The sequence below is a fragment of the Acinetobacter sp. TY1 genome, assembly GCF_048551395.1.
Lineage (GTDB): Bacteria > Pseudomonadota > Gammaproteobacteria > Pseudomonadales > Moraxellaceae > Acinetobacter.
In genome coordinates this window covers 1-57,671 of record NZ_JBLYZK010000004.1, presented here as the reverse complement: position 1 = coordinate 57,671, position 57,671 = coordinate 1, and the positions used below count along the sequence as shown (strand labels likewise).

Below are 57,671 nucleotides of genomic sequence, written 5' to 3'. Positions count from 1 at the left end.
TCCTGTGCTTTTAATGGTGGCACATCAATATGTAAATCAATACGATCAAGTAAAGGACCTGAAATACGGTTTTGATAGCGTTTAATCGCTTCTGCCGAACATTGACAACGACTATCCTGATTAAAAGCATAACCACATGGACATGGATTCATTCCAGCAATGAGTTGAAAGTTGGCGGGAAAAGTCATTTGCCGTGAAGCGCGAGAAATCACAATTTCTTTAGACTCTAAAGGTTGACGTAAGACTTCTAAAACTTTTCGATCAAACTCGGGTAATTCATCTAAAAATAAAACACCTAAATGAGCGAGCGTAATTTCACCTGGTTTGGGCTGTGAGCCTCCACCAACCAAAGCAACAGCAGAGGCAGTGTGATGGGGTGCTCGAAAAGGGCGTTGTCCAAAACTGTGCTGGGTACTTGCTATAGAATAAATACTCGCAACTTCTAAATTTTCTTGTGCAGTTAATGGTGGCAAAATGCTAGACAGCCGTGAAGCAAGTAAAGTTTTTCCTGTACCAGGTGGCCCTTTAAATAAAATCGAATGTCCACCTGCTGCTGCAATTTCCAAAGCACGTCTTGGGCGTAATTGACCTTTGACATCTGCAAGGTCAAATTTACAGTTTGGAATAAATGAAATATCGGGTGATTTAGTTGCATTAATTTGGTGCATATTAAGGAAATGTTCACATACTTGCTTTAAGTGATTTGCTGCAAAGACTTTAAAATTGGGCAGTTGAGCCGCTTCATCAGCATTTTCAAGCGGTAGCATAAGTTGATGCTCTGCTTGTTGACATGCCATTGCAATACTCAATGTTCCTGAAACAGGGCGTAAATGCCCATCGAGCGCGAGTTCACCAATAAACTCAAAGTTATCAGTTGCATTTTCAGGTAATTGCCCTGAGGCAATCAGAATACCTAGCGCAATCGGTAGATCTAGTCGAGAACCATCTTTGGGTAAATCAGCAGGTGCAAGATTGATGGTTAAACGTTTGGTAGGAAAAAGAAATCCACTATTGATAATCGCAGATCGAACACGATCTTTACTTTCTCTTACAGCCGCTTCGGGTAAGCCAACAATCGTTAGTGAGGGCAGACCTTGACTGACATGCACCTCAACTTCAATTTGAGGTGCATGTAAACCGAGCAAACCTCGGGTATAGATTTTTGCAAAAGACATTATTATTTTCCATTTTTACTTTATTTTTAATCAAATTAGGTCTTTATTGCACTAAATTTGTGCAATTTATGTATTTTTTATTTTTGTAACTGTATTTCGAGTTGTGCGAGTTGTTGTTGCAATTGTTCTAAACGAATATTGGCATTATTCAGTGCAATTTGTTGTCGTGTAAGCTCAACTTTAGAAACCAAATCCATTTTGCTGACCGCTTCATTGAGCAAGGCGCGAAGATTATGCTCAAGATCTTTTTTGGGTTGATCAACTTGTTCAAGAATAGCATGTAAAAGGGTTTCAATCATTTTTTAGTGTTCCATAAATCAGCTTGTTGCATAGCATGAGTGTAACATTGCTTAAACGACGACCAAAGTATTAACTGATTTCTATGGTATTAATTGATAAAAAAATATAAAAAACAATCACAAAATCTGTATTTTTTAAAACTCAAAGTCAGTCTTCGAGTATACAATAGAATGTACATATTGTTTCTGCTAGATTTGTGAAGCACCCCCAACCGTTTCCCAAATTTGGCACGAAAATTGAACATAAAACCTTACTGGTAAGAAAAGCCGAAGGAAAATAACATGAAGCTCGTAACTGCAATTGTAAAACCATTTAAATTGGATGATGTGCGTGAAGCACTTTCTGAAATTGGTGTCCAAGGGATTACCGTAACAGAAGTAAAAGGCTTTGGTCGTCAGAAAGGTCATACAGAATTATATCGTGGCGCTGAATATGTCGTCGATTTTTTGCCGAAAGTTAAAATTGAAATCGCAATCAGTGATGATTTGGTCGACTCAGTGATTGAATCAATTACTCGTGTTGCAAGCACAGGAAAAATTGGTGATGGTAAAATTTTCGTCACTAATCTTGAGCAAGTGATTCGTATTCGTACAGGTGAAACTGGTCCTGATGCTGTTTAAGTTGGCATAAAGTTTGCAGGTTATGTACCTAAGTACATAACTCAAAAAAATTGGTTGGGGAATCAAATGAAAAAAATGCTGCTCGCACTCAGCTTGTCTGGTGCACTTCTTGGTGGTTCAGTCACTTGGGCTGAAGAAAGTATTTCTGAGCCTATCTCTACTTCTACAGTTGCATCAAATACAGATCAGACAGTTGCAACCACTATTCCATCTATAGAACCCATTCCTGCTGCTATAACTCCTGAAGCAGCACCTGCTGCTGAGCCGACAGTAGATACAGGAGATACAGCATGGGTTTTGGTTTCGACAGCATTGGTTTTGTTAATGACCATCCCAGGTCTAGCACTGTTCTACGGTGGTATGGTTCGTAAAAAAAATGTTTTAAGTACCATGATGTATAGCTTAACTGCTGCCATTGTTGTGAGTCTGATTTGGGTAACGGTCGGTTATTCCTTAGCATTCTCAGGGTCAGGTGCATACATTGGTGATTTATCCAAAGCTATGCTCAATGGTGTTTCTTTTGATGCACTCAGTGGCACAATTCCTGAAAGCTTATTTGTTATTTTCCAAATGACATTTGCCATTATTACTGTTGCTATTTTAAGTGGTTCGGTTGCTGATCGCATGAAATTCTCAGCTTTCGTTGCCTTTATTGCGGTATGGGTCATTTTGGTATACGCACCAATTACACACTGGGTTTGGGCTGCAGATGGTTGGTTGTATAAGGCGGGTGCGTTAGATTTTGCTGGTGGTACAGTCGTACATATTAACTCAGGTGTCGCAGGTTTAGTAGCAGCATATTTACTTGGTAAACGTATGGGCTTGGGGCGTGAGTCGATGGCGCCGCATAACTTAACACTCACTATTATTGGTGCGAGTTTACTTTGGGTTGGGTGGTTTGGTTTCAATGGTGGTTCTGCATTGGGTGCAGGGGCTCGTGCAAGTATGGCGATTTTAGTGACTCAAGTCGCAGCGGCTGCGGCAGCATTTACATGGTTGTTGGTTGAACGTTTTGTCCGTGGTAAAGCTTCAGTCTTGGGTGGCGCGTCAGGTGCAGTGGCAGGTCTAGTGGTGATTACACCAGCAGCAGGATTTGTCGGTGTCGGTGGTGCATTGATCATGGGTGTGATTGGTGGAGTCGTTTGTTTCTGGGGTACAACGTCATTAAAACGTCTATTAAAAGCGGATGACGCTCTAGATGCATTTGGTCTACATGCCGTTGGTGGTGTTGTAGGTGCAATTTTAACAGGCGTGTTTTATAACGAAGAAATTATTAAAGCAGCTAGTGTCGTTTTAGCACCAACTATGCTAGAACAACTATGGGTACAAGTTGAAGGTGTGCTTGCAACGATAGCTTATAGTGCTATTGTGACTTTCATTATTCTTAAAGTAATTGACCTGATAATTGGTATTCGTGTTGAAGCTGACGATGAGCGTATGGGTCTAGACTTGAGTCAACATGGTGAACGTATTGAATAACGATATGTTACTTCAATAATAAAAACTATATATTGTGTAAAACAGCCCAAAAGGGCTGTTTTTTTTCTATATGTAGCGTAAAACTCAACAAATCTCCATTTTTTTGCTACACTTGATTCTTCCATAAAATTTGTTCAATTAAACCGCTATGCATTGTCCATTTTGTAACACCGCAGACAGTAAAGTGATTGATTCACGTCTTGCGGCTGAAGGTTGCCAGATTCGTCGACGCCGTGAATGTACGAGCTGCGGTGAACGATTTACTACATTTGAGAGTTATGAAGTGGTTATGCCACGTGTAACCAAATCAGATGGAAAAAATGAACCTTTCGATGAAGCGAAAATGCGTAGATCGCTCATGCATGCGTTACAGAAGCGTCCTGTCACGCAAGAGCAAATTGAAACGGTTTTAAGTGATATTCAATTAAAAATTCGCCGTTTGGGTGAGAGAGATGTACGCTCACGCACGATTGGTGAAATTGTCATGCAATCCTTGTTTGCACTTGATCATGTCGCTTATGTGCGTTTTGCATCGGTTTATCAGGATTTTCAGGATGTCGAAGCATTCCGTCGCCAGATTGAACAAATGCAGCATAACGGTCAGGAAAACTAATTTTTATTCTATGTCATTTTCATATCACTCTTATTGCCAATTGGGAACACTATGTCTGAGTTAAACCAGGATCATTTCTGGATGCTGCAAGCATTGGCTGAGGCAGAAAAAGCTATTTACCGCACTCGCCCCAATCCAGCAGTTGGTTGTGTAATTGTCAAAGACGGTGCGATTGTTGGGCGTGGTGCAACTGCACCTGTCGGTGGTTCACATGCAGAAGTCTTTGCTATGCATGAAGCAGGAGAGCAGGCACAAGGTGCAACTGCATATGTGACACTTGAACCCTGTGCACATTATGGGCGTACACCGCCGTGTGCTAAAGGTTTAGTTGAAGCAGGCATTACTCGTGTAGTGATTGCCTGTGCAGACCCCAATCCTTTAGTTGCAGGAAAAGGCATAGAAATATTAAAACAAGCAGGCATTGAGGTTGTAACAGATGTCTGTACAGCACAAGCCGAAGTACAAAACAAAGGCTTTTTAAAGGCAATGGCAACAGATATGCCCTATGTACGCTTAAAAATTGCATCGAGTTTAGATGGGCGTACAGCGATGGCATCGGGTGAGTCTAAATGGATTACGGGTAATCTTGCCCGTCAAGATGTACAACATTGGCGTGCGATTTCGGGTGCAGTCATTACGGGTATTGAAACCATTTTAGTTGATGATCCTTTACTTAATGTACGTCAACTTGAAGGTGTTGATTTAGCAACTGTTATTCAGCCGAAACGTATAATCCTTGATCGGCAAGGACGTTTGCCATTGACAGCAAAAATTTTACAAACCCCTGATACGGTTATCGTTATGGGGCCTTTTCGCTCAGAACTTGAACAGATTGGCGTGGTACAATTAGAAATACAATCTTTACCAGAACTTTTACAAACACTCAAAAAAATACAGATTTATGATGTGCTTGTTGAAGCGGGTGCGACATTATCCACTGCATTTTTACAAGCAAAATTGGTTGATGAACTGATCAGTTATGTCGCACCGACATTTTTAGGTGCAAAAGCACGAACGATGTTCAATGCGGAGTTTGATCGTATGGCAGAACAACTTCGTTTTAAGCTACTTGATGTGACACAATTGGGTGATGACATTCGCTTAAAACTCATTCCCTTACAAGAGTCCGTATGAATTCAGAATCTACTACGCCAGCGATTTATCATAAGCGTCGTCATTCCGCGCGTACGACAGATGAATATTTATTTCATCAACTTGTGCCGTATTTAGGGAATAAGCGTCGCTTACTGCATTTGATTCTTGAAGCCCTTGAAATAACAGGCACACTGAATAAAGGCGGTAAACGTGCCCCGATTTTTGCTGACTTTTTTGCAGGTAGTGGGGTCGTTTCACGTTTAGCGCGTCAAAATGGTTATCGTGTGATTGCCAATGATTGGGAACCCTACAGTCATGCATTGAATCATGCCATTTTGGCATGTACCGATGCACCTGCATTTAAAGAGTTGGGTGGTTATCAAAAAGCCATTGATTATTTAAACCGTTTGCCTGAAGTCAAAGGATGGGTGACACATAATTTGTGCCCACGTAATGATGACCTTTATGATCCTGCACGTGACCGTTTATTCTTTAAACGTCGTAATGGAATGCGTATTGATGCGATTCGTCAGCAGATTGCAACATGGCAAGCGCAAGGTGCAATTGATGATGTCGAGATGAGTGCATTACTTGCGCCATTACTGTATTCAGCAAGTTTGGTCAGTAATACAAGTGGCGTATTTAAAAGTTTCCATCATGGATGGGGTGGTAAAACGCAAACAGCGCTTGAGCGTATTGAATCATTGCTTTGGTTAACACCAAGTCGTTTTAGTGAAATTGGTGATACTGAGCAAAAAATACCAATGGCAGAAATGTGGTGTGTTGATGCACAACATCTTGCCAATCAAATGAGTAGTTTTGAAGTGGATGTCGCTTATCTTGACCCACCTTATAATCAACATGCGTATAGCAGTAATTACCATGTCCTCAATTCATTGACGCTTTGGGATCAAACCGATTTACCGACACCTGATACTAAGGGTTTTAAAAGTGGTATTGATCGTGCTTGGCGAAAAGAACGTCCAAGTCAATATAACTCTTCTAAACATGCGCAGGAAGCATATGAGAAGTTATTGGAAACCATCAATGCACGTTATATTCTGACGAGTTATTCAACTGATGGCAATATTGAAGCCAAAGACTTACTGGCTGCCAATTTGAAACGTGGCAAGGTGACGTTATTGACACAAGATGTACCTCGTTATCGTGTCAGTAAACAGCGCCAGTCCGAGCGTGCACGTGTACTTGAGTTTATTGTCATTACAGATACACATGCCAAATCAGGTCCACCTTTGCGTCAGTTGCTCGGGCAGTTGTATCATTTTGCAGAACTTGGTGGTGTCGATACCACAGGGGTGAGTACACAGTTGGCACTTTGGTAAAATGGTGAGAGCCCTTTAAAAAGGTCATTTGGCACCATTCAATACAGTCAGGTATAAATTCCTCAATAAATGAGGTTGTAGGGTAAATTATGTTCACAGGCATTATTGAAAGTTTAGGTAAAGTTGAAAGTTTACAAAGTGTCGGTGGCGATATACGCCTACGTATTCATACTGATCTAGATATGTCCGATGTGCATTTAGGCGATTCAATTGCGACTAATGGCATTTGTTTAACGGTGATTGAATGGGGCGAACATTGGTATGCTGCCGATGTTTCTCGTGAAAGTTTAAATCGTACGACATTGGGCAGTTGGAAAGTTGGTCAATCGGTGAATGTTGAAAAAGCGATGTTACCGACCACACGTTTTGGTGGGCATATTGTCAGTGGTCATGTCGATGCCGTCGGTGAAATTACAGTTGTTCGTTCAGATGCACGTTCAATTTATTATGAAGTGATAGCCCCTGCTGAAATTGCAAAATATTTGGCAGAAAAAGGGTCAGTAACTGTTGATGGTATTAGCTTAACCATCAATCATTTACGTGGCAGTATTTTAAGTCTCAATTTGATTCCACATACAGCAGATCGAACCAATATTGGAACGTGGAAAGTCGGTGCAAAAGTCAATTTAGAAGTTGATATTTTAGCCCGTTATATTGAGCGTTTACTGTTGGGTGATAAAGCTGCTGAGCCTAAAGCAGAATCAAAATTGAGTATGGAATTTTTAGCAGCGAATGGCTTTTTAAAATAGACCACACTGCAATGAAGATAAAAAACAGCCTAATTTAATTAGGCTGTTTTTCTTTGTCTGTGTTTTAATTCAGCTTATCACTGAATCGAAAATTCTTAAGCGAGTGTGGATTGATTGATTTTTTACTACATTTAGAACAGTTTTTGCCCATGTTATTAGAAAACTATGGCTTGTGGATTTATGCCATTTTATTTTTGATTGTTTTTGCAGAAACGGGTTCTGTATTTATGTTTTTCCTACCCGGTGATAGTTTACTGATTGCTGTGGGTGCATTGTGTTCAACAGCAGAGTCGGTACATTTGCACTATATGGGATTATTGTTATTTATTGCATCGGTATTAGGCTATATCGTCAATTATTTTACTGGTCGAGTGTTGGGATTTAAGTTTTTTCATGCGCATTCACGAATTTTTAAGCCCGAATATATTCAGAAAACCAATTATTACTTCCAAAAACATGGTGGTATGACCATTTTATTTGCCCGTTTTATTCCATTTGTACGGTCATTTGCACCTTTTGCTGCCGGTGCAGGGCATATGAAACTGCCTGTTTTTATGATGTATAACGTACTTGGCGGACTGATTTGGATTGCCCTATTGCTTGGCATTGGCTATGGTGCAGGAAATTTATTATCTTTATTATTTGACGCTATTTAATCTATATTTTATTTAAAAAGCCCTGATGGGCTTTTTTGTTTTCTAACAAAACATATTTAGTGCTTGATAATGGTTAGTGAGGTATGACCGATGTACGAATTCGTTTGACCTTCTTCAAGTAAAGAAAAATGTCCTTTGTCTGATTCACGGCTTAAAAAAACTGAAATACATTGAAAGTCGGTACGACTAATCAATAAGTCTTGTACGGAAAGCGTCCATTGTTCGCCAGTATGCAGTTGATGAATATGATTTGAAATTCGATTGAGTGTATCCATTTTATATCCCCTAACAATGCAATATGATTCAAAAAAATATACATTTTGAATGCCATCATCAATTGAGTTAGCGTTCTTTCAAACCTAGCATTGATGATTTTGGTACTTGGTATGATGATGTGACATAAAGATTGCATTTTGGTGACAGTAAAATGAAACTATTAGCATTAAAATAGATAAGCTAATCTATATTTCTGCTGAAAACTTTGAATTTTCTAAAATGTAATCAATTTCATCTTTTGCCGCAGCTTTGAGTTTATTGCGAAATGCATTCACAGCTTCTTCAATCGAAGTTTCAGCTTCAAGTTCTAAACGTAAACGTACACTTTCAAGCTCGGAAAGAATTTCGTCATCTTGAATACGTGAGCGTGGGTTAGAAAAATCAATTGCAGGATATTCAGGATTTTTGCTATAGCGTTGGCTTTGTTGCGCAATTTCATCATCAATCACTTGACGCAAAGTATTGAGTGATTGGGTTTGTGCATAAAACTGCTGTAATTCATCTTGTTGTAATTGCAAATTATAAGCTTGCTGTTTTGCACGTTTATCTGCTAGTGATTTTTCTAGTGCGAGTTGCTTTCGTATGCGGGCTTCTTCAACGAGTTGTGCTTTTAAATCAGCATAAGCTTGATCGACTTGTAACTGTGCAACTTGAAGGGCACGTCGGTCATTGTCTATCCACTTTTCAATGTTTGTTGACGGTTGCAACAAATCACAGATACGATTGAGGTCATCAAAAAACGACTGACGTACAGCATTCGGTGCATCAAGCCACCGCTTTTTAAAGTCCTGACCGACATTTAGTGCCACAATGTATCTCCTAGAAAAGTATGAATTTAAAATTCATCTTCATCTTTATAATTTAAAGGTTTGCGGTTGTACGCCAAGACCACGATAAGTTTTGAACTTTTCTCTACCGATGATTTTCGCTTGTTCATCATTTTCGATGATTTCAATAATGTGATCAAACTGGGTCATATTTTCAAGCGCTTGATTGTTAAAATTAAATACAATCCAATCATTTTCTGTTGGTAAATCTGCCGAAATACAAATGGGTGCAGTTGTGTCCTGTATACCATGTGGCAGAAAACTTGTCGGATCAAATGACCATAGCAGCTCATCAAGTTCTTGCTGTACTTTTGGATCAGGGCAATGTAGCCAAATGCGTGCAGATTGACGCAAAATTTTACGACATAAACGACAAGTGCTTTGCACTTGTCGTTCAGGACTTTTTTCAAACAGATAAAAGCTAATTTTAGCCATTAGACTGTGCACGATTAGCAAGCAATTGCATTAAAAGTGGCACAGGACGACCCGTAGCACCTTTGTTTGCACCTGAGTTCCAAGCAGAACCTGCAATATCTAAATGTGCCCAACGGTAGTCACGCGTGAAGCGCTGTAGGAAACAAGCCGCTGTCACTGCACCAGCTTTAGGGCCGCCAATGTTAGCGATATCTGCAAATGGTGAGTCTAATTGTTCTTGATAATCATCCCATACTGGCAAGCGCCATACACGGTCAAATGAGTTTTGACCCGCCGCAGTAATTTCAGCCGCAAGTTCATCATCAGGAGTAAATAGACCTGAAACTACTGAACCAAGTGCAACCACACACGCACCTGTTAATGTCGCAATATCAATGACTAATGCAGGATTGAAGCGTTTGATATAGGTTAGTGTATCGCACAGTACTAAACGACCTTCAGCATCAGTATTTAAAATTTCAACCGTTTGACCACTCATTGTGGTAACGATATCACCTGGACGTGTTGCACTGCCTGATGGCATGTTTTCAGCCGCAGCCAAAGCACCAACAACATGAATAGGTAATTTAGATTCACATAAAGCACGTAGAGTCCCTAAAACAGATGCTGCACCGCACATGTCGAATTTCATTTCGTCCATGCCTGCGCCTGGTTTAAGTGAAATACCACCTGTATCAAAGGTGACACCTTTACCGACCAAAACAATTGGTGCTTGGTCAATATTTGACATATATTCAAGGGTGATTACACGACCTGGACGGTCTGAACCTTTGCTCACAGCAAGAAAAGCATTCATGCCTAAGTCAGCCAATTGCTGTTCTTCAAGTACAGTGACTTTCAGTAGATCAGGGAACTCTTCTGCCAGCGCAAGTGCTTGCTCCGCTAAATATTCAGGGAAACAGATATTTCCTGGGCAGTTACCCAAATCACGAGCAAAGTTCTGACCATTTTGTACAGCTTCAATCAGGCTGAGTTGTTGCGCTGTTAATGTTGAATTGGTTGCGATGAGTTCAATATGATTGAGTGCAAATTCATTCTTCTTCGATTTGTACTCATCATAGGCATAAGCTGCTTGAGTCAGGTTCAAAGCAAGTAAATAATGTAGCTCCGAAGGGACAGCTGAAATATCAACACTGATTTTTGCACATTTTTTTTGTGACGCTTTGATAATGGTTTGTGCGATTTTTGCTAACTTCGCTGCTTTTAATTCCGTTGCTTTATCTAGACCAATGAGCGTACTGTTTAATTGTGCAGGAACTTTCCCGATAAGCGGTAAAATCTCATTGAAACCCGCTTTAAATTGTGTCGCTTGAGCTAAAGAATCTAAATCATTGATTTGATATGTTGTTTTAACTATTTGTTGTTGTTCTGAATCGACAAGAATCAACAATGACTGACTCTCTGATGCTGTTGTATAAGTTGTATTGAGCGTAAGTTTCATATGCAGTAACGTGCCTGAACGAGGTTGTAAAACATTAAACCATTGAACCACTGTCAATGGTAGAATTTCAATATGGTTTTATATTTTTAACATTCGGGTAAACTATTGATCCTGCCAAATTAAATTGATGGGCAGTGATTTTCGTTCCGATTAATCCGATTCTGGAAGATTACTTTGATTATAAGACGTTATCTCGTCAAGCAAGTGATGTCGACCTCGCTGGTTGTCATTTCACTCCTCACCCTGATTATGATGGGCGGGCGTTTGATCAAATATTTTGGTGTAGCGGCACAAGGGCGTCTTGATGCGAGTATTTTATTCAGCATCATCGGATATCGTTTACCTGAATTTTTAACCCTCATTTTACCGCTTGGTTTTTTTATTGGGTTGATGTTGGTTTTTGGACGTTTGTACGTTGACCATGAAATGGCGGTATTAAACGGCAGTGGCATAAGTCGGATTCAACTCGGGCGTTTACTGATTCCATTGACCGTGGTGTATATGGCTGTACAGACTGTCTTAATGGTGTGGATGTCGCCGTGGGGTATTCGTCAATTTGATCAATTGACAACAACACAAGCGGTACGGACAGGTTTTGATTTGGTACGTCCTAAAGAGTTTATTTCTTCGGGTGCATATACCATTTATGCGGGTGCATTGTCCGAAGATCGTAAGAATTTGAAAGATATTTTCTTCTATCAGCGTGCGACCCAAGAAGGTAAACCTGATGTGATGATCTTGGCAAAAGAAGCTACTCGTGTGCAAATGGATAATGATACTGCAAGTGTGGTTGACCTATTGCAAGGGCGTCGTTATGAGATTTATCCAGGTACACCGCAGTATTCTCAGGCAGAATTTCAGTCTTATCGTTTACGTTTAGAAAATAATAAAGAAGCTAAATTTGAAAGTAGTGATGTAGAAGCTTTGTCATTTGGTAAGTTGTGGCAAACTCGTGAAGATCCTGTGGTTGCGAGCGAACTAGGATGGCGTATTTTTGTGCCATTTAGTGTCGTTGTGGCATTAATGTTGGCAATTGCACTGTGTGAAGTGAGCCCACGTCAGGGGCGTTACTTAAAACTGTTTCCATCCCTATTGATCTTTGCAAGTTTGATTGTGGCATTGATGGCAGTGAAAACCCGTATTAGTAAAGATGAAATAGGTATTTGGGCATATCCTGCAGTTTTGGCGGTGTATGCTATTGCAGCGGCACTTTTTGCACGTAAACAAAAACTAGCACCGAAGTTGAAAAAACAAATTCAGCGAGTGAGATCATAATGTTAGCACGTCGAATTGTCGCAAAACACGTTACCAAAACGACCTTACTTGCCATGCTAGGTGCAACAGCAGTGTTGTCTGTACTTCAAGTACTCTTTACCTATTTGGCTGAATTAGGCGATCTTAATGATACTTATAGCGCTTGGGATGCATTTAAATTTGTGATGTGGGGTGCGCCACGTTATCTCTATGAAATTTTACCAATTTCAGCGCTCATTGGTGCAGTACTTGGTTTAGGCACCATGGCATCGAGTAGTGAACTGATTGTGATGCGTGCCGCAGGTATTAGCTTGTGGCGTATTGTCGGTTGGGTGATGCGTTCTGCATTGGTCTTGGTTTTACTCTCTTTTGTACTAAGCGAATGGATTGTTCCATATACCAATGAGCAAGCAAAAAGTGCTAAGAGTCATCGTAGTGTTGCAGCATTAGGTGAAGTAAAAGGTTATTGGACACGAGAAGGTCAGCGTTTCATATACATTGACTATGCCAACTCACAAGGTGAACTCAAACAAGTTCAAGTAGTCGATTTTGATCACGACTATCGTCTTGAAAATGTTGTAAATGCGGAACAAGGGCAGTTTGTTAAAGATGGCCAGTGGATTCTGAAAAATTCAGATCAAATGATTTTACAGCCCAATGGTAGTGCGGTTTTAAATCATGCAGATCAACAAGCTTTAGCTTTGGCATTGCAACCGAAATATGTACATATGGTGACCATTGATCCTGAAGATTTAGCACCAAGTCAGTTGGTAAGCTTCATGAAATATATGCATGAATATAGCCAAGTACCGAAAACCTATCAATTGGCATTTTGGCAAAAAGTGGGTTCACCTTTAGCATTGCTGATGTTGGTATTGATTGCATGTTCATTTATTTTTGGACCTTTGCGCCAACAATCGATGGGTTTCCGTTTGGTGATTGCACTCTTTGTCGGTTTAGGATTCTTCTATCTACAAGACTTCTTGGGCTATGCGAGTTTGGTATATTCACCATCTCCTGCATGGTTTGTATTCTTACCAATTGGAATCATGTTCGTGGTTGGAAGTTATTTGCTACATCGTGCGCGCTAAGCATTTAAAATATTTTGTTTGTCTTAATGATCTTTAAAACTAGATTTATTTATAACTTAAGTAATTTGAAATCCTGATCTACGTGATTTAGGATTTCCATGAAGCAAACATTGAGAGAACATAGAGTCTTACTGGGAAATTCGGTAAGATAGAATGATTAACTTGTAAACATTAAAGAGTGAAAATTATGACGGATGCAACTGCTGGCAAAATCCCGCACGTTCTAGTGATTATGGATGGTGTGGGTCATCGTGAAGCGGTCGAAGATAATGCGTTTTTAGCAGCAAAAACGCCAAATCTAACCATGATGCAGGATAAGCATCCGCATAGTTTGATTTCAGGTTCAGGTGAAGATGTGGGTTTGCCTGATGGTCAAATGGGCAACTCTGAAGTGGGTCACATGAACTTGGGTGCAGGTCGTGTGTTGTATCAAGATTTCACACGTATTACCAAAGATATTCGTACAGGTGATTTTTTCGAGCACGAAGTCCTTATCGATGCTGTTGAAAAAGCCAAAGCAGCAAATGGTGCAGTGCACATCATGGGCTTGTTGTCTCAAGGCGGTGTACACTCTCATGAAGATCATATTGTTGCGATGGTAGAGCTTGCACTAAAGCGTGGAGCAACCGTGTATTTACATGCTTTCCTTGATGGTCGAGATACACCACCACGTAGCGCACAGCCATCATTACAAAAATTAGATGCTGTCTTTGCTAAATATCCAAATCAAGGGCGGATTGCGACCATGATTGGTCGTTATTTTGCAATGGATCGTGACAACCGTTGGGATCGTGTTGAGCAAGCTTATCGTTTAATGACTGAAGGCGAAGCAGTACGTATTGCAACCTCTGCAACAGAAGGTTTAGAACTTGCTTATGCGGCAGGGGAAAATGACGAATTTGTCAAAGCAACTCGTATTGGTGATGTTGCGAAAGTATCTGATGGCGACAGCATTGTCTTTATGAACTTCCGTGCCGACCGTGCACGTGAAATTACCAAAGCATTTGTAGAAAAAGACTTTGCTAATTTTGAACGTAAAGTTGTGCCAAAACTTTCTAAATTTGTCATGTTGACACGCTATCAAGCAAGCATTGATGCACCTGTGGCTTATATGCCAGATGCACTTAAAAACTCGATTGGTGAATATCTATCAAGTTTAGGTAAAACTCAACTGCGTATTGCCGAAACTGAAAAATATGCACACGTTACATTCTTCTTTAGCGGTGGTCGTGAAGATGAGTATCCGGGTGAAAAACGTATTTTGATTCCATCGCCAAATGTTGCTACATATGATCTAAAACCAGAAATGAGTGCCATAGAAGTCACTGACGAATTGGTTGCTGCGGTCAATTCAGGCGAGTTCGATTTGTTGGTAGTGAACTATGCCAATGGTGATATGGTTGGGCATACTGGTGTGTTTGATGCTGCGGTTAAAGCGGTTGAAACAGTCGATACTTGTTTAGGTCGTTTGTATGAAGCTGTAATGGCGCGGAAAGGACATATGCTGATTACTGCCGATCATGGTAATGTTGAACAAATGCAAGATTACGTGAGTGGTCAAGTACATACCCAGCATACCACGGAACTTGTACCCTTTATCTATGTTGGCCCAACGGCTGCAACCATTGCCGACGGTGGTGTTCTTGCCGATGTTGCACCGACCCTATTGAGTTTGATGCAGTTACCTGTACCGAGTGATATGAAAGGTCGTAATCTCATTACATTAAAATAATATTGATATTCAATGCATCGGGTGAATGAATGCTACGGAACTGGAAATACATTACGGTTTTAACAGGTTTATTGATGAGTGCAAGTCATTCACTTTATGCAGCGGAATATGATGATTCTTTAGAAATGGATGATCCGGAGCAGAGCATTGCCGAAGTTCCAGTAGAGTCTATTGAACAATTTGTGCAAATTTATGGCACAGTCAAACAAAACTATGTCACTGAAAAATCGGATGATGCTTTATTTTTACAAGCGATCAAAGGTTTGGTTGGTGGCTTAGATCGATATTCACGTTATTTAAGTCCTGAAGAATATAAACAACTCGTTCAATATACTGAAAGTGATTTGGCGACAGTCGATTTTGAATTGAACTATGATAATCACAATCGTCAGTGGCAAATCAAAAATTTAACTGTAAATTCAGACTCTTATAAATTGGGTCTAAAAAATGGTTTTACCATTTTTAAACTCGATAATCAGGAACTCAAAAATCTGAACAGAGAACAAGTTGAAGATTTATTACATGGCTCAATAGGTTCGACTTTACAATTACAGCTCAATGCCAATAGTCCTGTAATGAGCATTGTGCGAAATAAAAAAATGGATGTGGCTGATATTGAAGCCACGCTATTGCACAACCAAGTCCTTGTTTTGCATGTACGAGTTTTTCAACAAGATACAGCCAATGAAATTAAGCGTTTAATTGAAGAAAATAATCCAAGTAAATTAAAAGCGGTACTGATTGATTTACGCAATAATCCAGGAGGATTGTTGTCATCTTCTGTTGAAACAGCAGATTTATTTTTAAATCAAGGCGTGATTGTTTCGACTAAAAGTCGCTCAGAAGGTGATCAACAATTTCAGGCATTGCCGGGCAATGAATTTCAGAATTTAAAACTTGGTATCCTTATCAATGGGCGTTCAGCTTCGGCAGCCGAAGTATTTACAGCCGCTTTGAAAGAGCATCAGCGTGCATGGGTCTTAGGTGAAAAAAGTTATGGGAAAGGTGTCGTACAAAAGCTCTTTCCACTTGCCAATGGTGCGGCTCTACAAATGACGGTATCGCATTATTTCACCCCAAAGGAAAGCATGATTGATGGTCAAGGGATTCGTCCCAATCAAGAATATGCATGGCCTTTAGATATGAAAGAAGATACTTATTTGAATAATGTTGCAGAGATGTTGATCAAGCATAAATAGCTTTAATTTATATAAAGTTAAATAAAAAATGAGGATGATTATCCTCATTTTTTTATTTAGATGACTTTCGTTTTAGTCATCATCAGTATCAAGTCCAAACTTTTTCAATCGATAACGAAGCGAACGGAAGGTCATACCGAGTTTCTTCGCAGCAAGTGTGCGGTTCCAATGGGTTTGATTCAAAGCATTGAGTAGAACTTCCTTTTCAACATTTTCAAGGAACTGTTCTAAACCTTCCTCAGGAATTTGTAAGGCATCACTTTTAGCCTTATCTACGGTTGAAATAGGTGTCACAGCCTCGTTGCTGGCTGTGTTATTCGGTTCGGTTTTCTGTAAAACACGCATAGGTGCAGATTGTAAGTGTTGTAAGTCAATCCGATCATCATCGCTCAGTGTAATGGCACGTTCCACAATATTGCGTAGTTCACGGACATTACCAGGATACTGTTGTTGTATTAAAAAATTGAGTGCTTTTTCGGTGAGTTTTTTATTTGGAATTCCCCATTCACGGCAAATTTGCGCTATAAAATGTGCTGCAAGCGCAGGAATATCACTTTTATGATCACGTAATGGGGGTAAAACGATATCCATGACATGAATACGGAAAAATAAATCCTGACGGAATTTACCTTGTTCAACTAAGCGTTCTAAGTCCTGATGGCTTGCACTAATAATACGAAAATCGACTTCAATCTCTTTATCACTGCCTAAAGGACGAATTTTCTTTTCTTGTACGGCACGCAATAGCTTGACTTGGGTTGCCATACTTAACTCGGCAATTTCATCTAAAAATAGACTACCGCCATTGGATGCTTGAATCAGCCCCTGTTTGTCTTGGGTTGCACCTGAAAAACAACCTTTAATGTGCCCAAACAATTCACTTTCGATTAGCTCATCTGAAATCGCGCCACAATTAATTGCGACAAAAGGACAATCACTACGATTACTGAGTTGGTGGATAAGATTGGCAACAACTTCTTTGCCTGTACCTGATTCTCCCGTAATGAATACTGGTGCTTGTGAGCGAGCAATTTTTTTAATGGCTTCACGAAGTTTCTGAATAAGATCAGAATCACCAATTAGCATACGATGTTCGAGTTGTAAATTTACTTCAGCATCGGCTTGTGGTACATGCAGTGCCTTTTGCATTAATTGATTCAAATGCATTTGATTAATGGGTTTACTGACAAAATCAAAAGCACCTGCTTTAAGTGCAGAAATCGCAATTTCCATATTGCCATAAGCGGTGAGTACGGCAATTGGGGTTTTTGGATAATGTTCAGAGACATGACGAACTAAATCTAAACCACTACCATCAGGTAAGTTTAAGTCGGTAATACAGGCATCATATTTATACTCTGTAAAAAAATAGCGTGCTTGTTGTAGATGATGTGCAATATGCGTTTTTATGCCCATGCGTGAGAGAGTCATTTGCATGAGTGTACATAGGTCAGGTTCATCATCGACCAATAAGACCAAAGATTGCTTTGTTGTCATATCCCCAAAAAACCTAATTTAATGTGTGAGTGGGCATTCAATTCGAAAGCATGCCCCTTGTTGTTTTTGCTCTACATAGACTAGTTTTGCCTGATTGGCTTCACATAGACTGTGTGATAGATATAATCCTAAACCAGTTCCATTGATTTCGGTACTGAAAAACGGTTGAAAAAGTTGCGATAAATCTTGTTTTGCGATGCCATGACCGAAATCGATCACATCAAAAAATAACATATTTTCTTGGGCATGGATATTGAGTTGAATAGCATTTGCATATTCTGGATTATGTCTTAAGGCATTACGTATGAGATTGACCAAAATTTGACGTAATTGTGATTCATCAAAGTAAATTTCATAGTTTGATTTTAGCTGCAGTTCAATTTGCGTTTGAGCATCATGTAAATCGTGTTGGAGTAAATCTTCAATAAAAATTTGGACATCAATGAGGCTCGTTTTGGTTTTTTTATTTCTTGCCATATCCAATGTATCTTTAATAATTTTATCAATACGTTGTGTTTGTTTAGCAATCATTTGATTGAGCATGATTTTTTGTTCTTCATCGCTATCTTGGTTTAACTCATTGGCTTGTGCAATGGCAGCTAGGGGATTGCGAATTTCATGAGCAATACTCGCTGAGAGTTGACCTAATGCTGCAAGTTTAAGTTGTTGTACATTTTGATTGAGTTTTTGTGCATCTTCAAGAACAAGTAAGGTTAAAGCCTGATGAGGCACAATCAGTTTTTGCACACGAATATCAACGGTATAAGAAGATTGCTTTGATTGGAATTGAAAGCGTTCACCATCTCTTAACGTTGCGTCTCTGAGATTTTCAAAAAGATCGGGTTGGAAGTTTGCTAAATGATACTGCTGATGTGCATAAAGTGATGAAATTCCGAGTAATGAACAAGCCGCAGGGTTACTGACTAAAATTTTACATTGCTCATCTAAGACCAAATAACCAACTTCAATTTGCTCTAAAATGTAGCGATTAATATTTTGTAATTTGAATAATTCAATTGATTGATGGCTGTTAAGTGATTCAAGTACTTGAAAGCGACGAATGGCAATCTGCCCAATGGCATGGACGACAAAAAACAAAAAAGCGAGGAAAACACTATTGCCGATATTATTTAAATTGGAATAATCAAAATAGCTACCAAAAAATTGTTGATAAACTACTGCAATGACGGCAGAAAGTGTTATGAGTAAGGCTTTATTGCGTGTCAGTAAAAAATTGGAGGCAAAAACCGTAATTACAAACAGTAGACCAATAGAAACATTCGGTCCGCCTAAGGCAAAGGTCAAAGTACTTAAAAAAATGACATCAATCGCAAAAATAGCAATCAATTGTGTTGAGATAGCACGAGGGAAAAATTTTAATAAGGCCAATTGTGCGGCACTTAAAATGGCGTAAATAATCAGTGAATATAAATACAGTCCAGGCGATTCATAGTGCAGTGTTTGATTATTTAACGTAAGTAAAAAAATCAGAATCAGGCTTGCAGATGTAATCAGCCGATAGCCCGTATATGACGATCCAAGTCGGTACATCGTCTGAGACATAGAAACGGATACCGATGGAGTCATAACGATGCTCGGATTTGTAATCAAATCAATTAAAGAAAGTTAGATTTAAGGTTTAATTAAACCGTAACGAATAGCAAGATGCGTCAGTTTTACATCGCTATCGATTGTCAATTTTTCAAAAATTCGATAACGATAAGTATTGACGGTTTTGACACTCACAAAAAGTTTATCGGAAATTTCTTGTGCGCTAATACAATTTACTACCATCATTGCCACTTGCATTTCTCGTTCAGATAATGCATCGAAAGGTGAGGTTTGTGTGTCGGAGAGATATGAACTTGCCAATTGTTCTGCAATATCGGCACTGAAATATTTACCGCCTTGCATAACTTTTTTAATGGCACGTAACATTTCTGTAATAGGTGCGCCTTTGGTAATATAGCCTCGAGCACCTGCTTTTAATAATAAGGATGGATAAGGCTCTTCAGCAAGTCCACTGACAGCAAGTACTTTGGTTTCTGGTGCAGTTTGGAGTAAGCGGCGAGTCGTTTCTACACCACCAATACCGGGCATGTTAACATCAAGCAAAACGACATTGGGGTGATGTTGGCGTACTAAGGCAATCGCTTCTTCGCCAGATTCAGCTTGACCAATCACTTGTACATCGACTTGATCTTCTAACATGCGACAGATCCCTGTACGCACTAATTCATGGTCATCAACGACGAGAACTGTAATCACATATCACCTCTATTAATGATTTTAATATCATGTTTTTTGTTACATAAAGCAAAATTCACTTGCAATGTCACAACAAAATTGGCAATGCTATCCATAATCCTTATAGAATCATCATGCACAATTTCGTAAATTTATATTATTCGCGACAGTGTGTAAATGTAAGTCATATTCGAGGTAAGAAGCAAGATTGCTGAACACCTCCCGAAATGAGTAGGTAACCGTGAAAAAATCTAAAAAAACATTGATGAGTGTATTGAGCCTATCAGTACTCTTTGGTCTAAGTTCAACGAGTTTTGCAGATCTAGTCATGAATCCTTCTGGGAGTAGCAGTCAGGCTTCTATCAGTTGGTCTTCATCAGATGCAAGCCAACTATTAAACAATGACTCTTTGGATGATGATGAACCATCTCCACAAGGCTCAACCACTATTACGACAACATTGCGTACGTCGAATACAGCGAATACAACCAATCGTAATACAGTAAGTAGTACTACACCAAAATCTATTTATATTTCAGATACAAATAGTTATAGTAATCAGCCATCTGTAAATTCACGAGCTGCATTGGTGATGGATGCGAATACAGGTGAAGTGCTCTATAGTAAAAATACCAATACAGCCTTACCAATTGCATCGATTACTAAGTTGATGACAGCCGTTGTAACCTCTGATGCACGTTTAAATATGTCTGAAGATATTACTTTGCAACAGATTGATTTTGCAGGTGCGGGCGGTAAAAACTCAAGTTCAACGTTGAAAGCGGGCGATACTATGAATCGTGCTGAAATGTTACTTGTGGCACTCATGAAATCGGAAAATCCTGCAGCCGCTGCTTTAGCACGTACATATCCAGGTGGTCGTACTGCATTTGTTGCAGCAATGAATGCCAAAGCACGTCAGTTAGGTATGAATTCAACGCACTATGTTGAATCTACAGGTTTAGATGTACGTAATATCGCATCAGCACGTGATTTAGGTATTTTGGTCAGTGCAGCATCACAATATGGTTTGATCCGTCAATTTTCCACTACAGCGCATTATGACTTCAATTTAGGTTATCGTGTATTGAAATCTAATAACACCAATGCATTAGTACGTAACGGTGGCTGGAATATCAATATTTCAAAAACAGGTTATATCAATGAAGCAGGGCGTTGTGTGGTGATGCATACTACTGTGAATAGCCGTCCTGCTGTTGTTGTGTTACTTGGAGCAAGTACATCTCAAGCACGTACTAATGATGCAACTAATCTAATGAATTGGGTAAGTAATTTACCAAAACGTATTTAATTTATTTGATCTTATTGAAATAAATTGTGTAATCAAAAAATGCTTCTTTTGAGAAGCATTTTTTATTTTATTGGGATTAAAACGGATGTCGTATTATTATTTTGAATTTAAAAAATAAAAAAACCTGCGCTTGGCAGGTTTTTTATACGTTCAAATTTTACATATTTGAAAGAATTGAATCACGTACTTGATCCATAGTGGCATCAATAGACAACATGACTGCATCAGAACATTGTTTGATTGCAGTATCAGGATCTTTTAAGCCATTACCTGTTACAGTACATACAATGACTGAACCTTCAGGAATTTTACCTGCTTTAAGGTCACGGATTGCACCACCAATCGATGCAGCAGAAGCTGGCTCTACAAATACACCTTCATACATAGAAAGCATACGTTGAGCATCTAAGATTTCAGCATCAGTTAGTTCATCAAACCAACCCTTTGAGTCTCGTACAACAGCTTTCGCATGGTTCCAACTCTGTGGATTACCAATACGAATTGCAGTTGCAATTGTTTCAGGATTTTCTACCGGAGCGCCACGTAAGAATGGAGCTGCACCTGAAGCTTGGTAACCTACCATTGTTGGTAAGCCTTCAGGTTTAGGACCTGTGAAGGCATCAGTTGTAGCGTCATAAATAACTTGCTCAAACTCGCCTACAGGTTGGTTTGCTACAGCTTCGGTATAACCCATCCAGTGTGCAGTGATATTTCCTGCATTACCTACAGGTAAGCAGTGATAATCAGGTGCACGACCAAGTTCATCTACGATTTCGTATGCAATGGTCTTTTGACCTTGTAAACGGTACGGATTAATTGAGTTTACAATCGTTACAGGCGCTTGGTCTGCAACTTCTTTAACAAGGCGCATACCGTCATCGAAGTTACCACGAATTTGCATAGTAATAGCACCATACATCATCGCTTGTGCCATTTTACCCATGGCAATTTTGCCTTCAGGGATTAAAACGAATGCTTTGATACCGGCACGAGCAGCATAAGCCGCAGCCGCAGCAGAAGTATTGCCTGTAGATGCACAGATAATTGCTTTAGAGCCTTCTTCAACAGCCTTTGTTACAGCCATGGTCATACCACGGTCTTTAAATGAACCAGTCGGGTTTAAACCTTCGTACTTCACATAAATTTCGACATTCTTACCAATTAAACGAGGAATATTTGCAAGTTTAATGAGAGGCGTATTACCTTCACCGAGAGAGATTGCAGGGGTTGTTGCAGAAACGGGTAAGCGGTCACGATAGCGATCAACAAGTCCTGTATAGCGATTTGCAGTAGACATGGTGGTGTTCCAAATTTATGAGTAGAGCTGGTAGAGGGCATGACTACCCCCAACCCGATTAGTTATCAAGCAATTCTAAACGAATTCGTACAGCTTCGCCATGAACGAAAGATAAAGCCTGAATTTTAGCAATTGCTTCATTCATTTTCGATTCTTGAATTGGATCAGTGAGGATCACAATAGGAATCAAATCTTTTAAGCGTGGCTGTTGCATAATCGCATCAATTCCAATGCCTAAACGGCTCAAAATTGTGGTGACATCAGCAAGTACACCCGTTTGATCTTCAGCATTGATACGCAGATAATAACCTGTCGTCATTTCATCACTGCTTAAAATTGGCAAGTCTGAAAGTGCTTCAAAGGCAAGCTGTGGAATAGTACCTGCACCATCTTCTGTGTAAATAATGTCACGAACAATATCGACAACATCGGCAACCACAGCAGAGGCTGTTGGACCTGCACCAGCACCTGCGCCGTAGTACAATGTTGGACCCACTGCATTGGCTTGAACAAGAACAGCATTTTTCACGCCATTTACATTTGCAATGAGTTCTTCATCAGGAATTAAAGTTGGATGTACACGAAGTTCAATGCCTTTTGCTGAACGGCGAGCAATACCTAAGTGTTTAATTTTATAGCCAAGTTCTTCAGCATATTTGACATCTTGTGCTGTGATTTTGGTGATACCTTCGGTATAGACCTTGTCAAACTGTAGCGGAATACCAAATGCACATGATGCCAAAATCGTTAACTTGTGTGCAGCATCAATACCTTCTACGTCAAACGTTGGATCTGCTTCTGCATAACCAAGTTCTTGCGCTTCTTTGAGTACGTCATCAAAGGCACGACCTTTTTCGCTCATTTCTGTGAGGATAAAGTTACCCGTACCATTGATAATGCCTGCAAGCCATTCAATTTTATTTGCAGCCAAACCTTCACGAATCACTTTAATAATTGGAATACCACCAGCAACCGCAGCTTCATATGCGACTTGAACATGGTGATCTTCAGCCGCTTTAAACAATTCATTGCCATGTTCTGCAAGTAAGGCTTTATTTGCAGTCACAATATGTTTGCCATGTTTGATGGCTTCCATCATGACTTCATAAGCAGGATGAATACCACCCATCACCTCAACCACAACATCTACATCAGGTTGACGAACAATGTCGAGCAGATCAGCACTTTGCTTAATGCTTGCTGGTAAATTTAAATCGGGGCGTGGACGACGAGTACCCACGTGGGTAATTTCAATTTCTCGACCAGTTCGACGTCTAATTTCAGCAGCGTTTTCTTGTAATAGTTTAAGGGCACCACCGCCTACGGTACCAAGACCGAGTATTGCCAGACGCACAGGTTTCACGTCACACTCCATTATGCATTTAAATTGTATTAAGCTTAGATCATAGCTAAAAAATGCGCCAGACTCTAGAGCCTGACGCATCTTTATATGTATTGCTGTTTTAGCTATAAATAATAGTAAATTTACTGATAAAAATTATTTATTTAAACGCTTTGAAATTTCATCTGCGGTCATGTAACCCCCCAAATATTCACCTTCTGAATTGTAAATTGCAGGTGTGCCGTTCACGCCCATATTCAGACCGAGCTGATACATATCACGGACAGGATTTTTACAGCTTGCAGGAGGAAGCTGTACGCCAGCAATCGCTTGATCAAATGCTGCGGCACGGTCTTTACTACACCAAATGCTTTCCATTGCAGGCATGAACTGATCACCACGAGGCCATGCGATATATCGGATTTCAATACCTTGAGCGGTAATTTCAGGAATATGCTCATGCAGCTTATGACAATACGGACAGCTTGCATCAGTAAAGACATAGATCACATGTTTTGTTTTACCTTGTGCAGGGTAAACCAATAAATCTTCTTTTTTCAAATTTTCAAAGTGCTTTTTATTTTCAGTCGACTGCAATTTGTCACTGATACTACTGAGTTCAGTTCCGCCTAAACGAATGACATCGCCCTGAATAATATATTTGCCATTGCTGGTTGCATATACTGATGACATGCCTTCCATGCTAACCCAATATAAATTTGGCACTTCAGTCTGTTTAATGTCGGTAATTTTTGCATTGATGTTGGCTTTTTTAAAATGACCTTGTAGAGTCTGAATTAAACGTTCTTTCGCATTACGCTCGCTCAAATTGGATGCTTCACCTGTTGCAGGTGCAGTTGCCGTCAATGTTCCATCATCGTTTTTGCTCTCTTTTGAGTTTGAACATCCTGAAAAAAGCAATCCAGTTGCAAGTGTACAAGCAAGCATTAATTTTGAACGGGTAAATGGCATAAATAACTCTTTATGTTGTTCTGCGTGGAAATTCATTTTAGACAATCAGCATAGCAAAAAATTGCCTAGACTTTGTTAAAACTTGATTAAGTGGTGAAATTTGGCGATATAAATCAGTTTTCCACAAAAATCAAAGTTTTAGTTTATGCACGAGGATGATGTTGTGCATGAAGCTGTTGCATACGGACTTGTGCAACATGCGTATAAATTTGAGTGGTTGATAAATCACTATGACCAAGAAGCATTTGGACGACACGTAAGTCAGCACCGTGATTGAGCAGGTGTGTTGCAAAGGCATGACGTAACGTATGCGGAGATAAATCCGATTGTATACCTGCTTGGAGTGCATAGCGTTTAATGGCGTACCAAAAATTCTGCCGACTCATAATGCCGCCATGTTGAGTCAAAAATAAATAATCCGTTGCTGATTTATATAATTGAGGACGTGAATCTATTAAATATTTTTCAATCCATTCACAAGCAACCTCACCCATAGGTACAAGGCGTTCTTTATTGCCTTTACCAACAATGCGTAAATAGCCTTGTTTGAGATTAATCAGTTCTAAACGTAAATTGAGCAGTTCTGTCACACGTAAACCACAGGCATACAAAACTTCGAGCATGGCGCGATCACGCAGCCCTAGTGCCGTATTTAAATCGGGTGCTTGAATGAGCGCATCAACATCTTCTTCTGACAAATCCTTTGGTAACGAGCGTCCTAATTTTGGCGTTTTATGTGCGCTGACAGGATTATCTGAGCGGAAATGTTGTTCACGTAAAAATTTAAAAAATGAACGTAATGCAGATAATGCTCGTGCAATTGAACGAGGGCTTTTTCCTTGCTTTGTTAACGCAATCAATACATCAGAAATATCATCATGACTCCAATTAGGCATGGGCTGAACTAAAAAATCTGCACAGTTAATGAGATCAGATAAATAAGCATTTCGAGTATGTGGACTGACGGATTGAGCAATCAAATCATCACGGAAACCTTGTAAAAAATCATAATTAACAGGGATTTGAACAGCAGTGGGGATGCGAGGCTTTTTATTGAGCATAGTGATAAAAACAATCCTTTTACAGCAATGTAGAGCAAAATTTACAAGATGTCGAATCACAAAATAAATGAGAATTATTATCAAACATGATTTGGTAATTATTCTCATTTGTATGTATACTAAACGGTAGATATACATTGATTTTAGGGTTATTTACCGTGCGTTTGTCAGAATTAAAGGTAAAGCACTCGGCTGTGATTACCAAGGTCGCTCGAGTCGAAAACACAGAAACACAGCGTCCTGATATGGTCGCGAGTCGTTTGGAAACATTAGGTTTTGTTCCTGGTACACGAGTGCAAGTCATCACTAAAGGTATCTTTGGTGGTGACCCAATTTTAATTCAAGTTGGTTTTACACGTTTTGCTTTACGTAAAGTTGAGGCGGAAAAAATCGAAATTGCAGATGCATCAACAGGAGTACCTACATGAGCGAAGCTTTACGTATTGCTTTGGTAGGAAATCCGAACTGCGGTAAAACATCACTATTCAACCATTTGACAGGGACACGTCAAAAAGTTGCCAACTATGCAGGTGTTACGGTCGAACGTAAAGTCGGGACCTTTACATTGCCTTCAGGGCAAGGTGTTCGTGTCTTAGATTTACCGGGAACATATAGTCTTAATGCAACAAGTCCAGATGAAGAAATTACCCGTGATGTAGTCATGGGTAAAATTGCAGAAGAGCAGGAACAAGATGCATTCTTGTGTATTGTCGATGCAACCAATTTAAAATTGCATTTGGGTCTAGTCCTCGAAGTGATTGCACAAGGTAAACCGATTTTACTTGTGCTTAATATGATGGATGAAGCACGTCGCCGTGGTATGCAAATCAACACACAGAAACTCTCACAACGTTTGGGTGTACCTGTGATTGAAACGGTTGCAGTACGTAATTCAGGTATTGAAAACCTGATGAATGCACTTGATCAAAAGAAATTCCGTACACAAGATACGGAGTTGAGCGATGTTCATCTGTCAGGAACAAATCATGAAAAAGTTGAACAGATTTTAAAAGATGTGGTCAACTTTGCTGACGAAGAAGATAAACGTACAGATTTTCTCGATAAAATTTTCTTACATCCAGTCTTAGGGTTACTTAGTCTTGCAGTGATGATGTTTGTGGTTTTCCAAGCCGTATTTGCTTGGGCTGAACCTGTCATGACCTTAATTGAAGATACATTTGCATGGCTTGGTGAATTTGTCGGTTCATTTATTGCTCATCCAATGCTAAATAGTTTGGTTGTAGATGGTGTGATTGCAGGTGCAGGGGGCGTTGTTGTCTTCCTACCGCAGATTCTAATTCTGTTTTTCTTTATATTGGTTTTAGAAGAATCAGGCTATTTACCTCGTGCAGCATTCTTGCTCGATAAATTGATGTTTAAAGCAGGTCTAAGTGGTCGAGCATTTATTCCATTACTCTCAAGTTTTGCTTGTGCTGTTCCTGGCATTATGGCGACACGAAGTATTAGTGATCCACGAGATCGTTTAACCACGATTTTTGTTGCACCACTAATGACTTGCTCGGCACGCTTACCCGTATATGCCTTATTAATCGCTGCATTCATTCCAAGCACAACTGTTTGGGGCATGTTTAATCTACAAGGTTTGGTACTCTTTGCTTTGTATATGTCAGGTATTGTCAGTGCGTTGATTGTTGCAACGGTATTGAAATTCTTCCAAAAAGATAAATCAGAACATGCGTTACTTATGGAATTGCCAAGTTATCGTATTCCTGATGTAAAAAGCGTTTGGATTGGATTATTGGATCGTGCCAAAATTTTCTTAAAACGTGTGGGTGGTATCATCTTTGCGTTGTCTATTTTACTTTGGTTTTTGTGCACATTCCCACAACCGCCTGAAGGTGGCACATTACCTGCAATAGATTATTCATTTGCCGGGATGTTGGGTCACTTGATGCAACCAATTTTTGCACCCCTTGGTTTTAATTGGCAAATTTGTATTGCTTTAATTCCGGCAATGGCTGCTCGTGAAGTTCTTGTTGCATCACTCGGTGTTGTTTATGCCTTGTCTGCGACAGATGAAGATGCAGTATCACAAGGTTTATCACAATTAATCAGTCATGGTGATTTGAGTTGGTCGCTTGCGACAGGTTTGTCACTCTTGGTTTGGTTTATTTATGCGCCACACTGCTTAGCAACTTTGGCAACGGTAAAACGTGAAACAGGTTCGTGGAAAACTGTTGCAGTGATGACAGCGTATTTATTTGGTCTTGCATATTTGATGGCATATTTGACCTATCAAATTGCGACACACTATTTTGGCTAATGGTCTGAAGACGTAGCGAAGGAGTTTGAAATGATTGAATTATTGATTATTACAGCATTGGTGATTTGGAGTACGATTTTTGTATTTAAAAAAGTATTCCCAAAATCGGCATATACGGTTTTTATGAAGCTTTCGCAACTTTGTCAGGCACAGGGTTGGACGAAACTCGCAAAATGGTTACAACCAGCAATGGTTGCAGGTTGTGGCGGTGGTTGTGGATGTTCAACCGATTCAGCACCATCTAAAAAAATAGAAGTACAAGCGGTTAAATGGAAATAGGATCCAAATTGCTTTCGATAGATTCATTTAAATAAAACAATGAAGCCATTCTCAAAAGAGGGTGGCTTTTTTTATGGCTGAATAATAGGTGATCCATTTTTTTAAACATGATCTCAAATAGAGATGACAGAATATTTACGCACGGACACAAAAAATGAGTGAGAAAGTGAAAACAGAAAAGGCAATCAAATCGCCAAAGTGCTAACATTTTGCAAGTTTTAAAATTTAAATGCTGGTGAGCAAAAATGTTGATACAACGTGGTGGTTTAAAGGTTGTGGCTGGGCTTGGGATTTCAGGTGTTTCGGCAGTAAATTTTTTGCATGAAAAAGGCTACCGCGTTGCTGTGACAGATTCGCGTGCGCTACCACCGGGACATGATCAAATTCCAACAGAAGTACAAACTAGTTTTGGGCAGTTGGATCAAGAGCTATTATTACAAGCTGAAGAAATTGTAATTAGTCCAGGGCTTGATCCGAAGCTTCCTGAAATTCAGGCAGCGATTGCCCAAGGGATCCCTGTTGTTAGTGAAATTCAAATTTTACGCCGTGCAACTGAGAAGCCTATTATGGCGATCACAGGTTCAAATGCAAAAAGTACCGTGACCACATTGATTGGTTTGATGGCGCAGAATGCGGGTGTAAAAGTTGCTGTTGGAGGTAATCTAGGACGTCCAGCTTTGGATTTAACCAAAGATGATCCTGATCTGTATATTCTAGAATTATCGAGTTTTCAGCTTGAAACGACATCCAATTTAAATGCAGAAGTCGCTGTTGTATTGAATATTAGTGAAGATCACTTAGATCGTCATGGTGATATGTTTGCGTATCACACAGCGAAGCATCGTATTTTCCAAGGCGTGAAAAAAGTCGTGTTTAACCGCGATGATTCACTGACTCGTCCATTGGTTCCCGATGTCACACCTATGCAAAGTTTCGGTTTAAATGCACCTGATTTGAATCAATATGGCATCCTTCGTGAAGACAATGGCAGCATTTGGCTTGCACGAGGTCGTGAGCGTTTATTAAATAGTGCAGAGATGTACATTCAAGGTACGCATAATGTTGCCAATGCTTTGGCGTGTTTAGCTTTGGGTGAAGCCATTAATTTACCAATGGATGTCATGTTAGAGACTTTAAAAACATTTAAGGGGCTTGAGCATCGCTGTGAGTTTGTTCGTGAGCTCAATAATGTGCGTTATTACAATGATTCGAAAGGCACAAACATTGGTGCAACACTTGCTGCAATTGATGGTCTAGGTGCTGCCATTGAAGCAAAAGGGGGGAAGGTTGCGATCATTTTAGGTGGTCAAGGCAAAGGGCAAGATTTCACAGCATTGCGTGATTCATTACAAAAATATGCCAAAGTTGCGGTGTTAATTGGGGAAGATCGTCCAGTGATTGAAAAAGCAATTGAGGGGACAACCACACTTTTATATGCAGAATCTTTGCAAGAAGCCGTTAATTTGAGTCAGCAACATACGCATGCATATGATGTGGTGCTATTATCACCAGCATGTGCAAGTTTTGATATGTTTACAGGCTATCCACAACGTGGTCAGCATTTTGTTGAATATGTAAACGCACTCAATCAAGAAGAATCATAAGGAAGAGAATATGGCTGGGTTAGCTCAGGCAACCATAAGTAAAATGCATCAGCTTTATGAGCGGATTACACCTAAAATACCTGCTGAAATTACTGTTAGAAATACTTTAATTTTTTGTGTACTGGCATTGCTCTGTATTGGTACGGTCATGGTGGCATCTGCTTCTATGCCGTATGCTGAACGTTCACATGAAGCACCATTTCACTATGTGATTCGTCATGCTATTTCTATTGCTGTTGCTGCTGTTGCGGCATTCATCACTTATAAGGTGGCATTAGAGTATTGGTTTAAAAATACCTTTCTGCTGTGGATCGGAACGATTCTTTTACTTGGTGCAGTCTTGGTGGTTGGTACAGAAGTCAACGGTTCAACTCGTTGGATTCGTATTGGTGGTTTTACTTTACAGGCAACGGAAGTTGCAAAAGTCGTGATGACTATTTTTACCGCCGACTATGTGGTACGTCGTTCAGAAGAAGTTCGTAATAATATTAAAGGGCTTGTACGACTTGGTATTGTGATGGTGCTTACTGTTGGGTTAATTATTCTTGAGCCAGACTTAGGTGCGACAGTGGTGATTGCAGCCTCAATGCTAGGTGTATTCTTTCTTGCTGGTGCGCCAATGATTCAATTCAGTTTTGCATTTGGTGCTATTTTAATTGCTTTTATTGGTTTGATCGTTTTTGAGCCTTATCGCTTTGAGCGTTTGATGTCATTTTCAAACCCATGGGCCGATCCATTAGGTGCTGGTTATCAGTTATCCAATGCACTTATGGCATTTGGACGTGGTGAATGGTTTGGTGTAGGGCTTGGGCATAGTATTCAAAAAATGTCGTATTTACCTGAAGCCCATACTGACTTCATGCTGGCAATTTTAGGTGAAGAATTTGGCTTCTTTGGTATTTCGACTGTGCTTGCCTTGTCATTCACCTTACTGGTGTGCTGTATCAGTATTGGGCATCGCGCATTGAAAAATAATTACTTACGTGCAGGCTATTTGGCTTACGGTATCAGTATTATCTTTCTGTTGCAGATTCTAGTAAATGCAGGAATGAACATGGGGATGCTACCAACTAAAGGTTTGACTTTACCATTCATTAGTTATGGTGGTTCGTCACTGATTATGTGTGCGGTTATGATCAGTCTGATTTTAAAGATTGATGCGACAACACAGAAGAGTAATCCTGCACGAGAAGAATCTAATTTCTAATTTTAAGTGATTTTTAAAATGAAGTTGTAAAAAAGCCATTTGAAAAAATGGCTTTTTTATTGATAAATACCGTTCATTTCAGTGCCTTTAGGAATGAGTTTACGATCCCACTGTGAAATGGCTTGAGCGAGCATTTTATAGGGCTGATCGATGTCTACGGGAGGTTGTCCAAGCGCAGAGAGTGCTTGAGCGAGCGTTTGAGGGGCATGCTGAATATTGAGTGCTTCAGCATGGTTTTGTTTAGATAGCTTACTTCCATGAGCATTCATGGCTAAAGGCAGATGCATATACTGTAATTTAGGGTAGTTTAAACACTGTCCAAGCCAAATTTGTCGTTCAGTATTATCGAGTAGATCTGAACCTCGGATGACATGTGTGATCCCTTGTAAAAAATCATCGACTACAACAGCAAGTTGATAATTGATGATGCCATCTCTGCGTTTAAGGACGAAGTCGCCTAAATCGGCTTGTAAATTGGAACAGTGCTGTCCCTGTAATAAGTCGTCAAAACAGATGACCTGATCATTGACTTTAAGTCGAATAGCTTGATCTTTAAAGGGGAGAGCTAAATCTCTGCATGTTCCCGTATAAATATGATTAGAACCAAGTATTTTACGTTTGCATTGACAGGCATAAACCAAATGCTGTTGATGCAATTGCTCAATGACATGTTCATAAATATCGAGACGATTTTTTTGAAAAATGATTTCGGCATCAGGCTCAAACTGAAACGCATCCAAGCATTGTAAAATGTGGTTTTCACTGCCGGGATAGATTCGTGGAATATCGGTATCTTCAATACGTACAAACCATTGCCCCTGTTGTGCTTTGGCATCACAATAACTCGCAACCGCAGTGATGAGTGAGCCAAAATGCAAAGGGCCGGTTGGCGATGGCGCAAACCGACCTGAATATGCCATCCTGTTGTCCTCCTGCTTTTTTAAAGGAGGAGTCCGGGGATGATTATTCAATAACATGAATTAACCGTTATTTTGCTTCTCTTTGATTTCAGCGAGTGTTTTGCAGTCGATACATAACGTTGCAGTAGGACGAGCCTCTAAACGACGTAGACCGATTTCAATACCACACGTTTCACAGAAACCATAGTCATCATTTTTGATTGCTTCAATTGATTGCTCAATTTTACGAATCAATTTACGTTCACGGTCACGAGTACGTAATTCAATTGCAAACTCTTCTTCTTGCGTTGCACGGTCATTGACGTCCGGCAAAGAAGATGATTCGTCCTGCATGGTATTTAATGTGCGATCAACCTCAGACATGAGTTCCGCTTTCCATGCAAGGAGGATTTTGCGGAAGTGTTCAAGCTGACCTTCAGACATGTATTCTTCATTTTTCTTAGGCTGATAAGGCTCAATACCAAACAGACTTGCTGTGGTACCTGCTTCAGCTGCCTTCGGTTTAGCTTTACGCACACGTTTTACAGATTTTTCATCTACAAGATCAACCTGATCATCCAGGGTTTGATTTTGGTTGTCATTTGCCATAAAGGGCATTCCTCATCATATACGTACTATCTATACGTAAAAAATATGGTGATATGCAAGTGTTATTATCGCACTCGATAGATTGCTGCTATCGGGGGGCATCATCATATAGAATTTTGTAGCAAGATGAAAGCCACCAATCTCTTGATTTGATTTTTTACATCGCATTTCAGATGCAATAACTTAATAGAAAAACATCAAAATTAAAAGCTAATAACCTGAAATTTCTTCATTTATTGTAATGCTGTAATTTTCGAGTCTATGTACCATAGTTTCCAGTTGCCCATCGGCTTTTAAATGTAAGCAGCGGTAACCAGGTGCAATGTGGTCAAGGGCAAAATTATGACTTAAAGGCTTGAATTGAATACAAGTTGCAGGTGTTGAAATGAACTGAATATTGTTCCAAAGTGTGATTGAATCTTGATGCACATGCCCGCAAATTACAGCTTTAATATGATTAAATTGTTTTAAAATATCGGTAAATTCGACTGTATTTTTAAGCTTATGCTGATCAATCCAATGCGATTTCATTTCAAATGGATGATGATGACAGGCCAAAATAATCTTTTTGTCTTGATATTTGTGTAACAGGGTTTGTAAAGATTGCAGTTGTTCCATCTGAATCCAACCATCGGTTTTTCCTGCAACGGCACTATTGAGCAAAATCATTGCCCATTGTCCTAACTCAATCACGGTAGGTTCAGGATGAGGGTTATGTAGCGGAAAACAACGCAGATCGTCATGATTACCTGGAATTTGAAAAAAAGGGATACCCAATTTTTCCATATAGTTCACATAACGTTGATAGGTCGCAGGCGAGGCAACTTGCGCTAAATCACCAGTATGGACAATCGCATCAATTTTTGGATACTGTTGTAATAGATCATTGATGACGGCATGAAAATTTTGTTCAGGATTAATCTGAATAAATTCCTGTTCAGGATGTTCCATCAAGTGTGTATCTGTAATTTGAATTACAATTTTATTACTGTGTATTTGATCACTTAAATTTTGTTGTAATGGTATAGCCATGTCTTGCCCCTAGACATTTTTTAATGTTGCCACGTGTTGTTGTAGCCATTGCACCGCCATAATGACGGGTGCATTACATAAACGACTTCCTTGCAATAGATCATCGATTGCTGAATAAGGAAGGAGATGTAGTTTTATATTTTCACTTTCATCAGGCATGCCAAAAATGCCACCCTGATCAGGTAATTTAGCTTCTGCAACATACAAATGAAAAATTTCATTGCATGCCCCTGCAGAAGGATAAAAACGGAAAAGTTTTTGTAATTGATTTATTTCACAGCCCGATTCTTCTAGGCTTTCACGACGAATGCAACTTTCAGGTGTTTCATCACCGTCAAGTACACCTGCAATAATTTCAAGTTGCCATGGCGATATTATATCGTCCATTGCACCAATACGAAACTGTTCAATGAGTGCAAATTTTTGCTGCAAATCATTATAGATTAATACGCCTGCTGCTTCTTTACGTAAGATTAATTCACGTTGAAAAACAGGGGTATAATCGGTTTGATTAAAAAAACGATGTTGTAAACTGACTTTTTCAACCTGCACAAAGCCTCGATAGAGAAATTCTCGAGATTGAATCTCAACATCTGTGTGTTGATAAGTTGCTTGCTGAATAATATCCATATTTAAAAGTCAGGATGAAACATATTCACTTCATCCTAACTGAGAAATGCTTAAAGACAAATCATTTTTTTAAAAATTAGATTTTGTGGTATAGCTTTTTCCCCTGATCATGATAAGCCGTTTTCATAGCTTCGAGACCTGATTCAACATCATGTTTATCTTCAGATATTGATGCACTATTATCTAGGTTTTTAGCATAATCTCGCACGTTTTGAGTGATTTTCATCGAGCAAAATTTAGGACCACACATCGAACAGAAGTGTGCAGATTTATGTGCTTCTTTCGGCATGGTTTCATCATGCATACTTCGTGCGGTATCTGGGTCTAAACTCAAATTAAACTGATCTTCCCAACGGAATTCAAAACGTGCTTTAGATAGAGCATTATCACGCACTTGAGCGCCTGGATGACCTTTGGCAAGGTCGGCTGCATGAGCTGCAATTTTATAGGTGATAATGCCATCTTTAACGTCTTTCTTGTTCGGTAAGCCGAGATGTTCTTTAGGTGTCACGTAGCACAGCATCGCTGTACCATACCAACCAATCATCGCAGCACCAATTGCAGAGGTGATGTGATCGTAACCTGGTGCAATATCAGTGGTTAGTGGACCAAGGGTATAGAAGGGTGCTTCCTGACAGACTTCAAGCTGTAAATCCATATTTTCTTTGATCATATGCATAGGCACATGACCTGGACCTTCAATCATGACTTGGACATCATGTTTCCATGCGCGGTGCGTGAGTTCACCTAAGGTACGAAGTTCTGAAAACTGTGCTTCATCATTGGCATCCTGAATACAGCCTGGACGTAAGCCATCACCTAGACTAAATGAAATATCGTAGGCTTGCATGATTTCACAGATTTCATCGAAATGGGTATAAAGAAAGTTTTCTGTATGATGCGCTAGACACCACTGCGCCATGATAGAACCGCCACGTGATACGATGCCTGTTAGACGATTTGCTGTCATCGGTACATAACGTAATAACACACCTGCATGGATAGTGAAATAATCCACACCTTGTTCAGCTTGTTCAATCAAAGTATCTTTAAAGATTTCCCAAGTTAAATCTTCTGCAACACCATCAACTTTTTCTAAAGCCTGATAAATGGGAACAGTACCAATCGGTACAGGGGAATTACGGATAATCCATTCACGGGTTTCATGAATATTTTTACCAGTCGACAAATCCATGATGGTGTCTGCGCCCCAGCGGGTTGCCCATGTCATTTTTGACACTTCTTCATCAATGCTTGAACCAAGTGCCGAGTTACCAATATTGGCATTGATTTTCACTAGAAAATTACGCCCAATGATCATTGGTTCACATTCAGGATGGTTAATGTTAGCAGGGATGATGGCACGGCCTTCCGCCACTTCTTTTCGTACAAATTCAGGCGTAATTTCCATCAGGTTATGCGCACCGAAATTTTGCCCTACATGTTGGCGCATATCCGCACCTTCATGCTGACGCTGATTTTCACGAATGGCGATGTATTCCATTTCAGGGGTGATGATACCTTGTTTTGCATAATGCATTTGCGATACATTTTTGCCTGTTTTGGCACGGCGTGGTTTTTGAATATGCGCAAAACGAATTTCAGCAGTACGAATATCTTTGAGACGTTCCTGACCAAAAGTAGATGTCAGCGTGTCTAAGCGTTCAGTATCTTCTCGTTCTGCAATCCACGTTTCACGGATATTTGGCAAACCTTTGTTGAGATCAATCTGGACGCTGAGGTCGGTATAAACACCTGATGTGTCATAGACCATGATCGGTAGATTGTTTTCACCACCCAAGCCTGTCGGTGTATCAGTGAGGGCAATTTCACGCATAGGTACACGAATATCAGGGCGTGAGCCTTGAATATAGACTTTACGGGATGCAGGTAAAATACGAGTGAGATCTTTAGCATCTTGCTCATGTTGAGCTGAAATGTCTTGAGAAGATAGATTCGTTAATTGGTTCATTGCAATGATCCTTATGAATGACATCAACGAATCAAGCACGACCAAAAACAAGTAGGCTTTAGACTATTTTACTTTTGGGTACGATGCAGAGATGCGAGGGATTTATCCTGGCGTGCATGGCAAAAGCGTATTTCTACTGCAAATAGTCAAATGCGTAACATTTAGTTTTTAGATTGGCTTGATTCCTACGCAGGTCTTAACCTGATCAGGTTCAACGGTACTCATCTTCAAGGTGTGCTTAATTCCAAAATGAATTAAACGCTTTAGATGATCTCAGCGAGCGATTACTCGCGCTCCGTCAAGCGATGCAAAGATAGTAGCACAAGCACTGCAGATATTCTGTGCCGATATACAAATAAGAAAAATATTTAACTTTAGAAGATGGTTATGAATGCATTAACTTTTTGATTTATTGGAGATAAGGGTGTAGAAAATGTTTAACGACATAATGCATCACTAAAACAATCACGTTTTTTTAATGTTTTTAGATTGACTGTATGTAACTCTAAACTTTGATCTAATTGATCACTATTGTTGATGAGAAGCGGATCTTGCAGATTGACTTGTTGTTCTACTTGACGTGTAGATATAGAGCGTGCCTGAATAAAATTAGCATGATTTTGTTTGGGTTTAGCATCAACAATTTTTAAAAAACGTTGTGCTTTTTCTGCAAGTGGCCCTTGTTGTTCTGCAAGTTGTTCAACGGCAACTAAAGTTTGTGGTTGGATATCTAACTTGTCTTCATAATTCGTGGAAACAGGTTGGTCATCCAAACCTTTAAATAACAAGCTAGTATAGGTTTGATATAAATAGTTTGCATCATTCCGCCAAGTGCTTTTTGGGAAGTCTGCTAAATAGTTTTCCCAAAATAATGCGCGTTGCATTATTTCATCAGGTGAAATACTTATTTGATTGTTCTTAATTAAAGGTTGTTCATTTTGATTTGCCATTTCAGTCAGAAAAATCTCTTCAGCTTGAGGTAAATCAGGTGCAAAGACTTTAGCAAAATACTGCGGATTTCTGCGATAGAACAGATGATTTTTCCCTGCATCCATGAGTTCAATATAGGCTTGTCCTTTATGGCGAATGAGATATTGATCACGGACATGTAATTGCTCAAAAAGACTCTGTTGGAGGGTTGGGTACTGTGATTCATTTTGTGCGTATTGTTCAAAAGCCTTTTGTTGTAATGCATTACGATCAACATGTAAAAATTGGCTGTACATTTGATCGGAAAGCTTTAAGAGTTCTTTTTGTTCTTTAAAACTAATCAATGGTAAACACATACGAATATCTTGGTTAATTTGTTCCAAGGCAAAAGTTGTACGTTGATCATTCATGTCTTGCATTTGTATTTTCAAATCTTGACAGATTTTACTAAGATCAGGAGCAGTATTCGCCTGCGATACAGTATGCTCATGTTCAAGTACAATTTCAGGCGGTGGTTTCTGGCAGGCAGAAAGCACCACAATCGAACTCAAGATCAGTACACGATAAGCACGTAAATGATGAAAGTTGAAAGTCATAGAACCATTAAGAAAAGATTTAAAAATAAAAATATGCTGTCTTTAGAAGAAGACAACGTTGAGGCTATATTTCTATTCTTGCTTAAATCGTGCTAAATAAATGAAATGAATTGTAGTTTTGTTGCAGAGATAGGTAAATGAGAGCAAATTTTTTGCATCAATCCCTATGTTACTGTGTGAAAAACGGATATGTCTAGTAATCGATATTTCCAAAGCCAAGCATTTGTGTAATTAAAAATGAATAAAACCTGTCTTTTTTTAAGTTTGATCGTTTTAAGTCCATTCAGTTATGCACTTGATTTAATGCAGGCAGTACAGCGTGCACAGGGTAGTGATCCTGAGTGGCAAGCGCATCAGTATCAGTATGAAGCAGACCAATTAAACTTGGGTATTGCACAAGGTGTTCTCATGCCGACGGTGACATTGTCAGGCAATATTACCCGTAAACATCAAGATATTGATGATGCTTCATTGGGTGGATTAGGCAATGGAAATGGTTCAGCAGATTTGATGACAGAAACATCAACAACACGTCAGTTGACCGTTACTGCAAGACAACCGCTTTTCCGTTGGGATGCATGGCAGGGCTATAAGCAAGTCAAAACGTCGGTGCAACTGAGTGAAGTCACGTTGAATTTACAACGTCAACAACATCTACTTTCTGTATCAGATGCTTATTTTAATGTCCTGCGCCAACAAGCATTAACGATGACTCATGTCCAAGAAGAAAAAGCACTATCTGAACAATTGCAAATGATGAATGCCAAACTGCGTGAAGGTTTAGTAGCAAAAAGTGATGTCAGTGAAGCCAATGCACAATTTCAAAATGCTCAGGCTAATCGTATAGCAGGTGGTGTGCAGTTGATTTTAGCACAAGAACAATTAACGCAACTTATTGGTGTATACCAAGAAAATTTAGCAGTATTGCGTGATGACTTTCAGTATGAACAACCGATTCCTGCATCGCTTGATGAATGGCGGATACTTGCGCAAAGCCATAATTTAGATATTCAAAAAGCACGGTTAGCACAGCAGTATGCAAATGATCAGCGCCGTATTGATCAGGCTGCGAACTATCCACAAATTGAAGCAGTTGCAAGTTATGGCATAAACAAGCAATCGCCTGAAACCTTGATCAGTGGCAATGGTCAAGTTAATCAAATTGGCGTTGAAATGAATTTAAATTTATTTAATGGCGGGCGTACTCAAAAGACTATTCAGCAATCGACCATTAAAGTTAAAAAAGCCGATGCCGACTTGGATGCTGCTATTCGTAAGGCATCGATTGATGTGAAAAAACAGTATTTACAGATCGATACAGATCAATCCATATTAAAGGCTCGTTTAGCAGCAATGCAGTCGGCAGAAATCGTATCTAGAGCCTCACGTGCACAATATGATGAAGGACTGAAAAATATGGTCGATGTCTTGCTTGCGCAGCGCAATGCATTTTCAGCCAAGCAAGACTATGTCAATGCACAATATGACTATGTAATGAATGTTTTACGCCTAAAAGCAAGTGTTGGACAGTTAAATGATCAAGCGATTCAAGACTTAAATCAATGGTTAGTGATGAAATAATATAAATCCTGTATTTTGTCATTAAAGCTTCATAAATGGTGTGTTTAAATGTCGCCTAATATTTGTACCATTGCACATTTTTTGTCGCAGGAGAATCTATCTTGAGCCCAAGCAATCCTGTTTTAAGCCATCACATTTCATCTCAGTTCAATGAAGACTTACAAGACGTTAGTACTAAATTTATGACCATGGGTGGCTTGGTTGAACAACAGGTCGCCAATGCAATTCATGCTTTACTCGATACCAATGCAAATTTGGCAATTGATGTGCAATTTCAAGACAATGTGGTCAATCGTTATGAACGTGAAATTGATGAAGCACTGACCCTAATTTTGGCACGCCGTCATCCTGCCGCAATCGATTTACGTATGGTAATTGCGATGAGTAAAGCCAATACAGATTTAGAGCGTATTGGTGATGAAGCCTCAAAAATTGCCCGTATTGCACAGAACTTGTGTGAAGAGGGTGAGTCACCTCGTGGTTATATGGAAACCCGTCATATTGGTAATCAGGTTCGTGTGATGATTCATGATGCACTCGATGCATTTGCACGTGCTGATGCAGAACAAGCATTAAAAGTGTTACTTGCCGATGCTGACATTGATCGTGAATATCAGTCAGCGACTCGTACACTTATGACTTATATGATTGAAGATCCACGTCATATTAGTCGTGTATTAAATGTGATGTGGGTACTACGTTCTTTAGAGCGTATTGGTGATCACGCACGTAATATCTCTGAACAGGTGATTTATCTTGCGAAAGGTTATGATGTACGTCATACCAGTGTTGAAGAAATTGAAGAAAAAGTTCAGAAAAAATAAGCTGTATTTAACTGATTGATTTGACCCACTTCGGTGGGTTTTATTTAATCTATCTTAAATGACAGACAAAAAAATTCCTAGATTTTGGGGGAAACCTAGGAATAAAACTGAGAAACTCAGTTATGAGGTATAAATGTCTTGTTCAACATATTTCACAAAACGCTTTGTACTATAATCAATCAATAACTTTAAAAATCAAGAACATTACAAGTTGCTAGGTGATACATATAATATAGGCTTTGCTTATGTAAATTTCAGCATTATTATTGTGATGCTATGTAATATTCTGCATCTGTAGTGTTTATTTCGGCGAATTTAGATACAAATAGCTGCTTACATTTATAATTAAACAGGCAATACAGAATCTTAATTTATTTTTAGTTTAAAAATGATAGATAAAATCTGCTTTTCAATAATAAATTTAAAGTGGTTTTATATTTTAAATTTAAAAACTGGAAGAGTATTTAACTGCTACAAAAAATGCCCCCAAATTGGGAGCATCTTTGATTTTAAACTCAAAATAGCCATTTTAAATTTAAATTATTCAGGTTTTAAACCTTCAGCTTTTTCTAAAGATTCATCATTACTCAAAAACTTCTCACGTTGTTCTTCAAGAAACTTTTTTGCATCGGCTTCAAACACATTTAAACGCTTTTCATTGATTAGCGTGGTTTGGTGTTTAAGCCATTCTTGCCAAGCTTGTTTAGATACGGTATCAAACAATTCTTGCCCCTTTGGACCTGGAAAAGGTGCAAAGTCTAAACCTTCCATTTCAGCCTGATATTTACGGCAAAAAACTTGTCGAGACATATCAATACTCCAAATTTAATTTAAATTTAATTTAAAATTAAGCGTAAAGCTTTTCTAAGCGTGTATATGCACGTGCAATTGCCGCTTCAACTTGAGCAGGCGCAGTACCACCAATGTGGTTACGTGCATTTACAGATGCTTCAAGTGTGAGGGCTTTTTTAAATACATCTGCTTGAATCAAGTCAGAGAATTGCTGAAGTTGCTCAAGTGTCAGCTCAGACAAATCTTTAGACTCAGCAACACCAAGCGCAACTGCTTTACCGACAATTTCATGTGCATCACGAAATGCCACGCCATTTTTAACAAGGTAATCTGCAAGGTCTGTCGCAGTCGAGAAACCACGAAGAGCAGCTTCACGCATGATTTCAATGTTTGGAACCAATGCAGGAATCATGTCAGCAAATGCCATGAGTGAACCACGGACGGTATCAATGGCATCAAATAATGGCTCTTTGTCTTCTTGGTTGTCTTTGTTGTATGCCAAAGGCTGACCTTTCATGAGTGTTAAAAGACTCATTAAATCACCATACACACGACCTGTCTTACCACGAATCAACTCAGGAACATCTGGGTTTTTCTTTTGTGGCATGATTGACGAGCCTGTACAGAAACGATCAGGAATATTCACAAATTTGAATTGTGCAGATGTCCATAAAATCATTTCTTCAGACATACGTGATAAATGCATCATGATTAGAGATGCAGCGGCATTGAATTCAATACCAAAATCACGGTCAGACACAGCATCGAGTGAGTTTTCACACACTGCTTCAAAACCTAAAAGTTGGGCAGTAAATTCACGTTCGATAGGGTAGGTTGTGCCTGCAAGTGCAGCAGAACCAAGTGGTAAGCGGTTAACACGTTTACGACAGTCAATTAAACGCTCAGAGTCACGTACTAGCATTTCAAACCAAGCCATGAGGTGATGACCAAAAGTCACAGGCTGAGCCGTTTGTAGATGCGTGAAACCAGGCATAATGGTATTGATGTGGTTTGCAGCGAGACCCAAAATACCTTTTTGTAATTTTTCGAGTAATTGCAAAATGGCATCGATTTCGTCACGGACATAGAGGCGAATATCGGTTGCCACTTGGTCATTACGGCTACGTCCCGTATGAAGCTTTTTACCCGTAATGCCTATGCGTTGAGTCAAGCGAGATTCAATGTTCATGTGCACATCTTCAAGGTCGATGCGCCATTCAAAGTTGCCAGCTTCAATTTCAGCTTTGATGGTATTTAAACCATTGATGATGTCATCACGTTCTTGGTTAGTCAGTACGCCAACTTTTGCAAGCATGGTTGCGTGTGCAATAGAGCCAGCAATATCTTGTTTATAAAAGCGTTGGTCAAACTGTACAGATGCTGTAAATTCAGCAACAAAGGCATCCGTAGCTTCGGAGAAACGACCGCCCCACATGCCTGAAGTTTGGGCTTGTGACGGATTAGAGGAATTAGAAGATGTGGTCATGTCGGCTCAATAAGATAAAAAGCGGTAGAACTGTCAGCAGTATAGCAAATTCAGACGAGCATGCTAAAAAACTGCAACAGGAATCTGCAGGAAATGGACAGGCGACCTTTCATCGTTCTTATTTTTTTTCAAAAATTGGACATTGGCAATATCTTGTCGAACTGTTTATGACGAGTAATGTGTTGGCATTGTTGATTGCACTTGCTGAGGCACAATCATGGTCAAATTTACAAGCCACGCATGTGCTTGGCTATGTGCTGTATATCAATTGGATTTTGTTGGCATTTGCCGCATTGGTCGATTTTTTTCAAAATACGCTACAAAAACTCAGTACGGCTTGGAACTATGTGGGTAGTTTTTTTCTTTTACAAATGATTGTGCTACTGACCACTGTCATTTTAAATTTGTGCCATTATTTGGGTATGAGTTTATCTCTAAAAGGTTTGTCTTGGGGGGTGCTTGGGCAACATTTAACCTTACATTTGAGTTATGGCGTGTTAATCGGCGCATTTTGTTTACGCTATATTTATATGCGTGAACAATGGGTTATGCAACAAACGAGTGAGCTAAATGCAAGAATTCAAGCCATGCAAGCACGAATTCATCCGCATTTTCTGTTTAATAGCCTAAATAGTGTGGTGAGTTTAATCGGTATAGATCCCGATAAAGCCGAAGAAATGTTAATCGATTTATCACGCTTGTTTCGAGCGAGTTTACAAGAACTAAAGCTCGTGAGTTTAAAAGAAGAAATAGAATTATGTCAGCATTATCTTGCGATTGAACAGATTCGTCTCGGTGATCGCTTACAGGTAGAGTGGAATATGCCCACAGTTGCATTATTAACAGAGGCTCAAATTCCATTGCTCACATTGCAGCCGTTACTTGAAAATAGTATTTTTCATGGTGTTGAAAAAAAATTAAGCTGTGGTAGGGTTGGTATATTGGTCGAAATATTGCAAAATCAAGTCACTATAGTCATTACTAACCCGTTCATACAGGATAGAATAAGTTTAAGAGAAGGGCATGGTATTGCATTGGACAATGTAAAACAGCGGTTAAAAGCACATTTTGGTCATTCTGTACAATTTCGTCAGGTTGCGGGGCAAAATATGTTTACCACTGTGGTTCAATACCACTATAAATAAAAGAAGTCGAAAATTAACACATTAAAAAAATCATCGTTAATTGAGGTGAGGAGGAAGAATGGACATCCTGATTTGTGATGATGAGCCACTTGCTGTAGAACGCTTATCTCGATTGGTGACCCAATTGGGTCATGATGTTGTTGCAACGGCACAGCATGGTCAGCAAGCTTTACAGATGGTTCAACAATTTGAACCCGATGTCATTTTGCTAGATATTCAAATGCCAGAAATGGACGGTTTGACTTGTGCGCAACATTTGAGTCAATACAACCCGATGCCAGCCATTATTTTTTGTACTGCATACGATGAGCATGCGTTGCAGGCAATTCGTTCACAAGCAAAAGGATATTTGCTTAAACCTGTTGCAAAATCAGAATTACAAAGTGTTTTAGAAAGCGTCACTCAACTCACCCAGGCACAAGTGTCTAATATAGAAAAAAAAGAACTCATGGAAGAAAAAAATCAACGTCAGCAGATTGCTGCAAAAACTTATCGTGGACTTGAATTGATTCCGTTAGAAGATGTGTATTATTTTCTTGCAGATCAAAAATATGTCACGGTACGTCATCGTAATGGCAGTGTTTTGATTGACGAAACACTGAAAGATCTTGAAACAGAATTTGCCGATAAATTCATTCGTATTCATCGAAATGCGCTCATTTCTTTAAGCTTCTTGGATGGCTTAGAGCTCGTTGCAGCAGGGCAATACCAAGTGCGTTGCCGTGAGTTGAATGAAAAATTGGCAGTGAGTCGACGTCATTTACCCTTCCTTCGTGAGCGTATGCAAAACTTATAAATCATCGTATCTATGACTGTGTTATTGATAATTTTACTTGCATTTTTAAGCTATCAGGTTAATTTGAGTGGGTTAATAAAATCAACAGTGACCTGAAGATGATGAAAACTCTGAAAATTGCAACACGTCAAAGTCCGCTTGCACTTTGGCAGGCAGAACATATCCGTGAACGATTGGAAAGTTTACATATTGGTTTACAGGTGGAATTGGTGACTTTTGTCACTCAGGGTGACAAAATTTTAGATACACCTTTAGCAAAAATAGGCGGTAAAGGGCTTTTTGTTAAAGAACTAGAAGCGGCTTTACTTGATGGTCGTGCAGATTTAGCTGTACATTCAATGAAAGACGTTCCAATGGCACTGCCAGAAGGCTTAGAGCTTGCGGTGATTTGTGAACGTGAAGACCCTTTTGATGCCTTTGTTTCCAATAGCTATACTTCATTTGCTGAGTTACCACAGGGTGCAAAACTCGGTACTTCAAGTTTGCGCCGTAAATGCCAAATTTTAAAACAACGTCCCGATCTTGATGTTATTGATTTACGTGGCAATGTTGGCACACGTTTGTCTAAGTTAGATGCGGGTTTATATGATGCCATTATTTTGGCGAGTGCGGGTCTGAAGCGCTTGGGTCTAAATGAGCGTATTCGTCATAATTTAACTCCAGATATTAGTTTACCTGCGGTAGGACAAGGAGCTTTAGGGCTTGAGTGTCGCAGTGATGATCAGGAAGTTTTGAACTTAATTTTACCGTTGATGCATGCTGAAACAAATGCTTGTGTTCGTGCTGAACGTTCATTCAATGCTTATTTAGAAGGTGGTTGTCAGGTGCCTATTGCAGGCTATGCGACATTGACCGAGAAAGGTATTCATATGGAAGGTCGTGTCGGTAGTGTGGATGGTCTAACTTTGTTGAAAGCCGAAGTGAAGGGGCAGCCTGAAGAAGCCGAAGCACTTGGTATTGTACTTGCTCAAGAATTATTGACATTGGGTGCAGGAGCATTGCTAAAAGCATTGCATGACGATCAAAATAGTTAATGACCATTTTTGACATTCATTCAACTATGACGAATTCAGCTATAACGCTTTTTGTGAATACACGACCTGCTGATCGTGCACAACCATTAACGGCTGTACTGAGACAGAATGGTTATCAGGTTGTAGAGCTACCGTTATTGGAGCTACAAGCATGTCCGTATTCGTCAACGTTGGATATCTTGTTTAAACGGTTGCCTGAGGTGCAATGCATTGTCGTGGTGAGTCCAACTGCGGTTAGCATTGGCATGCAGTATTTACAACAAAGTGGTATTCTTCTCGCACAGTTGAAACATATCCAATGGATTGCTGTTGGAAAAACTACAGCCGATTGTTTGGCAGAATATGGGATAGATGCTCTTATTCCTGAAGTTGAAACCTCAGAAGGCATGTTGAATTTACCTTTATTTTCTGAGCAAAATGATTTAAACAAAATTGCTTTTTGGCGAGGTGAAGGTGGACGCCAATTTATGATGCAACAATGCCTTGATCGTCAAATTGAAGTAATCAATTTTGTGTTATATCAACGTGCATTGCCCGAGCAGAGTTGGCATGTTTTTCAACAGTTGGACGTTTGTTTTTCTCATTTGGGCCCAAACTTAAAAAAATGGGTGTGTATTAGTAGTGAGGCAAGTTGGAATAATTGGAAATTACTTTGTCAGCATGCTCCCGACGTTTTAAATCAGATGCATTATTTGGTTTTAGGTCAGCGTTTAAGTGAAATTTTGCAATTAGATCGAAAACAACAACAATTTTGTTTTAAAATCATTCAAATTGAGTGTTTAAATCCTACGCATATTGTTCAAACCTTAGCGGAATATGAAAGAAAATCATGAAAAAATTTGTCTATTTGATTTTAGTATTGGCATTGGCGTGGCTAATAAAAATTAGCTATGACATGTATGTCATGAATCAGCAATTGGACAGTATTCAAAATGATTTACATCAAAGTGAGCAAAAAAATGCAACTTTGACAGATCAGCTTGTGGCATTGAAACGTGGAGTAGATTCAAGTTCAGCCACATCCGCACCTACAACACAGACAGCATTAGTTCAAACGGGTTTAAGTCCGATTATTTTGATTAAACAACGCTTAGAACTGGTACAGTTTGCGCTACAACAGCAACAGTTTGTGTATGCCGTTGAAAAGCTCAATGAGCTTGATTATGCCATTGAGCAGTATGCTTTGGCTGAAACATTAAAGCAGAGTTTACATCAAACTATTGCACAAGATAAGACCAGTATTCAGCAATTTACCGTCGCTAAAAACCAACAACTTGAAAAGTTTGACGATGCTTTATTGCAATTGGATCATCAGTTGATGATACAAGTGGACAATACACAACTTAAACCGACTCAACAACCCGTAGCACATTTTTGGCAAAATTGGTTCAGTGTACAAAGTGTCAAACAACCTGAGGTTGAGTTGGTGAATCGCAGAATGATTTTAAAAGAAGTCCAAATTCGTATTTTGTCAGCACAGCAATCTTTGTCGCATGGGCAAATGAAAGATTATCAACAAATGCTCGATTTTGCGATTCAACAGCTCGATACTTTACCTGATGCTGATAGTCAAAAAATCAAACAACAAGTTATTCAACTCAAACAACTACCAATTCTTCTTTCTCCTAAACTCAACAGCCTTGCGGTTATGGGTTAATCCAATGAAGCACATTTTTCAGATTTATGCCTTACTTGGTTTATTGACCATCGCAGCAATGAGTGTACTCAGTTACGGTGCAGGGGCTGGTTACGTCTATGTACTTTGGCATGATGTGCAAGTACAAACCAACTTGTGGGTTGTGGTGTTTTTTGCACTATTGGTTAGTTTTTTATTGCAAATGCTGTGGCTGTGGCTAAAGCGTTTCATGGTTAAGATGAAACGTCAGCAGGACAATATACTGAGTTTTAATCATTTACATCCGTATGAACAGTTGGGTGTGATTTGGATGCTACAGGGTGCAGAAGAGCAACAGGGTTTTATCAAGCAGACCTTTGATCAGTCAGGATTGCTCAAACATATTATTGATGCTCGTTTATTGATTCAACAAGGACAATATACTGAAGCATTGAAAGTGTTGGAAAGCAGTCCAGCGATGGCTTTTGAATTGGCAGAAATTGAACGTGTTGAAATTTTTCTTGCACAAAATGATGGTGCTCAAGCCCTGACACATTTAGAGTTTTTGAGTGCGCATGATCTTTCGCCGTGGTTAGCTCGAATTGGACAGACATTTACGCAACGACTCAGTGTTTTGTGGGGTGATTTTGCAGTGCGTTTTCCATGGTTGTATTTGGATGCAACACAGTCAGTAATATTGACAACGGAAACGCAGGTATTATGGTTAACGCAGTTACTTGCTCAATTTGAACAGGCAGATGCAGAGCATATTTTACATTTACAACAGCGCTATGAAATTGAAGCACAGAATTTAAATGCTTTGGCTTATCCTGTTAAAAAAATGTGGTTAAAACTACTTACCCATCTCCCTGATTTAAGTCAGCAGCATGACGATTTAGCTTTGCATTTATTGGCAGAGCAGTTTGATCAAGACGTTTTTTATTTATGGTTTCAACATCAACTATTAAAACAGAATCCAAATTATATGGCTGTTGAACAACAGTTGAATCAGTTTGAAGTTCAATATCCAGGTATTCCTGTATTTACATTTGTGCGTTGGCATATTTACACTGCAACTGAGCGAATGGAAGAAGCAAATCAATTATTAGATTTATATCCTGATAATATATTGATGAACTATTTAAGAGTGAAAGCTGCATTAAATGGTAATGAAAGTCTGATTCAACAACTAAACTCTATTTATGAGAAAGACACAAATTTTATTGCATTTAAATTATGAGAAATATAATGAACATTTTGGCTGATTATCCTGTTATTTTTGAACAGAAAATTGCTTGGGGAGATATGGATGCATTTGGGCATGTTAATAATGTCATGTATTACCGTTATATGGAAAGTGCGCGTATTTGGTATTTCGATCAACTTGATATTTTTAGTTATGATGTAAATACTGTAGTTGCATCAAATCAGTGCAAATATTTAAAACCTATTTTTTATCCTGATGTATTACATATAGGGGTACGTGTTGAAGAATTGCGTAATAGTGCAATGCGTATGAGCTATGCTTTATATAGTACACAGCAAAATGATATAGTGGCTCTAGGTGAAGCAGTTGTGGTTTTTGTCGATAAAGTTGAAATGAAAAAGACATTAATGCCACAAATCATTCGAGAGAAAATAATCGCACTTGAAAATACTATTCAACATCATTTAAATTAAAGTTGTTATATTTAAAAAGTTAATTTTAATAGGTAAAATTTTATATTTTATATAATGTAGTTGTCGTATAAATGATTGTGTTTTTATTTTAGTCAGAATAAATTGCTGATATGGTGATACATAAGAATAACTATTTTGTTTATTTGTGTTGTAGCGACGCATATAAATATTGCTTATTTACCCTATTAAAAATATTATAATTTTGAAATTATTATTAAATCGCTATTCTCGGAGTATATGTAATGCCAGATATCAGTAACCTTTCTGTTGAAGAACTTCGTCGTTTGACAGCAGAGGCGGAAGCTTTAATAGAGTCTAAAAAAGATCAAGAAATTGAAGATGCATATAATAATATTATTAACATTGCTGAATCGGTTGGATATAGTCTTGAACAATTGATTGAATACGGTGCGCAAAAACGTAAAAAAACAACACGCAAAGCAGTAGAGCCACGCTATCGCAATACAAGTAATCCTGCTGAAACATGGACAGGTCGTGGTAAAAAACCACGTTGGTTAGTTGCTCAAATTGAAAAAGGCGCAAAACTTGAAGATTTCTTGATCTGATGGTCTACTAAAGTTCATGATTGAATTTTAAAATTTTAAAAACCGAGTGAATACTCGGTTTTTTTTGCGCATTGAATTGGCGATTTGCAAAAACTATGCATAATGTCTATTCAGAGAGGTGTCATCTCGCATGGAAGAATAAATGAATAAGTTGGTGCAGTTGGATGAATAATAAATCAAAGCAAATGAGGTGGTGGATTCTTGGATTCATTTCTTTGGTCATTTTTATTTTTCTACAAATTCCTGCAACATGGCTTATTTCTAAATTTTATAAAGATAATCAAAGCCTGCAAAATGTCAGTGGCAATATTTGGATTGGTCAGGCCGATTGGCAAAAAGGCAATTTACGTGGCACAGTTTCATGGCGCACTCGTCCTTTAGATTTTATTTTACTTCGTGCCGCAGCCAATGTTGAAATCCATAGTGGACAGACACAACTACAAGGTGTGGTGGGGTATGGCTTGGGTAAAAATATTATTATTAAAAATATCACGGGACAGATTGCTCCCGATACGCTGAAAAATGTGGTCAATTGGCAATGGCCTGCAAATGCCATTCAGCTTAAAGATATTCAATTTAAAATGAATAAAGACAAAGGCTTTAGCGATGTTGATGGGCAGTTGCAATGGGCAGGTGGTGAATTGCAATATACAATGGGACAGCGTCAAGATCGTATGAGTGTGCCTTCATTGAACGGTATATTTAAAGATGAAAATACAAAATTAATCATAGATTTACAAGATGCACGTGGACAAAAAATGGCAAATATTGTGCTTGATCAGGGCATGATGCTCGATGTGCAATTGACACAACGCCTATTGCTTAATGTTCCATCGTATGATGGTAAAGCAGGTTTGGATACCTATGTTATTAGTACGCGTCAGCCTTTAATTCAGGGTGGATTCTAATGGTAGATTTTCGTGAAAATTTTGAAAATTTATCACTCAAAAAGATTGATCGTCTCGCGCCTATTGTTTTATTGCTTCTGATTCTTGCACTTTGTTGGAAGCTTGCATCCATGTTTTGGTGGGTGGTCGCACCACCACAAGTGATGCAACCGAGCTCGGTCAGTCCTGGTTCTCAGCAACAACAAATTCCAAATATTTCAGGCTTTGCATTATTTTATGAGCAAGGTGCAAGTACGTCGAGTGCAAATGATAGCTTACCAATGCAGTTGCAAGGTGTAGTCGTATCTATGCCTGCAAGATATTCTTCGGCTGTGATCAAAACGGGTGATGTTGCAGATCGTATTGTGGTTGGGCAAATGATTGGTGATAGCTCGTATCAATTGGCAGAAGTGTATTGGGATCGAGTCATTCTAAAGCAAAGTAATGGCGCAACAAAAGAATTGAAATTTAACGGTTTAGAGACACTGAATCAGCCAATAGAAGCATTGGAGGGTGGAGCAGGTGTTTCGAACTCATCAACTTCAGGTTCACCAATATCGGTTGCACCATTGAGTAATTCAAGTTCTGATCAAAATGTTTTGGGTCAAGCCATTCAAAAAATGAATGAAGACCGTGAACAATATATGAAAAACATGGGTGTCAATGCAGGAAGTGGTCAGGGTTACGAAGTGACTGATCAGACACCATCAGCATTAAAAACTAAACTCGGTTTAAGGGCTGGAGATCGTATTCTGTCGTTAAACGGGCAGCCAGTCGGGCAGGGGCAAAGCGATGTACAGTTGCTTGAACAAGCCAAAAGGGAAGGCAAAGTAAAAATTGAAATTAAACGTGGTGATCAGGTGATGACCATTCAGCAAAGTTTATAAGTGACTGTAGCTGTAAATAAATTAGGAAAGATAATAAGTTATGGCTTTTTCAAATCATAATCGACCACTTTGGGCGTTGGTCGCGGCGGCACCCCTGTTGGCAACTGTGAGTACAGTGGCTCAGGCGCAGACATGGAAAATTAATCTGCGTGACGCTGATCTGACTGCATTTATTAATGAAGTCGCAGACATTACAGGAAAAAACTTTGCAGTTGATCCACGTGTACGTGGCAATGTCACAGTCATTTCTAATAAAGCGCTAAATAAGGATGAAGTTTACGATCTTTTTCTTGGGGTCTTAAATGTCAATGGTGTAGTTGCTATACCTTCAGGCAATACTATTCGCTTAGTCCCTGATAGTAATGTAAAAAATTCAGGTGTACCCTATGATTCAAGCCGAAATGCGCGTGGTGATCAAGTGGTTACCCGTGTCATTTGGCTTGAAAATACCAACCCAAATGATTTGATTCCTGCACTTCGCCCATTGATGCCTCAGTTTGCTCATTTGGCAGCCATTCAAGGAACAAATGCATTAATTGTTTCAGATCGTGCAAGCAATATTTATCAACTTGAAACCATTGTGCGTAACTTAGATGGCACGGGTCAAAATGACATTGAGGCGATTCCATTACAACACAGTCAAGCTGAAGAAATTATTGAGCAGTTGAGTGCGATGAGTGCAACAGGTGCATCGAAAGATTTTGCAGGTTCGCGTGTACGTGTAGTTGCTGATGCGCGAACCAATCGTATTATGATTAAAGGTGATACGAGTACACGTAAACGTCTACGCTCCATGATTGAAATGTTGGATGTGCCTTCTGCAGATCGTTTAGGTGGTTTGAAAGTCTTTAAGCTGAAATATGCGAGTGCGAAAAATCTATCTGAAATTTTACAAGGACTTGTTACAGGGCAGGCAGTCAATTCAAGTTCAAATGGTTCTTCAAATAGCAATAGCTCAAATAGTAATAATAACTTAATGAATTCTGGTTCCGGGAATAGTACGTCTTCAAATAGTGGTAGTAGTACGAGTTCATCTATTAACTTGAACAGTAACTCGAACAATAATAACCAAAATAATGTAACGAGTTTTAATGCGAATGGTGTCAGTATTATTGCTGATGGTGCCCAAAATGCATTAGTGGTGAAAGCTGAACCACAACTTATGCGTGAAATTGAGGCAGCAATTCAACAGCTTGATGTGCGCCGTCAACAAGTACTTATTGAAGCGACCATTATTGAAGTGTCAGGTAATGATGCTGATCAGTTGGGTGTGCAGTGGGCGCTTGGTGATCTAAGTAGTGGTGTGGGTTTAATTAATTTTGACAATATTGGTTCAAGCTTATCTAAACTCGCAGCAGGCTATTTGGTTGGTGGTGCAGCTGGTTTGGGTAGCGCAATGGGAACGGGTACATCGGTCATCTTGGGTGACTATAAAGAAGGTGCTGATGGTTCTCGTAAATTATATGGGGCATTGATTCAAGCATTAAAGTCAAATACCAAATCTAACTTGTTGTCTACACCGTCTATTTTGACTATGGATAATGAAGAAGCCTATATTGTTGTTGGTGAAAACGTACCCTTTGTGACGGGTTCGGTAACGACTAATGGTGGTACAGCTAATCCTTATACGTCTATTGAACGTAAAGATGTCGGTGTCACGCTGAAAGTTATTCCTCATATTGGTGAGGGTGGTTCTATTCGTCTGGAAGTAGAGCAGGAGGTTTCTGCAGTTGCAGATAGTAAGGGGCAAGCCTCGGATTTGGTGACAAGTAAACGTGCCATAAAAACCTCAGTGCTTGCAGATCATGGGCAAACGATTGTTTTGGGGGGGTTAATTTCTGATGATGTTTCGCAGAGTCGTCAGTCCGTTCCTCTTTTAGGTGATATTCCAGGTCTAGGGCGTTTATTTCGTTCAGATGGGAAAAGTAGTATAAAACGTAATTTACTTGTTTTTATTCATCCAACTATTGTGGGTGATAGCAAAGATGTACGTAAATTGGCTCAAGATCGTTATAGTCAACTTTATAGTCTACAATTGGCAATGGATACCGAGGGTAATTTTGCCAAATTACCTGAAAATGTTGAAGATATAAATCAACAAAGATTGCCACTAACATCGCCTGTCAATTCAACTTTGCAAAACATGCAACCACAAAACGCTCAGCCACAAAGTTACCAACAAGTACCATCAGGTGGTGTATCACCCGTAAATACGCAAAGTAGTGTAGTGACAACTCCTGTAGCAATTGAACCTGCCATTCAACGTACAGAATCTCGTACAGAAACAGAAAGAACGAAAAATACGGTAACGACGACAACCGTTCGCCCTAAATCTTAACGGGTACATTCAGGAAATATGAATGTGCGTGTTAATATAAATTGAAATTAGATTGGGAATATTGACATGGCTTGGAAACTAGAAGCGGCAGATGATCAGGCGCAAAGTGTAATTGTAGATCGTGACATGCTTGTGGGACGCCATCAGGATGCAAATGTGGTATTACAAGCTGCGGATGTATCACGCCGTCACGCAGGATTATCGCTCAAAGATAATGCTTTGTGGGTACAAGACCTTAATTCTTCCAATGGTACATTTGTGAATGATGTGCGTATTGCGGTAGAAACCGAAGTTAAAAATGGCGATAGTCTAAGTTTTGCAAGTGTGCAGTACACAGCTCAAGTTGCTGTTGTTGAGGTTGTACAGCCGATTGTAGCTGAAGAAGTTATTATTGAGTCTGAAAAAGTGGTTGTTCCTGAGATGGTTGAGCCAGAAATTACAAAATCTGAAAAAGTAATTGAACCAGCGCAAACTGAGACTCAGGACGTTTCTGAACCTGTGGCACCTACAGCGGCACAGCAAATGAATACACAAGGTATGCCAAGCCTTGCAGATCGTGCGACAGAAACGACATTACATGCTAATGGTATGCCTGTGAATGTCGGAGTGCCAAAGCCTGCACCAATTCCTAGCAATGTTGATATACATGCCCGTGTAGAAGAAGCACCAATGGAAATTCCTGCAGCTTGTGTTGAGCAAGAGCAAGACGCGAAGAAAAATGTTCAAGTTGGATTGATCTCTATTATTGTTTTGGTTGTACTTGCAATTATTGCATGGCTATTCTTTAAGTAAGTCTTGAACGATTGCGGTACACTCTAGGCATGCAATCGCATGCCTTTTGTCTTTTTTAGAAGCGAGTAAAATATGATAGATGTGGCAAAACTAGATCAACGAGACCTTCTATTATTTGATTTAGATGGGACGCTTGTAGATTCAGCTTATGACCTATATCGTGCAATGAATTTAAGCTTGGAGCGTTTGCAATTACCGACCGTGACAGAGCAACAGGTTCGTGTATGGATTGGTAAGGGTACGTCCTTATTTTGTGAAAGCACATTAAAATATTTAAAAGGCGAGATCGATCCTGTATTGCATCAACAATTACTCGATACTTTTCTTGAAATTTATAATGCCGATCCTTGTGTTGATACGCGTCCATTTGATGGCATTCTTGAGTTGTTAGAGTGGGGGATACAAAACCATAAAAAGCTTATTTGTGTCACTAATAAACCCGAGCAACCTGCACGTAAAATACTTGAAGTACTTAAAATGGATCATTACTTTGTTGATGTGATTGGTGGTGATCGTTTTGAAGTGCGCAAGCCGCATCCTAAGCCATTACTGTATTGTGTAGAGCATTATCAAAGTAATGTAGAAAAGACATTAATGATTGGTGATTCAAGCAATGATGTGGAGGCAGCAAGACGGGCAGAGGTCGATTGTGTTGTGGTGAGCTATGGTTATAATCATGGTGAAGATATTCGCTTATGTCAGCCACAGCAGGTGGTTGATAATTTAAACGAGTTGTTGGTATAAGCCGATTCTTAGGCAAAACCGCAATTTAAAACGTAGCAAAAAAGAATGAGTTCGATACTTAATATAGAAGGGTGAGGAATGAATACACAAACCGTTTTTCGATGGCGTTGCTGAAAGAAACTTTATTTCAGCTATAAATCCAATCGAAAAAGAGAAAATTCCTCATGACCACTTTAAATCAATTTGAACAACTCACTACCGCTGGCTATAACTTGATTCCCGTGTACCGTCAGCGTCTTGCTGATACAGACACACCTCTTTCTGTATTTGCACGCTTAAAAGCACATAAACAAGCATATTTATTTGAATCTGTCGAAGGTGGGGAAAATTGGGCACGCTATTCAATTATTGGACTAGGTGAGTCAACCGTATTTTCCTGTAATGATGGGGTGCTTACCGTACAGTCGCCTGATGGTGCATTACAAACAGAATCATGTAGTGATCCTTTTCAATACATTCGCGATTATTTGGCGCAGTTTAAAGTGCCTTCTGTGGCGCAGTTACCTGCATTGCCAGGCTTCACAGGAGGACTCGTTGGTTACTTTGGTTATGACTCAGTGCGTTATATCGAGCCACGTTTAAATAACATGCCAGAAGCAGATCCTGTGGGCTTACCTGATATTTGGATGATGCTGTCTAAGACGGTCATTGTTTTTGATAACTTGAAAGATACATTATTTTTAGTTTTTCACGCCGATGTGAATGATGCCGATGCTTATCAGAAAGCACAAAAGCAACTCGATGATTTAGAAGTCTTACTTGCAACGCCTGTGAGCTTACAAGCGAAAAAACATACTGCGCCACATTTTGAATCCTTAACAGGCGAAGACAAATACTTAGCGTCTATTGAAAAAGTAAAAGAATACATCCGTGCAGGGGATGTGATGCAAGTTGTTCCTGGGCATCGTATGGTGTCAGATTTCGATGGCGATGCTTTACAGGTTTATCGTGCACTGCGTCATCTCAATCCATCGCCGTATCTATTCCTTGTGCAAGGTGTAACGCTTAACGATGGTAAACCATTCCATGTGGTTGGTTCGTCACCTGAAATTTTATCTCGTCTTGAAAATGGCATAGCCACAGTACGTCCATTAGCAGGTACTCGACCACGTGGAAAGACTCGTGAAGAGGATTTAGCACTTGAGCAAGACCTATTGTCCGATGAAAAAGAAATTGCAGAACATTTAATGTTGATCGATTTAGGTCGAAATGATGTTGGACGTATTGCAAAAATTGGCAAAGTGCAAGTGACTGACCAAATGGTGATCGAACGTTATTCGCATGTTATGCATATTGTGTCCAATGTACAGGGTGAAGTTTTAGATGATGTTGATGCTTTGGATGTTTTTAAAGCAACTTTCCCCGCAGGGACACTTTCAGGTGCACCAAAAATTCGTGCGATGGAAATTATTGATGAAGTTGAACCAGTAAAACGAGGAATTTTTGGTGGTGCTGTTGGTTATTTAGGCTGGCATGGTGAAATGGATATGTCGATTGCGATTCGAACCTGCGTAATTCGTGAAAATAAAGTCTATGTTCAGGCGGGAGCGGGCATTGTTGCGGACTCAAATCCAGCTTCAGAGTGGCAAGAAACGCAAATAAAAGCTCGCGCAGTGATCAAAGCGGTTGAATTATCATCAAATGGTTTGATTTTATGACTTTTTCACGTTTTTTTTGAAAAAAACACTTGCAAGGTTTTTCTTTTTTGCTAAACTGCACACCGTTCCGATACGAAACGTACGAAACAAAAGAAACGCCGGCATAGCTCAGTTGGTAGAGCAACTGACTTGTAATCAGTAGGTCCACAGTTCGAATCCGTGTGCCGGCACCATCTTAAGTTTTGAAGTGAAGTAAAAGAACAACACTGAAGTAAGTGTAAAGGTGAGATTCCCGAGCGGTCAAAGGGAGCAGACTGTAACTCTGCCACGAAAGTTTCGAAGGTTCGAATCCTTCTCTCACCACCATTAACTTAGATTGAAGTTGTTGATACCAACATTAAGCGGGAGTAGCTCAGTTGGTAGAGCGGTAGCCTTCCAAGCTACATGTCGCGAGTTCGACCCTCGTCTCCCGCTCCATTCTAAGTCTATGCTCTTATAGCTCAGTGGTAGAGCACTCCCTTGGTAAGGGAGAGGTCTCGAGTTCAAATCTCGATAAGAGCTCCAGATATACAGTTTAAGCGATTATTCGCACAGTTTTCCAAAAGCAGGCTTATTAGTCTGCTTTTTAAGTATCAGGTGTCTGGTTTTTTTCAGGCGATTGTCGAAACTGAGTTGTTTTGACCCGTGTTCGACGTAAACGAGGATGATTTCATGGCTAAGGCTAAGTTTGAACGTAATAAGCCACACGTAAACGTGGGCACAATCGGTCACGTTGACCATGGTAAAACAACTTTAACAGCTGCAATTGCAACTGTTTGTGCTAAACAGTTCGGTGGCGAAGCAAAAGATTA

Annotated in this window: 55 protein-coding genes, 4 tRNA genes and 1 riboswitch (1 of these 60 running past the window's edge); of the genes, 38 read left to right on the top strand and 21 right to left on the bottom strand. The window is 39.4% G+C overall.

What is annotated here, in order from left to right:
- A protein-coding gene (locus ACK2M2_RS03855; RefSeq protein WP_419346170.1) for a YifB family Mg chelatase-like AAA ATPase crosses the window boundary here: on the bottom strand, positions 1-1,175 show its 5' portion. Its footprint begins 313 nt before the window's first position; the window shows 1,175 of its 1,488 coding nt (coding positions 1-1,175); its start codon is at positions 1,173-1,175; its stop codon lies beyond the left edge, outside the window.
- Between the two features lie 77 nt (positions 1,176-1,252).
- Positions 1,253-1,474, bottom strand: a complete 222-nt coding sequence (locus ACK2M2_RS03850) for an accessory factor UbiK family protein (protein WP_419346169.1) — start codon at positions 1,472-1,474, stop codon at positions 1,253-1,255.
- Positions 1,475-1,756: 282 nt separating this feature from the next.
- On the opposite strand from ACK2M2_RS03850, the gene glnK reads away from it, so the two are divergent.
- From glnK to ACK2M2_RS03815, 7 genes are all read left to right on the top strand, one after another.
- Positions 1,757-2,095 (top strand): P-II family nitrogen regulator, encoded by a 339-nt coding sequence (gene glnK, locus ACK2M2_RS03845; protein ID WP_139853406.1) that lies wholly within the window; start codon positions 1,757-1,759, stop codon positions 2,093-2,095.
- Between the two features lie 66 nt (positions 2,096-2,161).
- Positions 2,162-3,574 (top strand): ammonium transporter, encoded by a 1,413-nt coding sequence (locus ACK2M2_RS03840; protein ID WP_419346168.1) that lies wholly within the window; start codon positions 2,162-2,164, stop codon positions 3,572-3,574.
- Positions 3,575-3,722: 148 nt separating this feature from the next.
- Entirely contained in the window at positions 3,723-4,187 is a 465-nt protein-coding gene (gene nrdR / locus ACK2M2_RS03835) for a transcriptional regulator NrdR (RefSeq protein WP_409510727.1), read from the top strand.
- A gap of 51 nt (positions 4,188-4,238) precedes the next feature.
- Positions 4,239-5,321, top strand: a complete 1,083-nt coding sequence (gene ribD / locus ACK2M2_RS03830; protein ID WP_419346167.1) for a bifunctional diaminohydroxyphosphoribosylaminopyrimidine deaminase/5-amino-6-(5-phosphoribosylamino)uracil reductase RibD — start codon at positions 4,239-4,241, stop codon at positions 5,319-5,321.
- A complete protein-coding gene (locus tag ACK2M2_RS03825) occupies positions 5,318-6,625 on the top strand; it encodes a DNA adenine methylase (protein ID WP_409510729.1) in 1,308 nt (435 codons plus the stop codon). Before ribD ends, ACK2M2_RS03825 begins: the two co-directional genes overlap by 4 nt.
- A gap of 89 nt (positions 6,626-6,714) precedes the next feature.
- Complete coding sequence (locus ACK2M2_RS03820) at positions 6,715-7,374, top strand: riboflavin synthase (RefSeq protein ID WP_419346166.1); 660 nt, start codon at positions 6,715-6,717, stop codon at positions 7,372-7,374.
- Between the two features lie 110 nt (positions 7,375-7,484).
- Complete coding sequence (locus ACK2M2_RS03815) at positions 7,485-8,030, top strand: VTT domain-containing protein (RefSeq protein ID WP_409510731.1); 546 nt, start codon at positions 7,485-7,487, stop codon at positions 8,028-8,030.
- A 56-nt stretch (positions 8,031-8,086) separates the two neighbouring features.
- On the opposite strand, the gene ACK2M2_RS03810 is transcribed toward ACK2M2_RS03815, so the two are convergent.
- The 4 genes from ACK2M2_RS03810 to ACK2M2_RS03795 form a co-directional block, all read right to left on the bottom strand.
- Entirely contained in the window at positions 8,087-8,305 is a 219-nt protein-coding gene (locus ACK2M2_RS03810; protein WP_419346165.1) for a hypothetical protein, read from the bottom strand.
- 186 nt (positions 8,306-8,491) lie between these two features.
- A complete protein-coding gene (gene blhA, locus ACK2M2_RS03805) occupies positions 8,492-9,115 on the bottom strand; it encodes a cell division protein BlhA (protein ID WP_419346164.1) in 624 nt (207 codons plus the stop codon).
- A 45-nt stretch (positions 9,116-9,160) separates the two neighbouring features.
- Positions 9,161-9,568 (bottom strand): DNA polymerase III subunit chi, encoded by a 408-nt coding sequence (locus ACK2M2_RS03800; protein ID WP_419346163.1) that lies wholly within the window; start codon positions 9,566-9,568, stop codon positions 9,161-9,163.
- Positions 9,561-11,009 (bottom strand): leucyl aminopeptidase, encoded by a 1,449-nt coding sequence (locus tag ACK2M2_RS03795; protein ID WP_419346284.1) that lies wholly within the window; start codon positions 11,007-11,009, stop codon positions 9,561-9,563. The genes ACK2M2_RS03800 and ACK2M2_RS03795 overlap by 8 nt, the downstream gene beginning before the upstream one ends.
- Positions 11,010-11,183: 174 nt before the next feature.
- On the opposite strand from ACK2M2_RS03795, the gene lptF reads away from it, so the two are divergent.
- The 4 genes from lptF (at position 11,184) to ACK2M2_RS03775 (ending at position 16,285) form a co-directional block, all read left to right on the top strand.
- Positions 11,184-12,284 carry an LPS export ABC transporter permease LptF gene (gene lptF / locus ACK2M2_RS03790; protein WP_419346162.1) on the top strand — a complete coding sequence of 367 codons (1,101 nt, stop codon included), beginning with the start codon at positions 11,184-11,186 and terminating at the stop codon, positions 12,282-12,284.
- Entirely contained in the window at positions 12,284-13,354 is a 1,071-nt protein-coding gene (lptG, locus tag ACK2M2_RS03785) for an LPS export ABC transporter permease LptG (protein ID WP_409510736.1), read from the top strand. The genes lptF and lptG overlap by 1 nt, the downstream gene beginning before the upstream one ends.
- A gap of 187 nt (positions 13,355-13,541) precedes the next feature.
- Positions 13,542-15,086, top strand: coding sequence for a 2,3-bisphosphoglycerate-independent phosphoglycerate mutase (gpmI, locus tag ACK2M2_RS03780; protein WP_419346161.1), 1,545 nt, complete (start codon positions 13,542-13,544; stop codon positions 15,084-15,086).
- Positions 15,087-15,115: 29 nt separating this feature from the next.
- Positions 15,116-16,285 carry a S41 family peptidase gene (locus ACK2M2_RS03775; RefSeq protein ID WP_409510738.1) on the top strand — a complete coding sequence of 390 codons (1,170 nt, stop codon included), beginning with the start codon at positions 15,116-15,118 and terminating at the stop codon, positions 16,283-16,285.
- Between the two features lie 72 nt (positions 16,286-16,357).
- Here ACK2M2_RS03775 and ACK2M2_RS03770 read toward each other — a convergent pair whose 3' ends face one another.
- From ACK2M2_RS03770 to ACK2M2_RS03760, 3 genes are read right to left on the bottom strand one after another with little or no spacing between them, the layout of a single operon-like run.
- The gene (locus tag ACK2M2_RS03770) at positions 16,358-17,782 is read right to left on the bottom strand and encodes a sigma-54-dependent transcriptional regulator (protein WP_419346160.1); all 1,425 of its coding nucleotides are present in this window, start codon (positions 17,780-17,782) and stop codon (positions 16,358-16,360) included.
- 18 nt (positions 17,783-17,800) lie between these two features.
- Entirely contained in the window at positions 17,801-19,369 is a 1,569-nt protein-coding gene (locus ACK2M2_RS03765) for a sensor histidine kinase (RefSeq protein WP_409510740.1), read from the bottom strand.
- Between the two features lie 45 nt (positions 19,370-19,414).
- Positions 19,415-20,050: a response regulator gene (locus tag ACK2M2_RS03760; protein WP_409510741.1), complete on the bottom strand. Its 636-nt coding sequence runs from the start codon at positions 20,048-20,050 to the stop codon at positions 19,415-19,417.
- 220 nt (positions 20,051-20,270) lie between these two features.
- Between ACK2M2_RS03760 and pbpG the strand changes: the two genes are divergently transcribed.
- Positions 20,271-21,341: a D-alanyl-D-alanine endopeptidase PBP7/8 gene (gene pbpG, locus ACK2M2_RS03755; RefSeq protein ID WP_409510742.1), complete on the top strand. Its 1,071-nt coding sequence runs from the start codon at positions 20,271-20,273 to the stop codon at positions 21,339-21,341.
- 157 nt (positions 21,342-21,498) lie between these two features.
- Here pbpG and thrC read toward each other — a convergent pair whose 3' ends face one another.
- From thrC to xerD, 4 genes are all read right to left on the bottom strand, one after another.
- A complete protein-coding gene (gene thrC, locus ACK2M2_RS03750; RefSeq protein ID WP_409510743.1) occupies positions 21,499-22,638 on the bottom strand; it encodes a threonine synthase in 1,140 nt (379 codons plus the stop codon).
- 58 nt (positions 22,639-22,696) lie between these two features.
- Positions 22,697-24,001: a homoserine dehydrogenase gene (locus ACK2M2_RS03745; protein ID WP_409510744.1), complete on the bottom strand. Its 1,305-nt coding sequence runs from the start codon at positions 23,999-24,001 to the stop codon at positions 22,697-22,699.
- Positions 24,002-24,136: 135 nt separating this feature from the next.
- Positions 24,137-24,952, bottom strand: a complete 816-nt coding sequence (locus ACK2M2_RS03740) for a DsbC family protein (RefSeq protein ID WP_419346282.1) — start codon at positions 24,950-24,952, stop codon at positions 24,137-24,139.
- 143 nt (positions 24,953-25,095) lie between these two features.
- Positions 25,096-26,013, bottom strand: coding sequence for a site-specific tyrosine recombinase XerD (gene xerD / locus ACK2M2_RS03735; protein ID WP_419346159.1), 918 nt, complete (start codon positions 26,011-26,013; stop codon positions 25,096-25,098).
- A 158-nt stretch (positions 26,014-26,171) separates the two neighbouring features.
- On the opposite strand from xerD, the gene ACK2M2_RS03730 reads away from it, so the two are divergent.
- From ACK2M2_RS03730 to ftsW, 5 genes are all read left to right on the top strand, one after another.
- Positions 26,172-26,441 carry a FeoA family protein gene (locus ACK2M2_RS03730; RefSeq protein WP_409510746.1) on the top strand — a complete coding sequence of 90 codons (270 nt, stop codon included), beginning with the start codon at positions 26,172-26,174 and terminating at the stop codon, positions 26,439-26,441.
- Entirely contained in the window at positions 26,438-28,297 is a 1,860-nt protein-coding gene (gene feoB, locus ACK2M2_RS03725; protein WP_419346158.1) for a ferrous iron transporter B, read from the top strand. The genes ACK2M2_RS03730 and feoB overlap by 4 nt, the downstream gene beginning before the upstream one ends.
- Positions 28,298-28,327: 30 nt before the next feature.
- A complete protein-coding gene (locus ACK2M2_RS03720; RefSeq protein WP_419346157.1) occupies positions 28,328-28,576 on the top strand; it encodes a DUF6587 family protein in 249 nt (82 codons plus the stop codon).
- A gap of 245 nt (positions 28,577-28,821) precedes the next feature.
- On the top strand, positions 28,822-30,180 hold the full coding sequence (gene murD, locus ACK2M2_RS03715) for a UDP-N-acetylmuramoyl-L-alanine--D-glutamate ligase (RefSeq protein ID WP_419346156.1): 1,359 nt from the start codon (positions 28,822-28,824) through the stop codon (positions 30,178-30,180).
- A gap of 10 nt (positions 30,181-30,190) precedes the next feature.
- Positions 30,191-31,387: a putative lipid II flippase FtsW gene (ftsW, locus tag ACK2M2_RS03710; protein WP_409510750.1), complete on the top strand. Its 1,197-nt coding sequence runs from the start codon at positions 30,191-30,193 to the stop codon at positions 31,385-31,387.
- Between the two features lie 56 nt (positions 31,388-31,443).
- Here ftsW and gluQRS read toward each other — a convergent pair whose 3' ends face one another.
- The 6 genes from gluQRS to ACK2M2_RS03680 form a co-directional block, all read right to left on the bottom strand.
- Positions 31,444-32,364, bottom strand: coding sequence for a tRNA glutamyl-Q(34) synthetase GluQRS (gene gluQRS / locus ACK2M2_RS03705; protein WP_419346155.1), 921 nt, complete (start codon positions 32,362-32,364; stop codon positions 31,444-31,446).
- A gap of 3 nt (positions 32,365-32,367) precedes the next feature.
- Entirely contained in the window at positions 32,368-32,895 is a 528-nt protein-coding gene (dksA, locus tag ACK2M2_RS03700; RefSeq protein ID WP_409510752.1) for an RNA polymerase-binding protein DksA, read from the bottom strand.
- A gap of 210 nt (positions 32,896-33,105) precedes the next feature.
- The gene (cpdA, locus tag ACK2M2_RS03695; protein ID WP_409510753.1) at positions 33,106-33,927 is read right to left on the bottom strand and encodes a 3',5'-cyclic-AMP phosphodiesterase; all 822 of its coding nucleotides are present in this window, start codon (positions 33,925-33,927) and stop codon (positions 33,106-33,108) included.
- A gap of 9 nt (positions 33,928-33,936) precedes the next feature.
- Positions 33,937-34,557, bottom strand: a complete 621-nt coding sequence (locus tag ACK2M2_RS03690) for an NUDIX domain-containing protein (RefSeq protein WP_419346154.1) — start codon at positions 34,555-34,557, stop codon at positions 33,937-33,939.
- Positions 34,558-34,633: 76 nt separating this feature from the next.
- Positions 34,634-36,529: a phosphomethylpyrimidine synthase ThiC gene (thiC, locus tag ACK2M2_RS03685; RefSeq protein ID WP_409510755.1), complete on the bottom strand. Its 1,896-nt coding sequence runs from the start codon at positions 36,527-36,529 to the stop codon at positions 34,634-34,636.
- A gap of 165 nt (positions 36,530-36,694) precedes the next feature.
- Positions 36,695-36,837: riboswitch (TPP riboswitch) on the bottom strand.
- A gap of 129 nt (positions 36,838-36,966) precedes the next feature.
- Complete coding sequence (locus tag ACK2M2_RS03680; RefSeq protein ID WP_419346153.1) at positions 36,967-38,055, bottom strand: hypothetical protein; 1,089 nt, start codon at positions 38,053-38,055, stop codon at positions 36,967-36,969.
- Between the two features lie 237 nt (positions 38,056-38,292).
- On the opposite strand from ACK2M2_RS03680, the gene ACK2M2_RS03675 reads away from it, so the two are divergent.
- Complete coding sequence (locus tag ACK2M2_RS03675; protein ID WP_419346152.1) at positions 38,293-39,636, top strand: TolC family outer membrane protein; 1,344 nt, start codon at positions 38,293-38,295, stop codon at positions 39,634-39,636.
- 101 nt (positions 39,637-39,737) lie between these two features.
- On the top strand, positions 39,738-40,460 hold the full coding sequence (phoU, locus tag ACK2M2_RS03670) for a phosphate signaling complex protein PhoU (RefSeq protein ID WP_409512842.1): 723 nt from the start codon (positions 39,738-39,740) through the stop codon (positions 40,458-40,460).
- 540 nt (positions 40,461-41,000) lie between these two features.
- Here phoU and ACK2M2_RS03665 read toward each other — a convergent pair.
- Entirely contained in the window at positions 41,001-41,270 is a 270-nt protein-coding gene (locus ACK2M2_RS03665) for an oxidative damage protection protein (protein ID WP_409512843.1), read from the bottom strand.
- Positions 41,271-41,307: 37 nt separating this feature from the next.
- A complete protein-coding gene (gene argH / locus ACK2M2_RS03660) occupies positions 41,308-42,738 on the bottom strand; it encodes an argininosuccinate lyase (protein ID WP_419346151.1) in 1,431 nt (476 codons plus the stop codon).
- Between argH and ACK2M2_RS03655 the strand changes: the two genes are divergently transcribed.
- The 19 genes from ACK2M2_RS03655 to ACK2M2_RS03565 form a co-directional block, all read left to right on the top strand.
- Positions 42,729-43,883, top strand: coding sequence for a sensor histidine kinase (locus ACK2M2_RS03655; protein WP_409512845.1), 1,155 nt, complete (start codon positions 42,729-42,731; stop codon positions 43,881-43,883). The two genes, argH and ACK2M2_RS03655, sit on opposite strands and share 10 nt — an antisense overlap.
- Positions 43,884-43,941: 58 nt before the next feature.
- Positions 43,942-44,679: a LytR/AlgR family response regulator transcription factor gene (locus ACK2M2_RS03650; RefSeq protein ID WP_409512846.1), complete on the top strand. Its 738-nt coding sequence runs from the start codon at positions 43,942-43,944 to the stop codon at positions 44,677-44,679.
- Positions 44,680-44,780: 101 nt separating this feature from the next.
- The gene (gene hemC / locus ACK2M2_RS03645) at positions 44,781-45,713 is read left to right on the top strand and encodes a hydroxymethylbilane synthase (RefSeq protein WP_409512857.1); all 933 of its coding nucleotides are present in this window, start codon (positions 44,781-44,783) and stop codon (positions 45,711-45,713) included.
- A gap of 26 nt (positions 45,714-45,739) precedes the next feature.
- The gene (locus ACK2M2_RS03640) at positions 45,740-46,546 is read left to right on the top strand and encodes a uroporphyrinogen-III synthase (protein ID WP_419346150.1); all 807 of its coding nucleotides are present in this window, start codon (positions 45,740-45,742) and stop codon (positions 46,544-46,546) included.
- A complete protein-coding gene (locus tag ACK2M2_RS03635) occupies positions 46,543-47,370 on the top strand; it encodes a hypothetical protein (protein ID WP_409512848.1) in 828 nt (275 codons plus the stop codon). Before ACK2M2_RS03640 ends, ACK2M2_RS03635 begins: the two co-directional genes overlap by 4 nt.
- A gap of 4 nt (positions 47,371-47,374) precedes the next feature.
- Positions 47,375-48,568 (top strand): heme biosynthesis protein HemY, encoded by a 1,194-nt coding sequence (locus tag ACK2M2_RS03630; protein ID WP_419346149.1) that lies wholly within the window; start codon positions 47,375-47,377, stop codon positions 48,566-48,568.
- A gap of 8 nt (positions 48,569-48,576) precedes the next feature.
- A complete protein-coding gene (locus ACK2M2_RS03625; protein ID WP_409512850.1) occupies positions 48,577-49,008 on the top strand; it encodes an acyl-CoA thioesterase in 432 nt (143 codons plus the stop codon).
- 242 nt (positions 49,009-49,250) lie between these two features.
- The gene (locus ACK2M2_RS03620; RefSeq protein ID WP_409512851.1) at positions 49,251-49,574 is read left to right on the top strand and encodes an H-NS family nucleoid-associated regulatory protein; all 324 of its coding nucleotides are present in this window, start codon (positions 49,251-49,253) and stop codon (positions 49,572-49,574) included.
- Between the two features lie 164 nt (positions 49,575-49,738).
- Positions 49,739-50,482, top strand: coding sequence for a type II secretion system protein N (gspN, locus tag ACK2M2_RS03615; RefSeq protein ID WP_409512852.1), 744 nt, complete (start codon positions 49,739-49,741; stop codon positions 50,480-50,482).
- Positions 50,482-51,348 (top strand): type II secretion system protein N, encoded by an 867-nt coding sequence (locus tag ACK2M2_RS03610; protein WP_419346148.1) that lies wholly within the window; start codon positions 50,482-50,484, stop codon positions 51,346-51,348. The genes gspN and ACK2M2_RS03610 overlap by 1 nt, the downstream gene beginning before the upstream one ends.
- Positions 51,349-51,388: 40 nt before the next feature.
- Positions 51,389-53,686: a type II secretion system secretin GspD gene (gene gspD / locus ACK2M2_RS03605; RefSeq protein WP_419346147.1), complete on the top strand. Its 2,298-nt coding sequence runs from the start codon at positions 51,389-51,391 to the stop codon at positions 53,684-53,686.
- Positions 53,687-53,752: 66 nt separating this feature from the next.
- Positions 53,753-54,478, top strand: coding sequence for an FHA domain-containing protein (locus tag ACK2M2_RS03600; protein ID WP_419346146.1), 726 nt, complete (start codon positions 53,753-53,755; stop codon positions 54,476-54,478).
- A 75-nt stretch (positions 54,479-54,553) separates the two neighbouring features.
- Positions 54,554-55,222 (top strand): HAD-IA family hydrolase, encoded by a 669-nt coding sequence (locus ACK2M2_RS03595; protein WP_419346279.1) that lies wholly within the window; start codon positions 54,554-54,556, stop codon positions 55,220-55,222.
- A gap of 164 nt (positions 55,223-55,386) precedes the next feature.
- Positions 55,387-56,880, top strand: coding sequence for an anthranilate synthase component I (gene trpE, locus ACK2M2_RS03590; protein ID WP_419346145.1), 1,494 nt, complete (start codon positions 55,387-55,389; stop codon positions 56,878-56,880).
- Between the two features lie 97 nt (positions 56,881-56,977).
- A tRNA-Thr gene (locus ACK2M2_RS03585) sits at positions 56,978-57,053 on the top strand.
- Positions 57,054-57,102: 49 nt separating this feature from the next.
- Positions 57,103-57,186: transfer RNA gene (locus tag ACK2M2_RS03580), tRNA-Tyr, on the top strand.
- 35 nt (positions 57,187-57,221) lie between these two features.
- Positions 57,222-57,297 (top strand) — tRNA-Gly (locus ACK2M2_RS03575).
- A 12-nt stretch (positions 57,298-57,309) separates the two neighbouring features.
- A tRNA-Thr gene (locus ACK2M2_RS03570) sits at positions 57,310-57,384 on the top strand.
- A 147-nt stretch (positions 57,385-57,531) separates the two neighbouring features.
- On the top strand, positions 57,532-57,671 hold a 140-nt coding region (locus ACK2M2_RS03565), incomplete at its 3' end, for a GTP-binding protein (RefSeq protein ID WP_409512859.1).

Coding starts and splice junctions, on each gene's coding strand:
- ACK2M2_RS03850 (WP_419346169.1), bottom strand. CDS start 1,474: ATGATTGAAACCCTTTTACATGCTATTCTTGAACAAGTTGATCAACCC.
- glnK (WP_139853406.1), top strand. CDS start 1,757: ATGAAGCTCGTAACTGCAATTGTAAAACCATTTAAATTGGATGATGTG.
- ACK2M2_RS03840 (WP_419346168.1), top strand. CDS start 2,162: ATGAAAAAAATGCTGCTCGCACTCAGCTTGTCTGGTGCACTTCTTGGT.
- nrdR (WP_409510727.1), top strand. CDS start 3,723: ATGCATTGTCCATTTTGTAACACCGCAGACAGTAAAGTGATTGATTCA.
- ribD (WP_419346167.1), top strand. CDS start 4,239: ATGTCTGAGTTAAACCAGGATCATTTCTGGATGCTGCAAGCATTGGCT.
- ACK2M2_RS03825 (WP_409510729.1), top strand. CDS start 5,318: ATGAATTCAGAATCTACTACGCCAGCGATTTATCATAAGCGTCGTCAT.
- ACK2M2_RS03820 (WP_419346166.1), top strand. CDS start 6,715: ATGTTCACAGGCATTATTGAAAGTTTAGGTAAAGTTGAAAGTTTACAA.
- ACK2M2_RS03810 (WP_419346165.1), bottom strand. CDS start 8,305: ATGGATACACTCAATCGAATTTCAAATCATATTCATCAACTGCATACT.
- ACK2M2_RS03800 (WP_419346163.1), bottom strand. CDS start 9,568: ATGGCTAAAATTAGCTTTTATCTGTTTGAAAAAAGTCCTGAACGACAA.
- ACK2M2_RS03795 (WP_419346284.1), bottom strand. CDS start 11,009: ATGAAACTTACGCTCAATACAACTTATACAACAGCATCAGAGAGTCAG.
- lptG (WP_409510736.1), top strand. CDS start 12,284: ATGTTAGCACGTCGAATTGTCGCAAAACACGTTACCAAAACGACCTTA.
- gpmI (WP_419346161.1), top strand. CDS start 13,542: ATGACGGATGCAACTGCTGGCAAAATCCCGCACGTTCTAGTGATTATG.
- ACK2M2_RS03775 (WP_409510738.1), top strand. CDS start 15,116: ATGCTACGGAACTGGAAATACATTACGGTTTTAACAGGTTTATTGATG.
- ACK2M2_RS03770 (WP_419346160.1), bottom strand. CDS start 17,782: ATGACAACAAAGCAATCTTTGGTCTTATTGGTCGATGATGAACCTGAC.
- ACK2M2_RS03765 (WP_409510740.1), bottom strand. CDS start 19,369: ATGACTCCATCGGTATCCGTTTCTATGTCTCAGACGATGTACCGACTT.
- thrC (WP_409510743.1), bottom strand. CDS start 22,638: ATGTCTACTGCAAATCGCTATACAGGACTTGTTGATCGCTATCGTGAC.
- ACK2M2_RS03740 (WP_419346282.1), bottom strand. CDS start 24,952: ATGCCATTTACCCGTTCAAAATTAATGCTTGCTTGTACACTTGCAACT.
- xerD (WP_419346159.1), bottom strand. CDS start 26,013: ATGCTCAATAAAAAGCCTCGCATCCCCACTGCTGTTCAAATCCCTGTT.
- feoB (WP_419346158.1), top strand. CDS start 26,438: ATGAGCGAAGCTTTACGTATTGCTTTGGTAGGAAATCCGAACTGCGGT.
- ACK2M2_RS03720 (WP_419346157.1), top strand. CDS start 28,328: ATGATTGAATTATTGATTATTACAGCATTGGTGATTTGGAGTACGATT.
- murD (WP_419346156.1), top strand. CDS start 28,822: ATGTTGATACAACGTGGTGGTTTAAAGGTTGTGGCTGGGCTTGGGATT.
- ftsW (WP_409510750.1), top strand. CDS start 30,191: ATGGCTGGGTTAGCTCAGGCAACCATAAGTAAAATGCATCAGCTTTAT.
- gluQRS (WP_419346155.1), bottom strand. CDS start 32,364: ATGTTATTGAATAATCATCCCCGGACTCCTCCTTTAAAAAAGCAGGAG.
- dksA (WP_409510752.1), bottom strand. CDS start 32,895: ATGGCAAATGACAACCAAAATCAAACCCTGGATGATCAGGTTGATCTT.
- cpdA (WP_409510753.1), bottom strand. CDS start 33,927: ATGGCTATACCATTACAACAAAATTTAAGTGATCAAATACACAGTAAT.
- ACK2M2_RS03690 (WP_419346154.1), bottom strand. CDS start 34,557: ATGGATATTATTCAGCAAGCAACTTATCAACACACAGATGTTGAGATT.
- thiC (WP_409510755.1), bottom strand. CDS start 36,529: ATGAACCAATTAACGAATCTATCTTCTCAAGACATTTCAGCTCAACAT.
- ACK2M2_RS03680 (WP_419346153.1), bottom strand. CDS start 38,055: ATGACTTTCAACTTTCATCATTTACGTGCTTATCGTGTACTGATCTTG.
- ACK2M2_RS03675 (WP_419346152.1), top strand. CDS start 38,293: ATGAATAAAACCTGTCTTTTTTTAAGTTTGATCGTTTTAAGTCCATTC.
- ACK2M2_RS03665 (WP_409512843.1), bottom strand. CDS start 41,270: ATGTCTCGACAAGTTTTTTGCCGTAAATATCAGGCTGAAATGGAAGGT.
- ACK2M2_RS03655 (WP_409512845.1), top strand. CDS start 42,729: ATGTGGTCATGTCGGCTCAATAAGATAAAAAGCGGTAGAACTGTCAGC.
- argH (WP_419346151.1), bottom strand. CDS start 42,738: ATGACCACATCTTCTAATTCCTCTAATCCGTCACAAGCCCAAACTTCA.
- ACK2M2_RS03650 (WP_409512846.1), top strand. CDS start 43,942: ATGGACATCCTGATTTGTGATGATGAGCCACTTGCTGTAGAACGCTTA.
- hemC (WP_409512857.1), top strand. CDS start 44,781: ATGAAAACTCTGAAAATTGCAACACGTCAAAGTCCGCTTGCACTTTGG.
- ACK2M2_RS03640 (WP_419346150.1), top strand. CDS start 45,740: ATGACGAATTCAGCTATAACGCTTTTTGTGAATACACGACCTGCTGAT.
- ACK2M2_RS03635 (WP_409512848.1), top strand. CDS start 46,543: ATGAAAAAATTTGTCTATTTGATTTTAGTATTGGCATTGGCGTGGCTA.
- ACK2M2_RS03630 (WP_419346149.1), top strand. CDS start 47,375: ATGAAGCACATTTTTCAGATTTATGCCTTACTTGGTTTATTGACCATC.
- ACK2M2_RS03625 (WP_409512850.1), top strand. CDS start 48,577: ATGAACATTTTGGCTGATTATCCTGTTATTTTTGAACAGAAAATTGCT.
- ACK2M2_RS03620 (WP_409512851.1), top strand. CDS start 49,251: ATGCCAGATATCAGTAACCTTTCTGTTGAAGAACTTCGTCGTTTGACA.
- gspN (WP_409512852.1), top strand. CDS start 49,739: ATGAATAATAAATCAAAGCAAATGAGGTGGTGGATTCTTGGATTCATT.
- ACK2M2_RS03610 (WP_419346148.1), top strand. CDS start 50,482: ATGGTAGATTTTCGTGAAAATTTTGAAAATTTATCACTCAAAAAGATT.
- gspD (WP_419346147.1), top strand. CDS start 51,389: ATGGCTTTTTCAAATCATAATCGACCACTTTGGGCGTTGGTCGCGGCG.
- ACK2M2_RS03600 (WP_419346146.1), top strand. CDS start 53,753: ATGGCTTGGAAACTAGAAGCGGCAGATGATCAGGCGCAAAGTGTAATT.
- trpE (WP_419346145.1), top strand. CDS start 55,387: ATGACCACTTTAAATCAATTTGAACAACTCACTACCGCTGGCTATAAC.